Origin of the sequence: Streptacidiphilus sp. MAP5-3 (assembly GCF_041262505.1) — a bacterium.
Taxonomy (GTDB): domain Bacteria; phylum Actinomycetota; class Actinomycetes; order Streptomycetales; family Streptomycetaceae; genus Streptacidiphilus.
Window position 1 is genome coordinate 114,712 of sequence record NZ_JBGCCL010000008.1, and the last position, 57,326, is coordinate 172,037.

A 57,326-nucleotide genomic window follows, 5' to 3' on the forward strand; every position below is an offset into this window, starting at 1 on the left:
GTCGTCCAGCCGGCCTGGGGGCCGGACGGATCGCTGTACTTCCTCTCCGACCGTACGGGGTGGTGGAACCTCTACCGCTGGGACGGCGCCGAGCACGCAGTCGCACCGATGGATGCCGACTGTGGGCCCGCACCCTGGGAGGGTGGCTACCAGTCGTACGCCCACCTACCGGGCGGAGCAGTCGCGTTGACCGTCCACGACGGCTTCCGGGCCCGGCTGGTCACCGTCAGCGAGGGCGGCAGCAGAACTGAGCCTGACACTGGTCTGACGTCCCTGAAGCCCTATGTTGCTGCGCACGACGGCAAGGTGGCGGTCATCGGCGCAACACCGGAGCGAACTCCGGCCGTCCTCTTGGTCGACCCGGTCAACGGTGAGCTGGACGAGCGCACCGACAGCGCTGCCGGTCGCTGCCATCGGGTGATCTCGGCCCCCTCCGTCCGGACAGTCAGGTCAGGCGGAACGGACATTCGCTTCCTGTTGCACGCGCCGCCCAATGGCGGTCCGGCCCCTCTGCTCGTGCGCGCTCACCCCGGTCCCACCGACGACGTACCGCTACGTCTGGACTGGACCACGCAGTTCTTCACCAGCCGGGGGTTCGCCGTTGCCGAGGTGGCCTATCGGGGCAGCACCGGCCACGGCAGAGCCTTTCGCCAGGACTTGAACGGGCATTGGGGCGAGTACGACGTGGAAGACTGTCGGGCCGTCGCCGAGCACCTTCTGGCAGAGGGCACCGCGCTTCTGGGTTCCGTATTCATCTCCGGGGCCAGCGCCGGCGGATACACCGCCCTCCAAGCCGCGTGCCAGCCGGGCCCGTTCACCGCGGCGACAGCGACCTCGGCGATCGTCGACCCGGCGCGGTGGACCGCGACGGCACCTAGGTTCCAGCGGCCCCACGCCGCTGACCTCGCCGGCGCGGCGGGCGCGGTGCGCGCCGAGGCGATCCGGATCCCCGTTCTCTTGATCCACGGGACAGCCGACGACGTCGCCCCAGTGAGTGACGCCCAGGCGCTCGTCGATCGCCTGGCTGGGCTCGGAGTCGACCACGAGGCTCTGATCCTGGACGGTGTCGGGCACTACCTGTCGGCCCCTGCCAGCCTGCAGTCAGCGCTGGAGGCAGAGGTGCGGTTCTACGGGAGGATCACGTCCGCCGACGGGTCGTAGCCACGCCACGAGCAGCAGCGGGCAGCACCTCGCGAACGTATTCGTGAAGGTCGGTGACGGCCTGGTATCCGGCGTGGGGTGCGAGATCGAGGAGGAGTTGGCTTACGCGGTCGATGCAGCGTCCGGACGAGGTCCGGGCGGCATATCCGACAGCTTCCCGGCCGGCCGCGCACGCACGATCGAGGTCGCCGGAGCGCACCCACGTGGAGGCGAGCAGCGCGGCGTCGATGGCGAGGCGGCGCACCCGATCACGCCCAACGCCATCGAGGGCGTCGGCGACCTGGTCACGGGCGGCCGGCGCCCGGCCGAGATCGTGCAGGCAGTGTGCGATCTCGTCGGCCAGGTATGGCCGAGTGAAATAGCCAGCCCAGGGCGGCTCGTCCCCAGGGATGGAAGCGTCCAGCAGCGTTTCGGACTGGAGGAGCAGGGCGGTGGCTTCGGGTTCGTTGCCCATCCGGGCGTGGGCCCGGGCGCTGACTGCACTGATCGCGGCCCGGGTCGCCGGGCTCGCCCCCGTTCCCGCCACGGCGCTCGCGGCCTGAGACCAGCTGAGCGCGATCTCGGGATGATCGCAATGCAACGCCAGATGTCCCAAGTTGACGGCCACCAGATAGGCACCGTAGGCACGGTCAGCCGTCTGCGTGGTCAGCACCAGAGCGCGCTTGTAGTAGGACTGCGCCCAGCCGGGCCGCCCTGAGTCCACAGCCTGGTAACCGGCCAGTTCGAGGAAACCCGTGGCAACCCGGGCTCTGCTGCGGGCGGCTTGCGAGCTCGCTACCGGCCTGGAGAGCAGCGCGGTCAACTCGGAATCGATATAGGTGGAGAGCTGGCTCGCGAACGGTCCGGCACCGTGGACGTGGTCCAACTGCCGGAACATCGCAAGCATGCTCTGCGTCAGAGCGACATCCTCCTCCGTGACCCACAATCGACCCTTCTCCTGGACCGGCACCGTGAGCGCTTGGCCGGACGCACTCCACTGGGCGATCAGCTGCGAGGAGTCTTCTGGGGCGAACCTGGCTGATACGGTCCCACTGGTTGCCCCACGGGACGGGGACCGGCGACGCTCTTCGTCCGCGGCCGGCCACAGATCAGCGAGCGCACCATCAGACTGCAGCGCTTGGTCGCATGCCTCGATGGTCTCGCGGGACGGGAATCGCTCCGTGGATTCGATGCGGCGAACCAGGTCGGCACTGCAATGGATCAGGACACCCAGTCCTGCCTGGCTCACACCACGCTCCATGCGCAGGTTGCGCAGCGCGGCCCCGAGCCGGGCCTGCGCCGACCCTGCGGACACGATCTCCCGTGCTCTGGCGGCCACCTTCGCTCCCCGGTCCGTAGCCCCGAGAGAGCGAGGCCCGATTGTAAACGTACCGTCACCGCGCCTTCCCGTGCGGGCTTTCTCCAAGAAGGCTGAAGCTGGCAAGACAACTCAGCTGTCAGCACGGTGGTCTCGTCCTCGTCGCGCAGCCTGGACGAGCAGGGCCAGGGCCCCGTCAGGCGTCCCACGGGATTTTGCCGGAGATGGTCGTACCGCCCACGCGTAGCTACCGGCACCTCCACACCGGGAGGTGAGGTGGCCTCAGATCTCTAGGTGTGCTTCGTGGTGGTCGGCGGTGTACTTCAGGGTGAGGGGCAGCCGGTGACCGTAGTGGCGGCTCGTTGCGGGTGAGGCACCTGGGATCGAGCAGCCCCGGTCCGGGCCAGAGACGGTGACTATCTTCCCGCAAGGGGCGTGCCTCTGTGCTCCCGTCTCTGCAAGCTCCTTGCTATGCGGGGCAGCCTGCCGTTGTCGGCGGGGCCTGAATCTCTGATTCAGCGGATGGCCGGGCATGGCCTTGGATACCGTCGTGACGTCGATCGTGTCATCGTGAGGAGTGATCGGATTGGACAAGATTCAACTGGCCTCGGTAGACGGCCTCGCGTTGGATGCTGCTGTCCACAGGGTTCCGATGGGGCGGCGGCCGGTTGGCACCGTCATCCAGGCCCATGGCATCAACACCGACAAGGACGAAGGAGGGATGTTCATCCGCCTGGCTGAGGCACTGGCCGAGTCCGGCTTCACGGTCATCCGCTTCTCCTTCCGTGGCCACGGGGCCAGCGACGGCGCTCAGCGGGGGATCACCATCGCCGGGGAGATGCTGGATCTGGAGGCAGCAGTCGACTTCGCGGTCCGGGAGCATCCCGGGCCGCTGTTCATGGTCGCGGCAAGCTTCGGAGCGGTGGCGACGTCGTTGTCTCTGCCCTGGCTGGGTGAACACCTGTCAGGAGTGGTGTTGTGGAACCCGGTCCTGGACCTGCGACGGACGTTCCTGGAGCCCGAGCTGCCCTGGGGTATCGAGAACTTCAGCGAATCGGCTCAGGACCGCCTCCACGACGAGGGGTCGTTGATGCTGGATGGGGAGTTCGAACTGGGTCGGGTCTTGTTTGCCGAGATGCGCTGCCACCAGCCGGGCGAGTCCTTCACTGCGGACTCGACTCCGGCGATCATCATCCACGGTGACCGGGACAGCTATGTCTCCTATGACATCGCCCGCGAAGCCGCGCAGAAGCACCCCCGCTGCGGTTTCCATTCCATCCACGGGTCCGACCACGGGTTCGACTCCCGAGAACGTGAGGATGAGGCGATCACAGTCTCCGTTGGCTGGCTTGCCGATCGTGCTGGGAGTTCCACGTGACACGCCCGCTATACGGGCCGGCAACGCTTGCGGGCACGGTTCAGCTCGGCGAGTACTGCGTGTTGGGCTACCCGAAGGAATCCCGACTGCGCCGTGCGGCCACGGCCGGTGTGCAAGAGCCCGGGGCCCCGGTCCGGATCGGGGACCGCAGCCTGCTTTTCAATCAGATCGTGCTCTATGAGGGGGTGACGGTCGGCCAGGACTGCGTGCTGGAGGACCGGGTCCGCATCGGCTACGACAGTCGTGTCGGCGATCGGACCCGTCTCGCATATGGCGCCTACGTGTGCGACCGGGTAGCGATCGGTGCGGACTGCACGGTCGCCGGTTTCGTCTGTGACGCGGCGCGGATCGGGGACCGCAGCACGGTGATGGGCGAGCTCGTCCACGAGTACACCCAACCCCACAAGGGCTGGTGGGCGGTGGATGAGGAACCGCCAGTAATCGAGGACGACTGCGTGGTCGGCTACGGCGCCAGGATCGTCGGCGGGGTCCGCATCGGCCCGTGCAGTTACGTGGCGGCTGGCGCGGTGGTGACCCAGGATGTGCCCCCTGAGCATGTGGTCACCGGGATCAACGTGCGGACGCCGGCAGCCGAGTGGACTGGACCGCGGCTCCAGGAACTGATCGGCCATTGGCAGAGCCTTCGTCCTCCGAGCCCAGGCCGGCCGCTACTGCCAGTCGACGAACGGTGAGTCCTCGGTGTCGCTTCCAGCTTCGTCCTTGGGGAGTTGGCGCACGAGTGGCGGGTCGAGGGCCAGTGCGCGCAACTGCCGCGGGAACCGAGCACGCAGGTCCTGCCGTGGATGGTCGATGTAGAGCGAGGGCAGGAATTCGTCGACGGGAACCACGGATTGCTCCAGCCCGGTCGCGAGCACCTCTGTCAGGGCTGGCCGGGTGAGAAGGTAACCGAAGGTGCAGTGGCTGTAGCCGGGGTGGACGACGCCTGACACGTAGGGTTCGTCAGCTTCCAAGGGGAAGCGACCAAGGTAGAGCAGGTCGAATGCTTTGTCCTTCGCGGTGAGTTGAGCCAGACGGGCGAGCAGGTGGCTGAGGAAGTCCGGGGCCAATACGGCGTCGTCTTCGAGGATGAGGATGAACGGCTCGTCGCCGGTGTCGGCCGCGTGCTGCCAGCAAGCGAGGTGGGAGAGGGTGCAGCCGATCTCGCCGAGTTTGAGGGGACGGCTCCACCACGGGTTGTCCGAGGCGATCTGCCAGGGGAAAAGGGCGACGCCGAGCTGGTCCAGGACGTGCCGGTTCAGTTCCCGGCCGTCGAACGGCCCGGTCCAGTCCGACGTAAAGGTGGCCTTGAGTAGCGCGGGGAGCTGGGCTTCCATCTGCTTGCGACGGTCAGCCCGCCGCGGGAGGTTGACCACGTACGCGCGAATGTCTGCGGAAATGATCACTCGTCTGCCCCCATGAAGTCGTCGGCGATCAATGGCTACACGGCACCGTAGCGGTCGGTGTTTTTCACCACGACGCTGAACGGGTCGTTGTTGTGGCGCGCCAGCACCAGGAGCGGTTCGGTCGCGGTCAGATCGGCCAGGTCCGCGATTCCGCCGAGCCGGCGGACATCGGTGACGAGTACGAAGTCGTCGTCACCGATGAGCTCGGTCAGCCAGCGGGCGTTGGCCGCGGCCCGTTCCCCGTGCAGGAAGCACTGCGCGCCACCGAGTACGCCGAGGGTAAGGCACCCGCCGAGCAGGAAGACTGTTGTCCCCTTCGTCATGGTCAGCCGGGTGAAGACGGCGATGTCTTCGAGCAGGTCGCTGTCTGGACTCCACTGCGGGCCGAGCGCCAGATTCCCCAACTGCGGGACGACCAGTGGATCGTCCTCGCCCAGCGGGTTCGGGGCGAAGTAGAACGGAAGCTGAGGCAGAAACTCCCGGTACTTCGCGTTCCATGGCGGACCACCGACGACCACCAAGGTGTCCACCCCAGTGTCGAAGTACTCCGACGGGGAGAAGTCTCGGATGACCAAGTCCGGGTGCAGTTGGGTCAGGCGTGTGCGCACGTAGATGAGGCTGTCCAGATCGGCGAACTTGGCGTAACGCAGGTAGTTGCGGTCCTGCGGGCTGGCGAAGTATGGCCGCTCCTGCTCGGGGATCTCCGAGCACACGATGTCCACCCGCGAGGACTGCGCCAATCCCCAGAACCGGCGCAAGTCCTCACGCCAATCCAGGGAGTTGGTCGGACTCGGCGCCGGCATGCCACCCGGCATGTCCGCGGGGAGTTCCCCAGCGGCCGGTTGGCGTGAGGCTGGAACAGCGGTTCTGACGCTGGACATCAGGACCGAGGCGGGGGCAAGACCAGTCAGCACTCTGGCCTCGTCTGGCATCTGCAGTCCATCTGCGATCCGGGTCAGCACATCGATATCGCTGACCCGGCCGGCGCGCACCCCTCGGATCCAGTTGGAGATCTCCGAGCGGTCATGCTCGGTCAGCAAGGCGAGCTGGGTCTGAGTGCAGTCCGGGAACTGGCGCAGGTAGAGCTGGAACAGTGCGCCGACCTCATGACGGGCCAACGCGCTCTGGACATCGTCGGCGCGCCAGAAGGAGACCGGCACGCGCCCCGGATCGAAGGTCTTGCGTTTCGCCACCGGCGCTGCGCCTCCTAGGTTTCTGGCAGCGTACGTGAGATCACCCAGCGTTACTAGTCGTTTCGTGGTGGGCCCAACCCGTGACAGCGGCCCACGGGTCAGGCCGATTTCGCCATAGGTTCCCAGGCGCGAGTGTTGAGGCCGTGCCGTCGGTCATGTGCGAGGCGGGACACCATCAGATGGACCTGTTTGGAGGAAGCAACGATGCTCAAAGAGGTCACCGGCATCACCCGCGTGAAGATGCTCTACCTGCAACTGCAGTACCGCTGCAACTTCGTCTGCAAGACCTGCTTCCACGGTGAGCTGCTGAAGAGCACTGAGCGGTACACCACGGCCGAGGCGGTGGAGTTGGTGTCTCACTTCCAGCGCGAGTACGGCCTGGAGGCGGTGACGCTGCTTGGCGGCGAGCCGTTGCTGTACCCCGGCGTCGTTGAGGTGGCCCGGTTCTGCAAGGAGAGTGGGCTGACGGTGGAGATCTGCACCAACGGCCACCGCGGGTTCTTCGGCACGGTAAGGGAGTTGGCGCCGTACCTCGACAAGTTCCGGGTCTCCATCGACGGGCTGGCCGATGTCCACGACCGCATCCGGCAGCGGGGCAGCTTCTCCTCGGCGATCGACGCTCTCGACCTGGCCGCGGAGTTGGGCCTGGAGACCGGGGTCACGATGACGGTCACTCGAACCAGTATCGGGCAGGTCGTCGCTTTGGCCCGGCTCCTCGACCAGCACCGGGTGGGTGAGCTCAAACTGCACTGCCTGCGCCTAGTGGGCAACGCGCTACGGCACCCGGAACTGGAGGTCGAACAGGCCTCCAGGTACGAGGCGCTGCACGAGGAGATCGACACCGCCGGGCTACGGCTGCGGGTCGTCTACGACTCTGACCTGACACCCCAGCCGGCCATGGCCGCCTGCTCCAACCTGATCGCCGGCGACTGGCTGGACCGGATCGAAGCCGATCCCCGCGGCGGACTCACGGTGTCCTGCAAGGCCGTAGGCCGTGATGCCAACGCCTTCCGCTTCGACCAGAGCCTGCGCAGCGTCGTCTATGAACCCCACGCGCACGACGAGATCGCCGTCTCCATCCCCGACGTCGTATACATCGGCAACTGAGGAGCGGTGATGACATCGCCCCTTGGCGAACCGCGCTTCATCGTCCTCGAAGGACTTAGCGCGACCGGCAAGACCACTGTCGCCCCGCTGCTGGCCGACGCACTCGGCGCGGTGCTGCTGGACACCCTCAACGCCCGCTTCGAGCCCATGCGCCGCAACGTCGATGCCTCCCGCAACGTGATGGCGCGGATGAACTTCTGGATGATGGTGAACTACCTGGCCTCGGACACCGTCCGCGCCACGCTGGCCACCGGGCGCAGCGTGGTGATGGAGAGCTACTTCTACCGCACCCTGGCCACCCACGCGGCCATGGGAGTCACCCCCGTGCCCGAGATCGACTGGTCGCATGCCCGCCGACCCGACAACTCCTTCGTCCTCACCGTGGACGACGCCATCCGGCGCCAGCGGCTGGACGCTCGCGATGAGGAGAAGAACCGCAGCTACTGGTACCGGCTGGAAGCCGACAACATCCACGTCACCCGCAAGATCTACGCGGGCGCCAACATCGTCCCCGTTGACACCACAGGTCTCCGCCCCGACGGCGTGGTCAAGGCGATCGTCGACCTCCTGCCCGAAGGGATGGGCTAGCGATGAACGACACGGTGCCGAAGAAGGCGTTTGCCTTGGCCGAGACGCACGGAACCCCGCTGTTCTGCTACTCCGCCACCCGGCTCGCCGACGCAACACGGGCCTTCCGCGTCTTCACCGACGGCCTTCCGCTGCCCACCGAAACGTACTACTCCTACAAGACGAACTACCTGCCGCGGCTGTGCGAGGACCTCGCGAGCATGGGCATCGGCGCAGAGGTCACCTCCCTGCACGAGTGGCGGCTCGCCCGCTCCCTGCACCAGCCGTCCTCGATCCTGGTCAACGGCATCGGCAAGGCCGCCGGCCTGCTGCGCGCGGCCCTGGACGGAGAGCCCCCGCGCCTGATCAATATCGAGACCGACTCCGAGATCGACATCCTGTGCACCCGCCCTCCAGCCGCGCCGCCGGTACGAGTCGGCCTGCGGATCCGCGTACCTGGCCTGACCGGTGAGACCGGAGCCGACCCCACTGAGGGTTGGCAGCGCGGGGAGACAAAGTTCGGCTGGTCCAGCACCGGCGAGGCGATCCTCGCCGCCGCCAAGCGACTGGCCGCAAGCGACAACGTCATCCTTGAGGCGCTCCACCTGCACCTCGGCGGCCAACTCGTCGCCGCCACCACCTTCGAACGAGCCTTGGCCGGCGTCTGCGCCCTGCTCGACCGCCTCGCAGCGCTCGACATCAGCGTGACCAGCCTCGACCTGGGCGGCGGCCTGGCCTCCGGCTGGGTCGAGAAACGCCGCAAGGGGCCGCTGCTTCAACTGGCCCAGACGCTCGGCGTGCTGATGCAGCCCGCGGTGCAGAAGGCACCGGATCTGGCCGGCATCACCGCAGTCGTCACCGACTACGCCGCCCGTTTGCGCATGCGCGGGGTCGAACAGCTGCTGTTCGAACCCGGGCGCTACCTTGCCGAACCCGCCCTATCGGCCGTCGCTTCGGTCGTCGCCGTTCGCCACGACGACGACCGGAACACTGCGGTCCTCGATATCGGCACCAACGCCCTGCACTGCTGGCGCGGTGACGAGACCCGTCCCGTCCACATCGGACGTGTCCCGATCCAGGCCGAGCTCACCTACGAACTCGTCGGTCCTCTGTGCCATCGCAGTGACACCTTCGGCCGTGTCACCGTACCTGGACCGCTGACCCCGGGCACGCTGATCGGCCTGGACGCCGTCGGCGCCTACAGCCTGGGCGACTGGATCGCCAATGCCTGGGACCGGCCCGGCGTCTTCCACCTGGAAGAAGCGATGCCCCTGTGGCATCCGCAGGCGCCCGCCGAGATCTTCCAGGCGCCTATGGACCCCGTGGCACCCCAGCGAATCCTGTGAACGTCCAGGACTCCGGGCTCGAGGCCGCGCTGGTCGAGGCATGCCGCAGGGCCCTCGCAAACTGCCGCTATCCGCAGATCAACGTAGCTTCCGCGGTCTCGACGACTGACGGACGTATCTTCACAGCGGTGCAAGTGCGCTCCCGCACCTGCAGCCACTGTTCCACCTGCGCCGAACCAGTCGCCATCGGCATGGCCCTCGCGGCCGGAACCGACGACTTCGACACCTGCGTCGCCCTCCATCGCTCGACCGGCACCGTGCTGAGCCCCTGCGGAAGCTGCCGGGAACTCCTACGCGACCACGGCTTCCGGCACGTCATCGTCCACCTGGCCGACGGTCGCCCCGTCACGGCCACCCCCGACGAACTCCTGCCCTGGTCATGATCTCCATGGATGAGAACGGACCCATCCCATGCCCTTGACGGAAAGCCTCTGGCGGTCCACCCGCAGCTTCTTCCCGCTCTTCCAGCGCCAGCTCGAACTCGCCAACGCGCGGACCGTCTGCGTCGTCGGTGCCTCCGACGGCAAGTTCGTCCTGCCACTGGCGCGCAGCGGCTATCGCGTCACCGCCATCGACCGAGACCAACCCGCCCTCGAAGGTGACTTGCCAAACCCCGGCCTCCGTCAACGCCTCGCGGCCGAAGAACTCACCGACCGTGTCGACATCATCACTGGCGATGTACTGGATCTCGTAGACTCCCAAGCCCACGACGGCATCTGGACCAGCTGCTCCTGGCACTACTCGATCAACCACCGGCGCCCCCTGAAGGACTTCACCAATGCCCTGCAGAGCCTGTGCTCGGCCGGCGGGCTCCTGGGAGCTGAGTACATGATGCCCGTCGAACCCCGGCACGAGCAGATCGAGCACTACCTGGACGAAGAGGAGATCCGCGCCTACTTCCCCGGCTGGGAAGCGATCTGGGAGACCTACACCCCAGCCTTCGACGAGGCCCCGCATCCCGGACAACCCTCTTGGCACCGCCACCGGATGGGCCTGTTCATCGGCCGCCGCCAAAACGAGAGCCGACCCCGTCCCACCGCCTACTGACCGATCGAGATCCGTCCCACCAACTTCCCGGAGAGGCCACATCCATGCAGACCGAGTACGAAGCCCGCTTCCTCGCCATCGACGTCGACAAGACCATCACCGCCCTGCAAGATCTCGGGGCCGAGATCCACCAGCCCCGCACACTGATGCGCAGGGTGGTCTTCAAGAACGGCGACATCGCCGAGCGCGGCGGTTGGCTGCGGCTGCGCGACGAGGGACACCAAGTCACCCTCACCTACAAGCAGTCCACGGCCGACGAGTCCGCGATCGACACCATCCTGGAGGCCGAAGTCGTCGTCTCCGACTTCGACGGCACCCATCACCTGCTGACCGCGATGGGCTTCCAAGCGCTCCGCTACCAGGAGAACTACCGCGAGGAGTGGCGCCTGGGCGAACTGCGCTTCGACTTCGACACATGGCCCGACCTTCCGACCTTCCTGGAAGTCGAAGGCCCCAGCGCCGATTCCGTGGAAGAAGCCGCCGCGAAGCTGGGCCTGGACTTGGCGCACGCGGCCTATGGCAGCGTCGACGAGGTGTACGCGGAAGTGCTTGGTCGGGACATCCTGGCCGAGCCGCAACTGGTGTTCCCCGATGCCGCCGAGCTTGACCACGCCAGCCCGTCCTAAACCGCACGGCCATACCTGGGCCATGCTCGAACCTCCCAGGCCCAACACACCGCCGGGCCGAGTCCGCTTCGCCGAAGCGCTCGGCCAACCGCCCCGGCCCGGCGACGGTGAACCCTTCGAGGAGAACTCGCCGGCGTTCAGAGTTCAGTCCCGCCCTCATCTGCGAGGACCACGTCCGCCAGCTGCACACGCGGATACTCCGTCCGACGCCTGACTGGAACACTTCTCTGCCCGCGTCCGCTAGACCGACGACGCGCCGTGCACCCCGCAGCCTCCGCCTGTAAGCGTCGCGGTGTCCACTCCGTCCAGTCCCGCGAGCGCATGTCCCTTACCGCGCCCTTTGTACGGCGCCCATTCGGACAACTCTGGTGTCCGAATGGTGGATCTCGCTCTCGGGCCGCTGGTCGCGCAGTCTGGACGAGCAACGACGGGAACTCGACTCAAGGCGTCCCAGGACGTCCCCGACACATCCCCGGACAGGGTCGCACCGTCCACTTGCGTGCCCGCCAACGACCAGACAGGAGAGGTGGAAACCATGCGAAGCGCGAAGACCGGCCGGCAAAGGCTGCTCCGGACCAGCTGGCGAAACCGGTCACGGGGGTGGACCGCTGGCCCGGTATGTCCCGGACCGAGCTTCCGGTCATGGACTCCGCCGGCCCTCAGCTGGGCCTGCCCGCGAACCTCTCCCGCTGCGATGCGTAGCGACGACCACCCTGATCGGCGGTTGTAGGCGGGAGAGAGGGGCCGCGCTCGTCGTCCCACCGGCGCAGCCCCGACCAAGTCCCCGTCCAGGACGTGTCGTGCACTTGCTTCCTGGAGATTCCGGGTCGACTGATGGCGCTCGCCGCCCGACTCAGTCGCTGGTTTGCCGCCAGCCCCCAGACCGCCCGCTCGCCGTGGCACCCCCGACGCGTCGAGCGGGCACCAACACCTGCATTCACCGCTCCAGAATCCACCTCACCTTCTTAGGGACAGACACATGGCCAGGCTCCAGAACACGCAACAGCCACAGCAGCACCCCCTGGGCCAGGTCCGCGCCCAGCACGGCTGGAGCCTGACGGACCTGGTTAACCTGCTCAACGAGCGCCTCGGGGCAGGGCCTCCCACAAAGAAGATCTGGGCGTGGGAGAACCGCGCCGTCGTGCCCGGTGAGGACGTTCAGAGGGCTCTGGCTGCTGAGCTGGGTGTCCCGGTCGAACGGCTCCACACGGAGCCGTGGCCCACCTGGCTTCTCCTCGCCACGAGCAGCAACATGGCTCAGTTACCGGGCCACGAAGCCTGCACGGATGTGCCGGGCCAAGGGGAGCTTCCAACCATGTCGGACTGGCCTTCCTCCAGTCCCGGCATCGAGGGAACGAACCGCGGTAGCTGCCCTGCGGGCGGCCCGCCGAACGGGTCAAGTGCCGCCTCGTCCGCCGAGCTCCGAACAGATCGCCCTCACCCGGCTCGGCTCTACGATCTCTACCTTGGAGGCAAGGACAACTTCCCAGCCGACCGGGCTGCGGCCCGGGAACTGCTGGAGGTAGCCCCCACACTGCCAGTCACCGCGCAGCAGAACCGGCTCTTCCTGGCGCGCGCGGTGCGTTACCTCGCGCGCGCCGGTGTGCGGCAGTTCCTAGACATCGGCACCGGGATTCCGACGGCTAACAACACGCATGAGGTAGCCCAGGCCGAGGCGCCGGAGGCTCGCGTGGTCTACGTCGACAACGACCCGATCGTTTTGGCCCATGCCCGGGCGCTCCTGAGGAGCGAACCGTCTGGCCGGACCGCCTACATCCAGGCTGATCTGCGCGATCCTGCAGCGATCCTGGCCGATCCGATGGTCCGGCAGGTCCTCGACTTCGACCAGCCAGTCGCGCTGATGCTGATCGCGGTTCTGCACTTCGTCCAGGACGACGCGGACCCGTACGGCATCGTCGCCTCGCTGGTGGACGCCTTGCCATCAGGGAGTTTCCTGGCGCTGTCCCATGTGACTCCCGACTACGCCCCTGCGCAGTGGAAGCAGATCGTCGAGCTGTACAGGGAGGGCGGGATGAGCGCCCAGGCCCGGACCAGAGTGGAGATCGACGGCTTTCTCCAGGGACTGGAATTGGTGCCCCCTGGTCTGCAGGTGGTGTCTCGATGGCGCCCCGACCCGTCCAGTCTCACCGCAGCGACGAACGCCGATATCTCCTGCTACGGCGCGATCGCTCGAAAGCCCTGACAGAAACGCAGCAGCGCAGTCCTGACTGACGGTGCGTGCCAATCGCGCCTAGCCCGCCTCCCGTTCACCGTTGTTCCTTTGAGGATCTGATGGCATCTCACCTGCAGAGCACGGCCCTTGGAGGCATGGTCTTCTGCTCACTGATCGCGCTGCTGGTGGCGTTCCACTCGCAGCGCCTCGCCGCAGCAGCCCGCCGCCGGGCCGCCGACCTGGAGAAGGCGCTGCTCGCCGCGAACGGGCAGTCGCGGCCTCTTCTCACCGAGGATGTGGGGGCGCTGGCCACCGACCCGGATATGGCCGGCGCGAGCGTCGGTGTCCGCCAGCGCGCCGTCCTGTCACTCGTCGGGGCCATCCATGCGGAGCGCGCCCGGGTGGATGAGGCGCTCGCCGCCCTGACTGCGGTCGTCACTGGCCCTTGCACGGGTACCGGGAGGATGCGCTGATGCGCGCTGGAGAACCCGCTCGAGAGCGGGCCCGACCGGTGTACCATCCGGCAGGCCGTGACGACGCGCTGAGGGCCGCGCTGGAGGATCTTCAGGCCGGACGCTGGATGGCGACCCGTGAGCTGCTGTCGGAAACCGGCACGAACTGGGGACTTCGGAGCGCGCGCAGCCAGATCCTCGCTGCGGCAGCGGTGCGCTCCGACGTGCTGGGGGCTTGGCTGATGGAGGAGCCAGAGAGCGCGAATGCCGTGGTGATGCAGGCCCGGGTCGCGGTGGAACGCGCTTTGCGGGCCCACCGCCATGGCCGCGCGCAGACCGGGTCCTTGGAGCAGCGGGCAAGAGAATGGTGCTGGCGGGCTGCGCAGTTGGCACCGCAGGACCCGGTGCCATGGGTGTGCCTGTTAGCCCTGGCCCAGGTCGACGAGCAGCAGGCGCGGCCGGAGCACTATGCCGCCTCGCCGGAGCGTCTGCTGCCGCCGGGCCCGTGGGGACTGCTGGGTGAGGCGCACCGCCTTGATCCTTGCAACCGAGAGGCGTTCCACCGGATGCTGCGGTTTTGGCTGTCGCGGCCGGGCGGGTCGGTGGGGGCGTCGATCGACTTCGTGCGGTGGGTGGTGTCGTGGGCGCCCGTGGGGTCGGCGTTGCTGGTGCTGCCGTTGCACGCCTATGCGGAGCACTTCCGCCGGCAGCGGGAGCGCGTCCCGGCGGACCCGCTGCTGCGTCGGCTGTGGACGCGTGACCACATCGCCCGCGACGCAGAGCGGGCTCTGCATCTGTGGTTCGACGAGACAACGTCTCAGCCGCGCTTGGCACTTGATCTCAACCACCTGGCGCACGCCTTGTCGGCCGCGCATCGACCTCAGGATGCCGCCCGGGTGTTCGATGCGATCGGCCCGTACGCGACACGTCTGCCGTGGGCTCATATGGCTGATGATCCCGCCCTCGCCGAGCGGGAGTTCGCGTGGGCGCGCTCGCAGGCGTGGGCGGCCGTCGCCGCCTCCGGCGGCCGGCCCTGACACAAGCCCGCCTGCTTCTTCCTTGCCCGTTCCCGAGTTCTCGGAAGGTCTACCGATGTCCCACACGATCAGGTCAGCCGCAGTTCCCCCGGACGACAACGCAATCTTGCGGAGGCTGGGCTATGAGCCCCAACTGGCGAGGCGCATGGGGTCGTTCGGGAACTTCGCCATCTCCTTCTCGGTGATCTCCGTGCTGTCCGGCTGCATGACCCTGTACGGCTTCGGGCTGACTACCGGCGGGCCGGCGGTGATGCTCTGGGGCTGGGTGGGTGTCGGGTTGATGGTGATGTTCGTCGGGTGGGCGCTGGCGGAGGTCACCTCCGCCTACCCGACCTCCGGGGCCCTGTACTACATGGCCCACCAGCTCGGCGGCCCACGATGGGGCTGGTACACCGGCTGGTTGAACTTGCTTGGGCTGCTGGGTGCGATCGCCGGGATCGATTACGGCGCCGCCCAGTTCACCGGAGCCCTGTTGAACCTCCAGTTCGGCTTCGTCCCCAAAACGGGCTCTCTGATGGTCATCTACATCGTCATCCTGGCAGTGCACGCCGCGTTGAACCTGTTCGGAGTGCGGCTGGTGTCCCTGCTGAACTCGGTGTCGGTGTGGTGGCACCTGGCCGGCGTCGCATTGATCGTCGCCTTCCTCACGGTGGTTCCCTCCCACCACCAGTCCGCCGGCTTCGTATTCGGGCACTTCGCCAACACCACCGGCTGGTCGAGCCCGCTCTACGTGACCGCTATCGGCCTGTTGTTGGCGCAGTACACCTTCTCCGGGTACGACGCCTCCGCGCACCTGTCGGAGGAGACCACACACGCGCAGGTCAGCGCCGCTCGCGGGATTGTCCGCTCCATCTGGGTCTCGTGGATCGCCGGACTGGTGCTGCTGGCCGGCATGACCTTCGCCATCCAGGACTACGCGGGCACCGTGGGCAGCGCGACCGGGGTACCGCCGGCGCAGATCTTCCTCGACAGCCTCGGGACCGGCGGTGCGAAGCTGCTGCTGGTCGTGGTCATCGTGGCCCAGTTGTTCTGCGGCAACGCCGAGACCGCCGCCGCATCCCGGATGGTGTTCGCCTTCTCGCGGGATGGTGCGCTGCCCGGCTCGGCGTGGTGGCGTCGGGTGTCGCGCAACGGCACGCCGACCCGCGCGGTGTGGCTGTCGGTGGTCGCCGCGCTGGTGCTCGCCCTGCCGTCGCTGTACTCGCCGGTCGCCTACGGGGCGGTCACCGCAATCAACGTCATCGGCATCACCCCCGCCTACGCCATCCCCATCTACCTGCGGCTGCGCGCTGGGCGCCGCTTCACGGCGGGCCCGTGGAACCTGGGCCGCTGGAGCCGGCCGGTCGGCGTTGTCGCCGTGCTGTGGGTGGCGGTGGTCACCGTGCTGTTCTGCCTGCCCCAGACCAACCCGGTCACGGTGGACTCCTTCAACTACGCGCCGATCGCACTTGTGGTGGTGCTGGTCCTGGCCACCGTGTGGTGGTGGGCCGCCCGCCGCTCCTACATCACGCCCGTGTACGCCAGCCCCGAGATGTCCGAGCTCGAGAGTGAGGTCGTGTGAGCATGGAGCAGTTGCGCGCGCTGGTCGGTGCCGGTCGGGTGGACACCGTGCTGCTGGCCGTGGCCGACGGCCAGGGCCGGCTCAAGGGCAAGGAGTACGACGCCCGGTACTTCCTGGACCGTCTCGCCGACGGGGACGGCGTCGCGGAGATGTGCGCGTACGTCTTCGCCACCGATGTGGACATGACCCCGCTGAAGGGTTTCGCCCTCGCCTCCTGGGAGTCCGGCTACGGCGACGTGCGCCTTGCCCCGGATCCGGGTTCCGCGCGGCTGACGCCCTGGCTGCCCAGGACCGCCCTGGTGCTCGCCGACGCTCTCGGGCCTGACGGGCAATTGCTGCAGGTTTCGCCGCGCTCGATGCTGCGCCGGCAGCTCGACCAACTCGCCGCCCGCGGCATGCAGGCCCGGGTGGGGCTGGAGACGGAGTTCGTCCTCTACCACGGCACCCTGGGCGAACTTGCCGATGGTGGCTACCGGGATCTGCGCCCGGTGACGTGGGACAACCGCGACTACGCGCTGGACCACCCGAGGGTGCTGTCCGCCTTCTCCCGCAACCTGCGTGCCGGCCTCGCGAAGGCGGGCCTGCCGGTGGAGGCGGTCAAGACCGAGGGGGCACCCGGCCAGGTCGAGGTCACCTTCCCCTATGGGGAGGCGCTCGCCGCGTGCGACGGGCATCTGTTGTTCAAGCACGCCGTGCGCACGACCTCCGAGCGGCACCGTCTCGCGGCCACGTTCATGGCCGCGCCCAGCGATGGAGTGGGCAGTGGACTGCATCTTCACGTGTCGTTGTGGCGCGGGGATCAGGCGCTGTTCGCCGGCCCCGGCCACGGTGGCGAACTACCGGAGCTAGCCGGGCAGGTGGTGGCGGGACTGCTGGATGCCCTTCCCCACCTCGCCCCGCTGTACGCCCCGACCGTCAACTCCTACAAGCGCTACCAGCCGCACTCGTTCGCCCCGACCCGCTACGCCTGGGGATGGGACAACCGCGGCTGCGCGGTGCGGGTCGTCGGCCACGGCACGGGGCTGCACCTGGAGGTCCGCCTGCCCGGAGCGGACGCCAACCCCTACCTGGCGCTGGCCTCCGTACTGGCAGCAGCCCAGCACGGCATCGACCACGACCTCAAACCACCGGCGCCATCCACCGGTGACGCCTACCAGGACAGCGCCGCCCCACCGGTCGCGCCCACGCTCCACCACTCCCTGACAGCGTTCGAGGGAAGCCGGCTCGCGGCCGAACTACTCGGCGAGGAGGTCGTCGCCCACTACGCGCGCGCCGCCCAACGCGAGCTGGACGTCCACCGCGTGCGTGTCACCGATGTCGACCTGTCCAGGGGCTTCGCCCAGACCTAGCCCACCCCGAGCCCCAGCCCGCCGCCCGCAAGCCCTCGTGTTCCGTGAGGAATGATGTCGTCTCCCCTGCCTGGACCCGCCCATCCGCTGCACGCCTCACCCCGGAACGCGCTGACGGTGCGGGCACTGCTGCGCCTGGTCGCCCTCGCCGCCTCGCTCGCCTGCGCCACCCTGGTCGCGGTGTGTGTGACTGTCCTGTCCCACGAGGCGACAGCGCTTACGGCGGGACGACGCGGAGCAGTGGCGGCGGGCCGGGGGCTTCGCCACGACGCGTACCTGGTGGCCGGAGCCGGCTCCCTCCTCCTGGTGGTCGTCCTGGTCGTCCTGCTCACGGTGAGCGGTGCCATCGTGCGGCGCGCCCAAAGGACACAGACGATCGCGCTGGCTGTCGCCCAGCACCAGCTTCCGGAGCTGATCCGGCGTCTGAAGCACGGGGAGGCAGTGGACACCAGCGCGCTGCCCAGGCCAACCGGTCACGGTGATGAGTTCGGCGTCATCTCCGACGCCCTGGCACGCCTGGCCCAGCTCGCCGGCGACTCCGCATACACCCTCTACCGCGAGCGGGACGGCTTCGACCGGTTCGCCATGTCGGCGGCCACCCGCTCCCTGGTCGCGGCCGACTTCGCACTCGAGGGCCTGGAAACGCTGCAGCACCGCCCCGGCTTCGACGCGGCCACGAAAAACGATCTGGCCGCCGTCGACCACCGCCTGGTGCAGCTGCGCCGACAGTTGGAGAACCTGCTGCTCCTCACCGGCGGCACCATCCCCCACCCCCACACCCAGCCGGTGCCCGTCGGCAACCTTCTTCTCGATGCCATCGGCGAGGTCACCGACCGCTCGAGAGTGCGCCTGGACTTCGGGGCGGAGGGCGCAGTCATACCCGAGGCCGCCGGAGCCCTCACCCACCTGCTCGCGGAGCTCACCGAGAACGCCCTCGCCTACTCCGCCCCGCACCTGCCCGTCATCGTCCGATCCGCGCCCACTGGCAGCGGGATCGCCTTCGAGGTCGAAGACCGCGGCAAGGGTCTTACGCCCGAGGCCCTCGACGAGCTGAACCGCCGTCTGCAAGTAGCCCCGCTGTTCGCCGAACTCGCGGACATCCAGCAACTGGGCCTGTTCGTCGTCGGCAAGCTCACCGTCCCATTCGGCCTGTCGGTACGGCTGCGCCCCTCCGACTTCGGCGGAGTATCGGCCCTCGTGCTCATCCCCGACCGCCTACTGACTCAACCGGCAAGCGCCGAGCCCGCCCCGCCACCGCCCGCGGCCGCGGCCGCGGCCGACCGAGCCGACCACACCGCGCCCTCACTGCCCGCCGTACCGGCCGAGCAACGCCCATCCCTGTCCCTGGTCACCGCCTCGCCAGGCCGGCAATTGACAACTGACGGCCTGCCCCAACGTGTGCCCGGTGCCAACCTCGCCGCACCGCTGCGCCAGCCCGCACCAACCGACGAGCCCCGGGTGGGCGGCTACGGCATCGACGATCGCAGCGCCGAAGACCTGTCCGACCTGTTCGCCCACTTCCCCACCCCTGGAGAGTGATCCATGAGTAACGTCGCAACGCTTCCCAACAGCGTCCCCGAGACCGTTAACGACCGCAGCTACGACATGCTCCGCAACAGTCTCGCCAGCATCCCCGGCGTGCTGAGCCTGGTCCTGCTGTCCAACGACGGCCTCCCCCAGGCCGCCTACGGCGTCAGCACCGAGGAGGCGCAGCGCATCACCGCGGCCTGCTCCGGCATGGCCAGCCTGTCCACCGCACTGTCCGCAGACGTGGACGGCCGGCAAGTCCTGCACACCGTTGTGAGCATGCAGCAGCGCACGATCGCGATCACCGCGTGCGGGGCCAACAGCACCTTGTTCGTCGCGCTCGAGGCGTCCGCGCCCGTCGGCCTGGCCCTGGGCGAGATCGTCCGCAAGGCCCGCGCGTACGCGGAACAGATGAGCACCCGGCCCCGCCCGGACCTCACCGCCGGCTGATGCCCGCCAGCCGCCGTACCCGCCTGTTCGCCCTGGTCCCCGTCCCCTCCGCTGCCGGGCCCCCGCTGGCGATGCACTCCTTTGTCACCGCCGCCCCCAACGCGCAGCCGCGAGGGCTGCCCGCCGAGTGGCGGGCAGCCCTCGCCATGTGCGAGGCGCCGCGGGCGGTGGCGGAGATCGCCGCCCGCCTGGGCCTGCCCCTGGTCACGGTGATCGCCATGCTCACCGAACTGGCCGACCGCGGCCTCCTGCACCACCAACCCCCGATGACCGAACACCAGGCAGCCGATGTCACCTTTCTCCGCCGCGTCCGAAGCGGCCTCCAAGCCCTCTAGCTCCAGTCCGCCCCCGCAGACGAAGATCCTCATCGCGGGCGGCTTCGGCGTCGGCAAGACCACCTTCGTCGGCGCCATCAGCGAGATCACCCCGCTGCGAACCGAAGAGCGCCTGACCGTGGCGGGTATCGGTGTCGACCCGGTGACCGCCGAGGCCAAGACGACCACCACTGTGGCGCTGGACTTCGGGCGGATCACCCTGGATGCCGCCACGCTCCTGCTGTTCGGCACCCCGGGCCAGGACCGGTTCTGGTTCATGTGGGACGACCTGTTGCGCGGCACGATCGGTGCCGTCGTCCTCATCGACCCGCGCCGTCTGGAGACGAGTTTCGCCGCCGTGGACTTCTTCGAGCAGCGAGGCACCCCATTCGTGGTGGCGGTCAACTGCTTCCAAGGCGCCCGGCCCTACACCGAGCCACAGATCCGCACCGCGCTCGTACTCAAAGACCCGAACACCGCAGTGCTCATGGTCGACGCCCGCGACCACGCCTCCGTGCGGGCGGTGCTCGTCGCCCTGCTGGACCAACTGATCTCCCGTGCCCCGTTTCCCGCGGCGCACCAGAACGCGCCATCCGTCCACCGGCGAGCGCCAGCCCCGCCGAGCGCCAGAACGTGAGGGCGGCTACCGCCCCAGGTCATATGGTCGCCCATCGCCGTCTTACCGCGCCCGCCAGATCTTCCCACCGCACATGCTCTACAGAGGAGTTGAACGACACCGTGGCACGTGAGACCCCCGTGTACAGCGGGCCGATCCGCCTATCCGCTCCCCACCTGGTCGGTATCACCGAACCCGGCATGCCAGGGCTTGCATGGCTGCTGGTAGAGCGCGGCAGCCGCGTGTCCGGGTCCGCCACCCAGGACAGCGACGCTGCCGCAGCGCTCGCCAAGGCCGGCGCCCGGATCGTGCTCGGCAACGACCGCAGCCACGTCCGAGCGGACATGTCGGCACTGGTCTGGAACAGCTCAACGGCCAGCACAGGACCGGAGCGCGAACGGGCCGAGGAGATGCGCCTGCCTGTCCTGCAGCGCGACGAGGCCCTGGCGATGCTCGTCGACTCCGCACCAGCCTCCGTCACAGTGGCCGGCAGCCACAGCACCACAACCGCGGCGGTCATGCTCACCAGCGCACTGGATCACCGCAACCCGTCCTGGGTGCTCGGCGCCCCACCGGCAGGCAGCGTCGCCGGTCACCACAGCGGCGGCGATCTGCTGATCGCCGACCTCGGCCCGGGCGAAGATGACGGGCCCCGGCCCGAGGCCCGCTGCTTCCCGACGGTCGCACTCATCCTCAACGCCACCGCCACGCCGGCGCACCACCAGGACCTCGACGACGTCCTTGACGAGTTGGAGGCTCTCGCCCGACGCAGCAGCACCGTGGTTCTACCCACCGACGACCCCGGAGCGTGCGCGCTGGCCGACCGGCTGGCCAAGCGATCCGGCCCCCGCGTGATCACGTTCGGCGAGGCGCATGACGCGGACGTGCGCGTCGTGCAGGTCGTGTGGGACGGGACGGCCAGCCATGTGACCGTGCAGGACGCCGACAGTTCCTGGTACACCGTCATCGTGGCGATGCCCGGGCGACACAACGCCCTGGCCGCCGCTGCCGCCTTCGCCGCCGGCCGCGCGCTCGGCGCAACGGCCGCAGACCTGGCCGCCGGCATCTCCACGCGGTTCAACGGCATCGAACGGTCCCTGACCGTGCTGGGCCGCCAGGCCGGAATCACCGTGGTCGACTCACTCGCCCGTCACCCCGCGGAGATCGCCGCCGACCTCAAGGCCGCGCGGATGCTCACGGAGGGGAACGTCATCGCCGTGTTCGAGCCGAGCGGCTTGGCACGCACCATGTCACTTGGCCTCGAGATGGGCGCCCAACTCGCTGCGGCCGACGACGTCGTGCTGCTGCCGGTCCACGCGCCCCAACCCGCATCGAACCCGGAGGCCGACACAGGAACCGCAGCCATCGCCCGCGCCGCCACCCTCAATGGCATGGCCGGCCACGTGCACGCCTGGCACACGTGGCACGCCACCAAAGTCGGCAGCGGCGTCGAGGAACTGATCGCCTCACTGGCCGAACGCGGCGATCTGGTCGTCATGATGGGCAGTGGAGCGGTCGAACGGCTCGGACCCCGTCTGCTGTTCCACCTCGGCTCACCCGCCACCCCCATCCCGGCCGACCTGTAGGTGCGGCATGTCAACCCACGGGATTCCGGGAGACAGAAGAGCCAGTCACGGCCCCGCATCCTCGCACCGCTCGACCACGCCATCTGCCAACCTTGGAGAGAGCCACACGGCCGAACACCAGCCCGGTCAGCACTGGCAAGGGCTCGCGTCCATGGCCAGCAACTCGCCGCTGTTTTACCGAGGTTGGCACCATCGAGTGACCGCCGGACTGACACGCCGAGCAACACGGCCAGGCGCTGACAGGATCAGGCGCACCCGATCCCCCGGCACCCGCCGCAGCACCGAGTGCACCGTCGGCGCGCCGCTCCATCGTCTTCGTCCCCTCTGTGTCGTGAAGGAGATTTCAGTGCCGCACCAAACGGTCATCGGGGTGCACTTGGTGCTCGTCGAGGAGGACCAGGTCCTGCTGGGCAGACGCAGAAACACGGCCTACGGCGAAGGGTGCTGGCACGTCCCCGCCGGTCACCTCGAGCAGGGCGAATCCGTCGCGGCCGGCATGGCGCGCGAGGCGCGGGAGGAGCTGGGCATCGACATCGACCAGGCCGATCTGAAGCTGGTCCATGTCCTGCACGACCTCGACGCAGACGACGGTGCGGGACGGCTGCAGTTGTTCTTCACCCCCGCCAAGTACACCGGCCAAGTGGAGAACATGGAGCCGGCCAAGTGCGGCGACCTGCGGTGGTGGCCACTGGAGGCGCTGCCGGAGCCAGTCATCGACTACACCGTCCAGGCGCTGGACGCCATCGCAGTGGGCCGCGCGCTGTCGGTGCGGGGGTTCCCGGCGTGAGCGGCCACCATGGCGAGGGGACGGGGGTTCCGGAGGGCGTCGCCCGCCTGCTGGGCGAGGTGGTCGGAGAGTTCCGTCTGCGCGCAATCCGCTCCCGCAACCGTCATGGAACCCCGGTGGTGTGGGAGGTCGAGGACCGTAATGGCCACGGTTGGTACGCCAAGCGGCACAATAACCGGCTGATGTTCGACCGTGAGACCCGCGCCTACGACGAGTTCGTCCCGGCGCTCGGTGCGCGCCGAACGGCCCGGCTGGCCGGCCGTAACCCAGAGGGTCTGCTGATCGTCACCCGCGCGGTGAAGGGACTTCCGCTGTCCGTGGCCCAACTGGACCCGGTGCTGGAGCGGGAGGCCTACCGGCAGGCCGGGGTCCTGGCGGCCCGGCTGCACGGGCAGCATCCGCCGGAGGATGCCGTGCACGCGCCGACGCCCTGGGATGTCCAGCGCCGCCGCGCCCTGGACCTGGCCCTGGACCTCGCGCTTCCGGCCGAGGACGTCGCCGTGCTCGCCGCCGCCACAGCCGCACCGCCACCGGTGCTGCCAGTGGCGGTGTGCCACGGCGACTACAGCCCGCGCAACTGGCTCGTCGAGCGGGCAGACGCCGGTCTGCGCCTGCGGGTCATCGACTTCGAACGAACATCCGTCGAAGAACCGGTGCGCCACGACCTCATGCGCGTCCTCTACCAGCTCACCCCAGGGCGGCCCGCCCTGCGCGAAGCGTTCTTCGACGGCTACGGCCGCACCCTGTCCGCCGAGGAGGAGTCGGCATGCCGGGGATGGGCGGCGATCGACTGCCCATCCGCGCTCAAGTGGGCCAGGGAGCACCAGGACAAGGAGATCCTCGCCTACGCGAGAACGGCGCTCGACCTGCTGCGCTCTCCACGCGCCGCCCACTGACCCTCACCCCGCCACCCGCCGCGAAGCGGGCGGCGGTGCACGCGTTGCCCATCACCCGGCGCCCGGCCGGGTGCCACTACGAGCAAACGGGGATCGGATGTCGCACACCACCGCGCCACAGCAGGAACAGGAACTGGAGAGCGAGGAGAACGAGGAGGCGCTGCGCTGGCAGATGGCCGGCGACAACCGGATCGCGGCCGGGCAGAGCATGACCACGGGCGCGATGGTGCGCCGGCTGCCGGAGTTGATGCGCCGCGCCCTCGCGTTGGGCTGGCAGATCGATCGTACGGCGCTGGTGGTGCTGCTGACGTGCCAGGTCGTCTCGGGGGTTCTGGGGGCGTTCGGGCTGCTGGCCACGACCCGGACGCTGACGGCGCTGATCGCCTCCGGCCACATCGGTGAGCGGTTGCACCAGGCGGCTCCGTCGCTGGCGGTACTGGCGGTGGCGGCCGGAGCGCGGGCCGTGCTGGCTGTGACGGTATCCAGCCTGTCCCAGCGGATCGGCCCGAAGATCTCGCGCCAGGCCGAGCTGCTGATGCTGGACGCCGGGTCGAACGCGGAGCTTGCCGCCTACGACACCCCCGGGTTCAACGACCGGGCCGATGCGGCCGACCGGGGCGCGGACATCTCCCGGGACCTGCTGCCCGAGACGCAGAGCATGATCGCCTCCAGCCTGTCCCTGATCGCCGCGGCGTCCGTGCTCGCCGTCCTGCACCCGCTCCTGCTCGGGCTCCTGCTGCTCGGCGCGATCCCCCGCGCGCTGGCCTCGGTGCGCTCAGCCCGCATCAACTACCTGGCGATGCACGGCTCCTATGACGACCGCCGGCTTCTCAACATGTTGCGCTGGTACCTGATGGACAAGACGGTCGCCGACCAGGTCCGCTCCGACACGATGGCCGACTACCTGCTGACCCGCTACCGGGCCGCCGGTAAGCGGATCGACGAGAGCAACGACCGGGCCGTGGGACAGTCCGCGCGGATCTCCCTGATCGGTTCCGCAGCCTCCGGCGTCGGCGCGGGCGTGCTGTGGCTGGCGCTCGGCTGGCTGCTCGCGGACGGGCGGATCTCGGTGGCCTCGGCGGGCACCGCCGTCATCGCGGTGACCTCCAGCGCCCAGGCGATGCAGGGCATCATCGGCTACGGCACCGACCTCTACCGCACGGGCCTCTACCTCGACCACTGGACGACCTTCGTGGACGAGGCCGCCGGGCGGCGCCTGGCGCGCGGCACCATCAAGCCGTCCGCCCCGTCGGTGATCGAACTGAAGGGTGTGAGCTTCACCTACCCGGACGCCGACAAGCCCGTCCTGGACGGGGTGGACCTGACGGTCCGGCGTGGGGAGATCATCGCCGTGGTCGGGGTCAACGGCGCCGGGAAGTCCACCCTCCTCAAGCTGCTGTGCGGGCTGAACCTGGCCACCAAGGGCCAGGTGCTGTGGGACGGCGTCGACATGAACGACCTCGACGCGCAAGCGGTCTGGCGCCACACCGCGGTGGTGCCGCAGAGCTTCGCCCGCTGGCCCGACACCGCGCGGCAGAACATCCAGCTCGGCCAGCCCACCGAGCGCGGCGACGAAGCGGTGATGGACGCCGCGAAGGCCGCCGGCGCGGATGAGGTCATCGCCACTCTGCGCTCGGGCCTGGACACCCTGCTGGCCCGCGAATGGTGGGGCGGCGTCGCCCTGTCCGGCGGCCAGTGGCAACGCATCGCGGTAGCCCGCGGCTTCCACCGCCGCGGTGGCCTGCTCGTGCTGGACGAGCCGACCAGCGACCTCGACGCCCGTGGTGAGCGGACCATCTTCGACGGCCTGCGCGAGGCCGCCGCCGGCAACGCAGTCATCCTCGTCACCCACAACCTCGCCAACACCAGCGTCGCCGACCGCATCATCGTCCTCGAAGACGGGCGCATCACCCAGCGCGGCCATTTCGACGAACTTGTTCACCAGCCCGGCCTGTTCGCTGATCTGTGGCAGCTCTCCCAGGACCGCCGACCTGTACCAGCACCGCGCAGCGCACCTGACAACGCCACCACCAGCCACTGACCGCACGGCCCCAAGGGAGCAAACGCGATGATGACCAGCCGACTCGCCGCATCTGTGATCGTCCACGACCAGGACACGGAGCGGGTCGTCACCATCCATTACGCCGCCCGCAGTTGGAACCCCGGCCCGGCCTGGACGACGCCGGGTGGGAAAGTCGACCCGGGAGAACCCGCCGATCGGGCAGCGGCCAGGGAGCTGCTGGAGGAGACCGGCCTGATCGTGGACCTCGCGGACCTGCGGCTCGTGCACGTCGTCCACGTCGCCGAAGGCTGGGACGGCGTGGGTGAGTTCGTCCTGTTCGTGTTCGCCGCCACCCGCTGGACGGGCGACCTGGTCAACAACGAGCCGACCAAGCACATCTCAGTCGGCTGGTCCGACCTCCACGACCTGCCCGAGCCGATGTTCCCAACCAGTGCCGCCGCCATCGCCGCCTACCGCGATGGCGGCCCGCTGTTCGCGGCCTCTGGCTGGCCGGTCTCCGAGACCCGCGAAGGCGCTACGGCGTGAGCCGGGAGGACGAGATCGTCGCGCTGCTCGCCGCGCACCACGGCCTTCCCGGCGCCGTCGTCGAGCGTGTGCCGCTGGGCACCGAGACCGACAACTACCAGGCCACCAGCGTCGGGCTGCGGTTCTTCGTGAAGGCATATCGGCCAGGCACCGACCTGACCGAGACGGCGGCAGGCCTGGAGGCGTCCGACTTCGCCCGCCGGGGCGGCTGCCCGATCCCTGCTCTGCGCCCGGGCCGGCACGGCAGCCTCCTGACGGCGGCCGGCGGGCTGGCTGTCAGCGTCTGGGACTGGATCGAGGCCGCTCCCGCCACCGGGCCGCTCGCCCCTGCCGAGGGTGCCCAGATCGGGGTGATGCTAGCCCGCTTGCACCAGCGCCTGGCCGCCTACCCGCACCCCGGCCGGTTCCGGCCCACCTCCGAGCCCTGGTGGTGCCGGGACACCGCGCCCGTCCACGACCTCGGCCGGCGCATCCTGGCTGCGATCGACGCCCTGCCCACACCGACGAAAGCCGACCTGCTCCACCATGAGCGGGTCCGTCAGCGTCTGGAAGACCTCCGATTCGTGCCGGCCCTTCAGGCCGGCCTGCCGCCGGACCTGCCGATGCAGTTGGTTCACTGCGACGTCACGCGCCCGAACCTCCTGTTCGCCGCTGGCGGCGACCTGGCAGCGGTCGTGGACCTGCGTGGTCGCGTCCTGCACCCGGCGTGGGAGGTCGGCCGGATCGCCTACGACCCGCTCACCGTCGCCACCTCATCGAACTGGCGCACCTTCGCCAACAGCGTGGTCGCCGCGTACGCCGAGCACGCCCCGCCCGCCGCGCTGGCCCAACTGCACTTCTCCGCGCGGCTGACGCTGCTGCAGGCCCTGCAGACCTGGTTCGGCCTGGCCGACACCTACCTTCAGCCCACGACCGGTGCCGACCCCGACGGGATCCGCTACTGGAACAACCGCTACGAGATGAGCCGCGAACTGCTGCAGCACCTACCGACGATCGAGGACGAACTCACCGACCTGCTCGGCCCAGTCACCACCCGACCCACCAACTGAGACGAGGACCGCACCATGGACAGCTTCTTCAACACCGTCACCCACCGCTGGCCAGAGGGCCGCGAGGACTACCACTGGCACATCCTCCCCCCAGCCGGCATCCGGAACGCGCTCTTCGAGTCCTACAAGAACCTGACGCTCCGTGAGAACCTGGCCCCGGTCCAGCCCGAGTGGTACCACGTCACGCTGCTGCACTCCGGGCCCGTCAGCGAGATCACCGACGACGAGATCGCCGCGATCACCGAGCAGGTCCGCAAGCAGTGCGCCACCATCGCCCCGTTCGACCTCACCCTGGACCGCCCGAGCGTGGGCACCGTCGCTCTCGAATGCGCTGGACGGCCCGGCGAGCCGGCCCGCCGCCTGTGGGAAATCACCGCCAAGGCCACCGCCGCCGTCACCGGCGAGCGCTTCCCGCTCATCCCGCCCGTCTACTACCCACACGCGTCAATCGCCTACGCCACCGGGCCGGTGCCGGACCGGCGGGACATGAAGGCATGGCTCAGTGACTGCCCGACGCAACCGGTCACGTTCACCGCCGAGAATATCTCCCTGGTCGCCCAGAGCCACGACGGCCGCGAGATCACCTGGCGGCACGTCGCCTCCGTCCCCCTCGGTACGGCATCGTGACCCCGCCCGGGAAGCACCTGCCAGCCACCGGCGGGCCGCGAGACGGGGAGTGCTCGGCTCGCCCGTCCCTTATCCCGGCCGCGGTCCTCCTGACGGCAGCTGCCCTCACAGAGGGAGCGCCGTTGCGTGGAGAGGCGGCATGCCGCTCGTGAAGGAACTCATTTCCGGCGCCTCCGGATCCGCCAGTGGCAACCAGCGCACGCTGCGCGTCGGCTGGTTCGGCTCGAGCATCATGGAGCACTTGGAGGCCTGTAACTCCCAGTTGGTAAATCAGTCCGGCTTGCCGCCGATCGGCACGCCGGTCACGGTCGAGAGTTGGCAGCGGCGCGGCTACGTCCACCGCGTGCACCTCTCCCTGCAAGCTTCCTGGCCGCACGTCGCCTTCGAGTTCGACAACCGCGCGCGGGGCGGCGCCACCAGCCGCGACATCGAGCAGATCGTCTGTCGGGCCACCGAGACAGAAGGCGCCGGCTACGACCTGGCATTCGTCTCCTGCGGCATCAACGATGTCTGGCGCCGCTTCCAAGGCCGAGAGGCCGAGACGGTGAACGCTACTGACTTCACCGCGCACTACACCGCGATTCTCCGGCGGCTCGCGGCCTGCTCCCGGATCGTGGTGTGCGTCTTGGAGACCCCGTTCGGGCCCATCGCGGACCGAGCGACTGTCGAGGCCATGAACCACGAGCTCAACCGCTTCAACTGCATCGCTGCCTGTGCCGCCGAAGCCGCCGGCGCCCTCGTCCTGGACCCCTGGCAACCGTTCGTTACCGCCTCCCAGCAGCTCACCGCCGGCCCCGGCAACGATCTTCCGGCCGGGCTCTGGAGCGACGGCGTCCACCTCAGCGACCTCGGCGACACCCTGCTACTCCACCAGGTCGAGAAGTTCCTCGCCGACCACCGCACCATCGAACAGCTCCTCACCGCTCCGCACCTCGAACACGAGGCACCGCAAGCGGCTACCGACCTTCCTCAGCTCCTCCAGCGGGCGCTGGAGATCCACGCGCTCTACGACGATCTGAACCAGGCCAAGCGCGGACGGGTATGGAGCCGCGAGGAGTTCGTGCTCGGCTTCGTCGGGGATGTCGGCGACCTCGCGAAGATCGTGATGGCCCAGGAGGGAGCCCGTGACGCCCAGGGCGGACAGGCTCTCCTCGAGCATGAGTTGGCGGACTGCCTGTGGTCGGTCCTGATCCTCGCCCACCTATACGAGGTCGATCTCGCCAGCGCCATGGCCCAGACGATGGACCAACTGGAGAAGTCCATCAGGTCGCAGCTCGACAGAACTTCCCACGACTGACGTCACCAACGCCGCGAGCCCAGGACCGCCTGGGCGATCGCACGCCCCGGCGCCGCCACCGCGACGTCCCTCCCTTCCCGACTTCCGAGGAGTACCGGCATGAGCATGCATCAGATCCGCACCGCGCCCCTGAGGGTGCGGATAGGAGAGCTACCCGGAAGCACCGAGCGCCCCACCGAGGACCGCGTCGTCGTCCTACCTCATGCCCTGGTTGTCCTCGACGGTGTGTCGACCGTCACCGATCAGGCCCCGCGTGGCGGCTGGTACGCCGGCGTACTCGGCGACCGGATCGCGGACCTGCTCAGCGAGGACCCGCGCGGGGACCTGCGCGAACTGCTGGCCGAGGCGATCGGCCACGTCGTGCGCGACCACGGGCTCGTCGCAGGCTCATCCCCGGCTGCGACCGTCGCCATCGTGCGCCAGCTGGGACAGCAGATCGACGCGGCAGTGCTCGGTGACAGCCCGATCATCGCGCTCGGCACCGACGCCACCGTGCACCAGTTGCGCGACGAGCACCTGGCCCGCCTTGTCGAGTCCCGTCCCCAGGCCCGTGAGTACCGTCAACGCCTTCGCCTCGGCCACGGTTTCGACGACCGGCACCGCGCTCTTCTTCGGGAGCTGCGCGCCTATCAGGACACCGTGGTCAACCGCGCCGGCGGCTACTGGATCGCGGAGGCGCTCCCGGCAGCCGGACGACACGCCCGCACCGCCACCTGGCCGCTCCACGAGCTCGACGAGGTGCTCGTCGCCACCGACGGTGCGGCCTGCGCGGTCGACGAATACGGGCTGTACACCTGGCCCGAGCTGGCGGCGGCGTGCCGCACAGCCGGCCCACAGGCGGTGGTCGACACCGTCCGCGAAGTCGAGGAGCAGGACCCCGCCGCCGGCAAGTGGCCCCGCTACAAGAAGAGCGACGACAAGGCCCTCGCCCACATCCAGCTCACCGAGCCCCGATCGCAACTGCACGCCGCCTGATACGGCCCCAGACCAGTACAGACCGCATGCCCTGCCCACTCCGAACCAAGCCCGGAATTCACCACGGAGGACCCCGTGCAGTCGACGATCGTTGTGCAAAGCATCGGCCGCGGCGCGCTCAAGAAGGGCAATGGCCAGCAAACAGGACCCGGACGACGTCGTGCCTCGCTCGCGCATACGCCTCCAACGCCCCGATCACGGCTGTCGGATCGGGGCGTTGAGGCTGAGGTGGTGCTTCGTGACGACATCCGGTGATCCCGCCAATCTGGCTGCACAGGCCGCCGACGACCCGGAGCCCGGCATGGAGCGGGATGTGCGCCGGCGGATACGTCTTCGAGGGCCGCTGGGACTCATGGCCGCTCACGGCGCTCCCGCGACCAGCGGCGCGTTCGCTCCGCTGCGTCACCGCGACTTCCGCGTGTTCCTCGCTGCGCGGATCCTGTCCGCTTCCGGCACGGCCATCGCGCCCCTCGCGCTGGCGTTCGGCGGCCTGGCGATCGGCGGCGCTTCCTCGCTGGGCTGGATCCTCGCGGCAGGCGCGCTGCCGCAGGTCCTGCTCACTCTCGTCGGAGGCGTGGCCGGCGACCGCTACCCGCGCCATCTCGTCATGGCCGCCTCGAACCTGCTGTTGGGCGCCGGCCAGAGCGCTGCCGCTGTCCTGCTGCTCACGCACACCGCGAGTGTCGGCCGTCTGGCGATGCTGTCCGCACTGTCCGGCGCGGCGAGCGCGTTCCTGTCCCCCGCCATGTCCGGCACGGTCCCCTCACTCGTCCCCGCCGAGGCGCTGAGGCAGGCGAACGCGCTGCACCAGGGCTCCATCAACGCCGTCAAGATCGCCGGCCCTGCCGTGGGTGGTGCGCTGATCGCGGCCATCGGCCCCGGCTGGGGCCTGGCCTACGACGCCGTCACCTTCTATGGCGCCGCAGCACTCGTGCTGCGCCTGCACCTGCCCGCCACGGCCGCGGAGCGCACCACCGCGTGGCGGCAGCTGCGCGAGGGCTGGACCGTCTTCGCCTCGCACCGGTGGCTGTGGGCGATGACGATCCAAGGCACTCTGATCGTCGCGGCCTGGCTCGCCGGCTACGTCCTCCTCGGGCCGGTGTACGCGCAGCAGCACCTCCACGGCCCCGCCGACTGGGGCCTGGTGATCTCCGGCTTCACCATCGGCCTGGTCACCGGCGCGGCCGCGTGCCTGCTGCGATCCCCCAACCGGCCCGGCCTCGCCGAAGTCGCCTCAGCCGCCACCATGGCGCTCCCCATGGCCGCCATGGCCACCCACGCCCCACTACCACTCCTGATCGCCGCCACGTTCACCGCAGGTGCCGCTCTCAACATCTCCATGATCTCCTGGCGCACCCTCCTTCCCCAGCGGATCCCCGCCCACCAACTCGGCCGTATCTCCGCTTTCTCCGAGGTCGGGCAGCTCACCCTGGTGCCCCTCGCGTACCTCGCCGCGGGCCTCGCCGGCACCGCGTCACTCGCCCGCGCCCTGTGGGCGATCACCGCCGTCCTGATCCTGGCCGCTGTGGGACCGCTGCTGCTCCCGGACGTTCGCGCTCTCGCGCTCGCCGACAACCTCACTCCGCCCTCTACCGCTGACCACGGCACTGCCCCGGAGGCTGCTGTCGCGAAGACCTTCGAGAGGAACTCATGACCACCGCCGGCACCGCACCAAGGGACTCCAGCGCGGCGGGCTCCAGCTACCGGAACCCCAGCTGAGTACGGGCCCTCCCACGGCTCTGGACGGGCGTCTCGCTGCTGCTCACCGATGACCGCAACCGCGTGACCGGTCAGCGATAGGCCCAGGGCCGGGCGGTGTCGATAGCGGACGTCTCGAGCTCGAAGGCCAGGCCGTCGTGGTCACTGGCGCCCTTCGGCTCACTCAGCAGCCGGTAGCCGGAGACCGCTCCGGCCAGTGGACCGGATACCCACGCTTGATCGATCCGGTCGTCCGTGCCGGTCGACGCGAGGAGCCGCTCGTCCCCCGTCTTCTCGTACAGGTGCCAGGCCACATCCACGTAGCCGTTCTGGACGAGCTTGCGGGCCACCCGCCGGTCCGGCACCGGATCCACGCCCGGGTCGACGTCTCCCTCCGGGAGAAGCGTCCTCGACCCCAGATTATATGGCCGCATTTCGGAGAAATCAGGCAGCGGGTGCGTGGAGGACGCGGGCGGGTAGTTGCAGTCCCCGGCCAGTACAGCGAACGGGCCGTACCGGTAGCCGCGGGTCGCGGTCAGGTTCGCCTCGATGAGTGCCCGGTCCGCCGAATGCGGGTCGTAGTGCACCGGCACGAAGCTCAGCGGCGCGGGCAGGCCCTCGATCTCGAAGGTGGCGATGCCGAAGCCGTGCAGGGTCTCCAGCGCGAAGTCAGTGTTCCAACGCTTCCAACGGCCCAGGACCTCAGGCCGGTAGAGCACGGCGGTGCCGTAGCCGCTCTTGGAGGGCGCCAGCGGAAGCGCGTCCAGGCCCAGGTCGCGCATCGCCCGGGCCAGCTGCTTGTGACCGTAGAGACCCCAGTCCACCGCCTCGCACAGCAGCACCACATCGACCCGCTCGGCTGCCGCGTTGATTCGCTCGGCCAGCAGCGGCCACCGGTCCTCCGGCTCACCGTCCCCGTTCTTCAGCCCACCGTGACCGAGGTTCTGCACCACCACCGTCAACTGCACAGCCACACTCCCTGCTTGTCGATGAGGAGACGCTAGCGTCTCGGCAGCCTCGGGGAGGTTGCTTCGCAGAAGGCGATGACCGATCAGCTACCGCTCGTACTGGCCGGGAGCAACCGGCTGAGGTCAGTCCCCAAGGAGCGGCTGGCTGAGGCGGTCGAGGTGCGTGTGGTATTCCTGCCGCACGTACCCGAGCGGATCTTCCTTCCATCGGCCGTCTTCGGCGGCGAGCGGACCGGTGTGCGTGCCGTGCTCCCGGTCCCAATCCAGCAGAGTCCCGGCCTTGGCCCGTGCCTGTTCACGTTGGTCTTCTGACGCTCGCTCGCCGAGACCGAGGACGATCCGGTCGCTCAATGCGGCCTGGACCAGCAGACGTTGCCGCTCCAGGCCCAAACTGGGCGTCCCGGCTGCCTGGTCCGCGAGGTGCATGGCCTCCAGGTTGGACGCGGCCATCACGTGGTCATCAAGCGGCTGAGCCGTCTCGTAGATGCAAGCGTCCGGCGGATACGTCACGGCAGCGTTGCCGCGCTGCAGGTCGTCCATGGCCTGCCCGGTCTCCAGGATGGCCCGCAGACGGTCACCGACCGCGTATCCGAACTCGGTGTGCAGCGCGAGCACACCGCGGGCCTGATCGACGATGAACTCGCCCTTGGTGCGGGCGTCATCGTCGCCCTGCTCGATCCAGTACGGAATGGAGTGCAGCAGGGACGACAAATCCGGAGCCGGAGGTGAGGCGCTCGCCAGGACGTCGAGGACGCCGTCGCCGAGAAGTTCGCCGGCCGGCGCAAGCGGGATGCGCAACAGCTCGCCACCGGCGGGAGCGTCCAGGCGGTACTCAACCGCGGTGGCGTGCAGCGCGCAAGCGACCACCGCGGTCACATGGTGGATGTATGTATCCGTGTTGTCCCGGACGGGCGCCCAGGCGGTGGGGCGCTGCGTGAGGTGCCAGGAGACCAACCCGGACGCCCAGGCGAGGCACCCGTCCCAGGTCGATGGGAAGCGCACCGCCTGGGCCTGCTTCAGCAGTCCGTCAACATCCATATCGCCGGAGGGTAGCGACTGCGTTCGTCGCCTGTACGTCGAACGGCGGATTCCGAAGGGCTGGTCTCGCGGCGCTACCTGTTGACCTGGCTCGCCGCTGAACGACCTCACTGGTGCTGCGACGAGCGGTCAGGTCAGTGTGATCGCGATGGCCAGGGCGCCGAGACTCTCCTTCGGGGCAGGATAGAAGGAACGCATGGCGCTGAGCTGTTGTTCGCGGGTGGCGGTCGGGTCGATCGTGGCCAGGTCTTCGCCGGCCAAGAGGGCCTCGAAATCGCTGTAGGCGGTGACGCCGTTCACCAGGACCTCGCAGGCTTGATCGGTATCCTCGACTCTGAAGCGAATGCGATCTCCGGCCGAAAGGTCCGCCAGGCGCGGGTAGAGCACACGGACTTCGGTGGTCTTACGACCGGCGGCGACGAGGTCGAAGTACCGGCGCTGTAGGTGTAGCTCGAAGGTGCGGGACATCAGAGGACGTCATCCGCCTCGCGGCTGAGTCCGTCCATCGCAGTCTCGATGAGGTCTCGCGCTGCCGGGCCGTAGGCAGCCGATTGCTGCAGCAACTCGAACGCCTTGCGGAACACCGCGAGCCGCGTCGGGTCCGTGATCGTCTCGGCGCCCCGGTAGCCCTCCACCTCGGCGCGGCGATCGTCGAAGATGGAGAAGCCGTCGCCTGGATAGACCCGCAGGCGGGCGCGTGCCGGGATGATCCCCAGGGTGAGCCCGGGAAGAGCGGTGGCGTCGAGCAGCCGCCGCAACTGCCCGCGCATCACGTCCGCTCCGCCGATGTTCGTAAGCAGCGCCTGTTCGCCGAGCAGTACGTGGTAGGTCCGGCCTTCCTGCCCGATGTACTGCGCTCGCGCTGTCCGCGCGGCGACGCCGGCCTCGATGTCGTCGGGGATCTCGTGGAAGTCGACGACGAGTCGCAGCATGGCGGCGGCGTACTCCGGGGTCTGCAGGTTGCCCCAGACGATGTCCGGGTGGTAGCCGACGTGGTCACGGGTGCTCCTGACCAGGTCCAGGAAGCTCTGTTGCACGGGGCCGGTGCCCGACTGAAGCAAGTCGTCCCAGGCGTGGTCCGCGGGAGATGTCTGCATGCTGGCGATCCTCGCAGGTGGGCCGATTGCTGTCTGGGTGTTCGGGTGAACAGCACACGCAGTCCCAGGAGACCGCTCGTCGGGCACGGCGATTCTTGCCATATCCATGACGACCCCTCAGCGAGGCCTGCTCCCGGCCGTCGCCGCAGCTCACGCCACCACCGCACGCCGCAGAGCCGCTTCTGCTCAAAAGCTCGACGAATTGCCGCGACCAGCTACCCCGCCGCGCTCCACAGCCGACCCGACGTGCCGGTCCACTGGCGCGAGGCGCTGGAAGAGCAGTGTGACCTCGTGTTCTCCCGCATCGACTCCGAGACCCTGACGCCGATCACGACCGACCGACAAACGTCCTGGATCGGAAGCGTTCGTCGACGCGCGCTCCCGACGCCTACCGAGAACGTTGGGGCGGGGCATGACGTCTCGGCTGCCGAACCGTCAGCCACACGCCGCACAAGGCCACCAGGGCCATCAGCACCAGGAAGGCGCCGCTGACGGCGAACACCGCAAGGCGCTCCCCGAGCGAGGCGCTCCCGGCAAGCGCGATCTGGAGGGCGCCAACCGCGAGAACCCCGCCGAGGCAGATCACCACCAGCGCAGCCGCGATCGGCAGGGGCAGGCCGCCTGGCCGGCGCGATAGGCCGCTCTCGTCTTTCACCACTGCGCGTCCCCTCTCAGCCGTCGGCCCGGTGGTGGCCCCGGACTTGGGCGCATCGCGAGATCTCCCGCCACGTGCCGTCCTTCGCCCACTGGTAATACCACCCGCTGACGGTGACGTACGAACCGGTGCCCACCGGCATGTCCTCCCACCGCGCACCGGTGCCGAGCCTCCACAGGATGGCCTCGACGACGGCCCGGTGATCACTGTTCTCCCACACCGACCCGCCGCGCGTCGGAAGGACCGCTTTGACCTTCTCCCAAGAGGAGTTCGTCAGTTCGAAGTACCGCCTGGTCCGCTCGCTGGTCAAGGAGGCCCGCTCGTCGTACCACAGCGGGTCGATCGCGGCGAGGCGCTGCTGCGCGGGCTCAGCGAGCTGGCCTTGGCGGTACTTCTTGCGCTGCTGGTACAGCCAGGAGTCCAGCGGGCCGGCGGGCACCTTGATGTGCCCGTGGGCAGTGTGGAACGCATGGAGTTCGACGCAGCGGCTGTCCCAGCGTTCCTGTGCGGGATCCCAGGGAAAGCCGATCTTGTCGAGGAGCGCCACGTACTCCTCGGCCAGCGTTCCGCTCTGCCGGTTGCTGCGCTGCGCGGTGCTCCATGACTGCACGTTGATGCCGTCGACCGTGACCAGATCGCTCGGGACGGCCCAGTGGCCCTCCTCGGCGTGGAATGCCTTCAACGCCTCGTAGGTGTTGCGCCAGGAGCTGTCGCGGCGGTCCTGGAAGTCGATGCCGATCTCCGCCATCAGGTCGACCTGCCAGGGATCGAGTCGACCCTTGCGGAAACTGGCGCGCTGGCCCTCCAGCCAGATCGCTTCACGTGATGTGCTGGGCAGACGCAGCAGGCTCCCACGCCTGTCGTAGATCGCCTTGAGTTCCTGGTAGCGGCGCATCCAACGGTCCTGTGCACCGTCCCAGGGGAAGTTGATCGCATCCAACAGCGCGATCCGCTGCTCCGACACCTTGCCCGCCCGGCGCCGGGTTCGCTGCGCCGTGCACCAGTTGAGGACGACGACGCCGCGCTGGGTGACGACGCCTTCCTCGAAGGCGAAGTGGCCCATCTCCTCAGCGATGCGCTTGACCTCCTCGTACGTGAGCAGCCAGGACTCCTCGAGTTGGTCCCAGACGATGCCGAGCTTCTCCAGGAGTTCGAGGCGGTCCACTGGCAGGTCACCGGTGTTGTAGGCGACGCGCTGCTTGCTCAACCAGGAACCCAGCCGCAGGCCCTCCGTGGTGATCCAGTCGTACGGGATGTCGGCGTTCCCGTGGACCTGGTGGTAGGCGCGGGCGGCGCCGTAGTACTCGTCCCAGCTCGGGGTAGTGGCACGCACAGCCCGGATGGTGATGGCGCGGGCGAAGGTCTCCGGCACCTCGATCCCGGCTACCGTCAGCCAGGTCGGCAGCTTGTGCTCCCGCGAGAGCGTCTCGAACGGCTTGCCCTCGCCGATCTGCACGCGGTGAAGCCGTAGTTCCTCGTCCAGGCGGTCGTCGTGATCGCGCATCGCACGGAGCACCTGCCACACCGGCTCCCATTCACTGCTCTCCAAGGCCGCCTCGGGGCTCTCTCCGGCAGCGAGGAGAAGCGGGACGACGATGGTGGCGACCTTGTCGCGGCGGCCACCGGTGCGCAGCGCCCGCCCGACGGCCTGAATGGTGTCGATGGCGGAGCGCCGCGGCCGGCTGAAGATCACCGAGTCGACTGCGGGCACGTCGACGCCCTCGTTGAGGACCTTGGCGTTGCTGACCACGGCGAGTTCGTCGCCGGGGTCGGCGAGCCGTTCGAGGATTCGGCGCCGCAGGTGAGGTGCCTGGGCGCCGGAGACGTGGCCGGCCCACACTCCGACCGGGCCACCGGGCATCAGGGCCGCGGTCGCCGGGAGGGTGGAGGCCCAGGTCCGGGCGTCGGCGACACGGTGGTGGTAGCTGATGGCCCGTCGGACTCCGTACTCGGTCATCGTGCGAAGCACCGCGATCTGCCCGGCCACGGTGGCCGGCTGCAGCGACGCGGCCCCCAGGCGCAGGGCCAGGTTCGCGTCGGCGGTCAGCTTGTGGACCTCCTCGTCGGTGACCACGGGCACGATGACGCGGTAGTCCGCTAGCAGACCCATCGAAATCGCTCGTGAGAACGGTAGCCGGTAGGAGACGTCGCCGAAGATCTGCTGGTCGTCCATCGACACCCCGGCGTCACCGCTGGTGGTGGCCACCCTCGGTGTGGCGGTCATGTAGAGGCGCCGTTGAGCAGGCAGTTGCGCGTCGTGGTGGATCGCCTTCCACGGACCGTCGGCCTTACCAGTGGTTCGGTGCGCCTCGTCGATCACCGTGAGGTCCCAGGGCGGGAGATCGTGGTGGGCGTGCGCGGCGGCGATCACGGGCAGGGAGGCGTAGGTGGACAGCACTGTGACTCGGCTTCGGCCCTGGGTGCTGGCGGCCAGAACGTCTGGGGTGGTGGTCACCACCACGTCAGGCTCGCCCTCCAGCATCTGCATCTCGGCGATCGTCGGGTCGCTGCACACCGCTACCGTGGCGCCCAGGTGTCCGCCGCTGACCGTGCGGTAGGCGTCGATTGTCTGAACCAGCAGCTCGATCGTGGGCACCACCACCAGCACGCGCAGGCTGGGGCCCAGCCGGGTCGCCACGGCTCCGCCGATGCGGGTCTTGCCGGTGCCGCAGGCAGCGATCAGGCTGGTACGGCCGCCCCGCCCGACCGCGGTGGCCACCGCTTCCACGGCTTCCACCTGATGTGGCCACAACTCGCCCGCCATGCCTCGGCCCCTCCCTGCCCGCCCGGCTTCGACCGCGTGAGCATGCCTGCGTTCCCTCAGAGGCAGAGCATCCCATGTGCACCGCCGGTCCAGCCGCCTCGGATCAGCGCTTACCGCGCAAGAAAGAACAGATCCGGCTCATCGTCCTTGGTCCGGCTACTGGCGGCGATCGCCTGTGTAGGTGATCGGTGGTCAGAATGCGCGGCGGTGATGGGGCTATATCAGGTGCCCTTGGAGCCTGGCTTCGGTGGGAGGAGTGGAAGGAGGTCGTCGAAGTGGACGGCCAGGACGGCCTGGGAGAGGACGAGCAGGGCATCGTAGAGGGTGGGTTGCCATCGCTGGGTGGTCAGGTCCGTCACGGTGGTCCCACGCGCGGGGACGCCCTTTTGAGCAGCGTGGATATGACCTCCTTCGTGCTGCGGACCGTCTATCGGAGCTTCGGCGACGTGCGTCCGACCTCCGCGATCATCGCCCTGATTCAGACGGGTGTTGAGATTGAGCCCGGTCGCCGTGGCGACACCGAAGAAGGGTGTGCGTGACGGATGCACCTGAACTGAAGGTGACCGCCGTGCCGGAGGTGACTTGGCCCAGGCCGTGCAAACTCCTAGCCGGCCACCCGACGCGCCGACGGCACTGCCTTGCAGCTGGGGCTCTCTGCTGAAACGCTGTCCCGGCAAGAACATTCACATCATCGCTCAGCATCACGGCAGCCCCGCGAAACGGCTCTGTGATCCGTACGGGGGGTATGGCTCGCATGCTGATTCAACAGGCTCGGTTCACCGATGCGCGCCAGCTGACCGAGATCCTGGCGAACGGTCCGTCGCACAACGGCGACGTCCTGATGGCCCACCTGGCCGGCGTCGTGCTCGACGCTGAGAGGACCGCCGGGCTGCTTGCGGCCTGGGCAGAGATCGTCGCGGCAGCCACCGGTGACACGGCCGCGCTGTTCACCAACGTGCCCGACCCCGAAGCCGCCTGGGTGAAGCTCGGGCGAGCACTGGCGGACGCGGCCCGCCAAGGCGACTCGTCCAAGGCCGAGGACGCTGCCGACCGGTGCGCCATCGAACTGGGCTCGGTCGACCGAGCCCACCTCCTTGGGCATTGGGGTCGGGAGCTGATCCCCGGCTTCATCCGGGCGGCGGGCAGACTGGACGAGCTGCTGGAGCAGGCGGCCCTGCACCGATCCTTCGCCGGAGGCGACGACGCCGGCTGGGTGAGCGCAGCCGCCTGGACGGTCTGCGCGCTCACCGAGTCGGGCCACGTCGAGGCGTACAACCGAATCGGCGACCTGATCGTCAAGGAGGGGCGGGGCGCCGACCTCTGGCAGACCTGGCCTCAGGTGGCCGCGTCCATGATGTCCACCGGTTACCTGCGCGAGATCGAGCCGCTCCCCCAAGACATCCCCGGGTATCCCGTCGGTCTTCCGCTGCGTGCGGTCGAGGCCGTCCACAGCACTAGCCCGAAGCTGATCAAGCGGGCGCAGTCCGAGTTCGCCGCCCAGTCCCCGGACAACCAGGTCATGCTGGCCTTCGAACTGGCCGTCCTGATCGGCACCTGCCGCGCGCTGCCCTCCCGGCGGGCAGCGCGCCGAGCGGCCCGCGGCGAGCACGATGCGGACCAGCAGGCGTTCAGCGACACGGCCCGCGCCATCATCGACGAGATGCCGGCGGCCGTCGTCGAGCGGACCGGGCGGATGCACGCCTTCTCCCGCCGCGTGGTCCTGGCCTTCATCGACGCAGACCGCGAGACCCTCGCGGCTGTCGTGGACCGGATCGCCACCTGGGACGACGACCCCGGCCGCGAGCCCTACCCGAGGCCACGCTTCGAGTTCCCCGCCAACCAGGCGCTTGCCCTGACCAACGACCTCTTCCGCCTTGGCGAGCAGAAGGGCGCCCGCTTCTCCGACGCGGAAACGGCGCACGGGGCGGCCGAACTGATCAAACGGGACGCACCCGCCGTGCACCGGGAGGCCGCCTTGGCCCTGCTCTCCGCGATGAAGGGGGACAGCCGCGACGGCGTCGAGTTCGATCCGGTCGCCGCGACAACCGAAGCGGGACTTCTGGCGTTCGCCGCGACCGCGGCGTGGCTCGGGACGAACCCGAGGCTCATCCGCTCGAGGGAGACCGTGCGCCTCAACCTGATCAAGGAGATCAGGGAGAGCGAGGCCAGGGCGCTGAAGGTCCCCGACCGCGAAACGATCACTGAGATCGGCGACGAGGAGGCACTCATCTTCCTCCACCAACTCTACGGCGAGGACTACCCCCTCCCCCGCGACCCTGCCGAACGCGGCGTGTGGGAGCAGGACATCGTCTCCGTCATCAAGCAGCACCTGCTGGAGACCCCGGCGGATGCCACCACACTGGAGCAGAAGAAGGCCCTCCACGAGCGCGTGACCGCCATCCTGCGTGCAGCGGCCGGCACCCCCCGTCGCACTCCGGCACCGCCGGACCGCAGCGGTGTGGTCCGCAATCAGCCCAAGCGTAAGAAGCCCAAGAACCGACGCTAGAACCGCCATCCGGCGGCGCGGCCCTACCAGCACCGCGCCGCCCCAACTGCGGCACCCTCAACTTGCGTACGGCTCGTGTGACACTCCGATCACCCGGGCTCCGACTCCAAGGGAGCGGGCTTCATGCAAGCACCACCACCGGCCGCAGACGGCGCCACACAGTGATGACAGCGAGCGCGGCAAGGGTCATCCAGGCCTTGCCGAGCAGTTGGCCGGGCAGGTAGGCCAAGGATCCGAAAGCGATCCACAGGAAGACGAGGGAGTCTGCGATCAGACCGACGGTGGCGGATATCCCAACGGCCAGGACCAGCCCGCGTCGGCGTAGCGGCTCATACACCGCGTAGTCCAGGGTCTCGGCGATTACGAAGGCCGCCACGGACGCGGTCGCCAACTCCGGAGTAGCCAGCCAGTACGACAAGACCGCACCGATGGCCATGGCCGTGATGATCAGGACACGTCCGGCAAGCTCACGAGCCAGATCGCGAAGTACGAGGGTGAGGCCGATCATGTAGACACCGGCGGGGGCTGCCTGCCCGAGCCCGACGGGGACGACTCCATAGTGAGTGACGAGCAGGTTGGCTGCAGGCGTTGTGGCTATGTACGCGACCAAAGCACCGGCGGCGACAATGGGGCGAGCACGCATAGTTCTCCTCAGGGACAGGGCTGCCAGGTGGCGGCCACTTGGCAGGTTCGACGGCAGCAGCGCTGGCAGGCGCCCCCGAAAGTGATCAACGCCGTGACACTGACCTCGTGAGGCGGGACACGCGGCGCCCGGTTCAGTGGGAAGTCGAAGAGCACGTGAGCTGGCCTGTGGAGCCGGCACGCCTTGAGCGGGCCGTCACAGTTGCCACCGACGCATCCGCGCGACAAGCGGCGCTTCGCCAATGATCATTTGGCACCAAGTAGACGTCCGACAAGGACGTTTGACCTCAGGTCAGGCCAGTCAGTACCGTTGATCCATCATAGAGGGGCCCCGCCGTGCCTACGGCGGGGCCCCCTTTGTATCTACCTGCAAAAAACAGGCGGACTGAGCGTTGCGCTTTCGGTTGAGGTTCCGAGGCCAGGTACCGGCGGCGCACCCACAGAAGGGCTTACTCATGACCTCTGAGCATCTCACGCAGATCGGCTCCCCGTTTGCCAACGATGCCGGCGACGCGCTGCCGTCACCGCAATCGGACACCGTGCAGGCGGGGAATGTCGGGGCCGTACAACGATCGTTGGACGTGAGGATCGGTAGCCACTTCTCCATGTCGGTGTCGGTCTCACCGATGTTCCTCACCTTGCTGACCCTCGTGGTGGGCGGCGCGGGAGGCAACCTCGTCTACTGGGCCAGCCAATTGCTGCATCGGTAATGATCACACGCTACCCGCCACGCGCCAGCAGGAGTGTCACGCCACGAGCAGTCCGCAGACTCTGATGCGATACGCAACAACCGCAATCTCCCTCCGGTCTCCTCGACTGTCCACACGCTGGAAGTGTCGCCGGTCGCAACCATGGAGGACACCGTCTGTTGACGTGCGGCGCGACCCCGCTGGGGTGGCGTGCCGCACGTCAACAAGGCGCGTCATCCGGAGATGCGGGCAATCGCGTCGTGGCTGTGGATGCTCTCCAAGTTACGGACGCTCACTGAGTGAACGAACTCTCGTTCCCGACAGGAAAGAGAGATATCTCGAGCCATGTCCTCGACGAACACCGGATGGTCATATGCCTCCATCGTCAGGGCACGCTCATCGGGCCGCTTGACGAGGGGCACCACGGGAGCGGACGCACAACCCCTAAGTAGTTGCACGGCATCGTGCACAGGAAATGGGTATGGATTGTCTCCCACGCCGGTAACGGTCAACGAGACGCGGCTGCGCTGATTGTGTGCGCCGTAGTCCGAGATCGCTTTCGAGCACGGGCACAGACTGGTGACCTCACAGGTCACAGTGGTCGCTACGATGGCCGCGCTGCCGTCCAAGCGACCTTCGATAGATACATCGTGGACCTGCCAGGACTCGGCACCACTGGTTGGCGCTGTGACACGAGTGCCGATGGGCATAGAAACGGTGACGGTCAGCGAGGAAACGTCCAGAAGGTCCGCACCGGCCTTGAGGACCTGCGGTAGTTCCCGCGGGTCAAACTGCTGGAGGTGCTCGTGAACCAGCTCGACCATGCGACTCATGTGTGTGCCGCGCCGGTCATGCGGAAGTCGAACTGTGACCGTGAGATCCGCGATGCCGTGCTGGCGCAGGTACCCGTCGTCGAAGCTCACGGGATAGCGCAGGCCGCTGATGCCGACTTCGTCGATCTCGATGCCACGAAGGTCGGCCTCGTTCTGGATGTCGTGCATTCTCACTCGCCCCGATAGGTGCACCCGGAGGTGCAGGTTTCTCGGACGGTCAGGGCAGAGAGCGCCGGCAAGTCGGGCAGTAGCCGGTCCCAGATCCAGCGGGCCAACTGCTCGCTCGTGGGGTTCTCCAAGCCTTCGATGTCGTTGAGGTAGTAGTGGTCGAGACGGGCCTCGATCGGCTTGAAGGCACGCTTGACGTCACCGAAGTCCATGACCCAGCCGGCCTCGGGGTCGACCGGGGCCTCCACGTGGACGATGACGCGGTAGGAGTGCCCGTGGAGCCTGGCGCACTTGTGGCCCTCGGGAACTCGGGGCAGCCGGTGGGCGGCTTCGAAGGTGAACTCGCGGAAGATTTCCATTACTGAATTCCCAGATACTTGTGCGTCTGGAGGGAGAGGGTCCAGCGCGGGTTCTTCATGCAGTACTCGACGGCTGCTCGGGTGTTGGCTTCTCGATCAGGGCCGTCCATGGGCTGGAGCCTGAAGTGGCGGTAGTCAAGGTGCTCGAACTGGGCTGGGTCTCCGCCGAGTTGCGGGTACACGAGCTTCAGTTCGTCGCCGCGGGTGACCACCAAGTCGGAGCCGATCTTGGGACTGACGCACAGCCAGTCGATGCCTTCCGGCGGCGTCCGCGTGCCGTTGGTCTCTACAGCAACCTCGAAGCCACGTGCATGCAGTGCCTCAATGGCAGCCTGGTCCAACTGCAGGAGCGGCTCTCCGCCGGTGCACACTACGAAGCGGTGATCGGCGGCCTCGGAGGGCCATGCCTGCTCGACGGCCTGCGCGAGGGCATCAGCGGAGGCGAACCGGCCACCGCCCTCCCCGTCTGTGCCCACGAAGTCGGTGTCGCAGAACCTGCAAATCGCCCGCTCCCGGTCCTTTTCCAGACCGGTCCACAGGTTGCAGCGGGAGAAGCGGCAGAAGACAGCGGGGCGGCCTGCGTGGCTCCCTTCCCCTTGAAGGGTGTAGAAGATCTCTTTGATCAGGTACGTCATTCTTAGGCGCCCTGGTACTGGACGGGGTCGGTGGCCCCCGCCTCCGCGAAGCCCTTCAGGCGCATCAGGCAGGTGTCGCAGCGGCCGCAGGCTCGGCCCTGCTCGTCCGGGTCGTAGCAGCTCGAGGTCAGGGAGTAGTCGACACCAAGGCGCAGGCCCTCGCGGACGATGTCGGCCTTCGAGAGGGCGATCAGCGGGGAGTGAAGCTTCAGCTCCTGGGTACCTTCGATGCCCGCCCGGGTCGCCAGGTTGGCCATCTTGGCATAGGCGTCCATGTACTCGGGCCGGCAGTCCGGGTAGCCGCTGTAGTCCACCGCGGTTACGCCGGTGAAGATGTCGGTGGCACCGACGACCTCGGCGTAGGCCAGGGCGAAGGACAGGAAGATGGTGTTGCGTGCAGGCACGTAGGTGATCGGGACGCTGCTGCTCTCCGCCTCTTCGACGGTGTCGTGCTTGGGCACCTCGATGTCGTCGGTCAGTGCAGAGCCCCCGAACACGCGCAGGTCGATGTCTGCGATGACGTGACGCGCCACACCCTGAGCCTCGGCAACGCGCTTGGCCGCTTCCAGCTCCACGCTGTGCCGCTGGCCGTAGCGGAAGCTCAGCGCGTACGGCGTGAAGCCCTGCTCCTTGGCGATGGCCAGCACCGTGGTCGAGTCAAGACCACCGCTCAGCAGCACGATTGCGGGACGTCCCATGTTCACTCCTTCAGTTGGCTCTTTGGGTACCGGTGCACCCTACCGTGTTATCTGGACGGTAGAGTAACCACAACTAGAGACGAGTTACCGGATCCTGGAGTCGAGTCGCGTGAGGCAACTTTCGCTTGTGGTCACCTGCACGGACCGCAAGATGTCCATGCCAAGCTTGGCCCTGCATGCCCGGTCACTGCCGGCTGGGAGTACGGAGCACCGTGCCCACGTCTGGCAGACGCGGCTGAACGAGGCTTCCGGCCTTGTCCCCCTCTGCGACCTCTACCAAGGCGAACACTGGGTACAGGCCCGGCAGTTGGCTGGCGCAGCTGTGAAGGCGGGCTTCACCCCGCAGATGTGGGTCGCATCAGCCGGCCTCGGATTGCAGCCCATCACCGTCTCAGCGCCTGCGTACGCGGCGACCTTCAGCCGTCGCCACGCTGACTCCGTGGCCGGCAGCACGGCCGACTCCGTGCAGTGGTGGAACCACCTCCAGGTGGGGCGCGGGCGCGCGACCCTGGAGGATCTCGGGCGACGCGGCGCAGTCTTGCTATCTCTGTCCGAGGTGTACGGCAACGCACTGCGGGATGACCTGTCCGCACTCGGCGCTGCCGGAACCGAGGCTGTGCTGGTAGGCGGTTCCACCGAGGTTCCGGGTGTGTTGCGAGTCCCTGCGCGGGCGACGCTGCGAAGCGCGCTTGGGGGCACCCTCACCAGCCTGAATGTGCGTATGGCTGCGTCCTGGCTCCGCCACTGTGCTGACGGCAAGCTGACCGCGGCAGCCACCGCGCGATCCTGGGGACGCTGGGCGGCAACAGCGGATAAGGCCGAGCGCTATGACCGCAAACCACTGACTGACGACGCGGTCAAAGACTTCATCAGGTGCCACGCGCAACTTCACCCTGATTACTCACGAACCAGGCTTCACCGCCTGCTGAGAGACACCGGGCTCGCGTGCGAGCAGAAGAGGTTTGCCATGTTGTACGTCGAGACCTTGGAGGAGCGATGACCGCTACGATTCTCAAGCGTCGAGCTCTACGGGTCCATCAGCACCCGACGATTCCGCTGTACGTCTTCGTGCTGGCTGCGGAAGAGGTCGACCAGGTAGCGGATGTCGCCCGCATCTCCCGCGACGAGGCGGGCAAACTCATCGGGTATCAGCGGCCGGAGAAGAAGCAGCACGTCAAGCAGATCCTGGAGTACCTCGACAGCGACGAAGTGCTCTTCCCTAACGGGCTCATTCTCGCTCTGCCTTCTACAGTGCGCTTCAAGTCCAGTCCCGGGCCCTCGAGTAGTGACGGCCTCGCGACGAGTGGCACCTTGGAGATCCCACTTCCCACCTCCAGCGACGAGCCGCGCCCGGCCTGGATCGTCGATGGCCAGCAGCGCAGTCTCGCTCTGGCGCGCACCCGGCACTCCAGACTGCCGATCACGGTCGCAGGTTTCGTAGCTGAAGAGTTGGACGTCCAGCGGGACCAGTTTCTTCGAGTCAACACCGTGTCACCTTTGCCGACGAACCTCGTGTCCGAACTCCTCCCCGAGGTTGCGACTCCGCTGCCGACCAAGCTGTCCGCGCGCAAGTTGCCTTCGGTGCTGGTGAACGCCCTCAACCAGGATCACGATTCCCCGTTCCGCGGGTTGATCAAGCGCGCGTCCACCACGCCTGCCCAGAAGTCCGACGCCGTGGTCACGGACAACAGCCTGATCCTCGCCATTGAAGAGTCACTCAATTCTTCGGCTGGAATTCTCTTCCCGCATCGGAATCTCTCAAATGGGACAACCGACACGGCCGCGATCCGAAATATTCTTATCACGTATTGGACTGCTGTCCAGCAGACGTTTCCAGAAGCGTGGGGAATCATGCCAAATAAGAGTCGGCTGATGCACGGCGTCGGGATCCGTTCCATGGGTCGGCTTATGGATCGAATTATGGCCAATGTCGACCTTCGGTCGAATGACGCTCTCGCGCAGACGCGGAAAGAGTTGGCTCTGATCAAGCCCCACTGCCATTGGATGAATGGGCGCTGGCGCGAACTCAACACCTCGTGGGACGAGCTGCAGAATACGCCTCGCCACATTAGCACTCTCTCGAATTTTCTAGTCCGAGTCTATGTCCAGTCAAGGATGAGCGCCTCGTGAGATTTTACTTCCCGGACAGTCAGGACCTGGTCAGTCCGACATACGACTTCATGAATGACGAATATTCTCCGACGCGCGTCCGGCAACGTGACGATCGATATGCCCACGAGGTGGTGACGCCTGCTCCTTATGATGGAATCCTGGTAAGCAAGGCCATTGTTGATGGATCCGTCAAAGGTAGCGGGAAGTATACCGCGCCACAGCGAGCAAGGCTCTATCGGTTCGGAATCAGGAAGTTCTTCCGGCTTCCCGACACTGTGGTGAGCCTCGGCGACTGTGGTGCCTTCAACTATGTCGAGGAAGAATATCCGCCTTACTCTGTCGAAGAAGTCCTTGATTTCTACGAGGGCTGTGGATTTGACGAGGGGGTCAGTGTCGACCACGTCATCTTTGGCTATGCGCCGGACGTCAGCGAGGATGACGTTGATTCAGCTTGGGCCGAGCGTCGGCAGATCTCCCTGCGGCTCGCCGAGAAGTTCCTGGCTGCCGTCGAGTCACGAGGGCGAAAGATTGTTCCGGTTGGAGCTGCGCAGGGCTGGAGCCCGGACAGCTACGCGGACAGTGTGGCTCGATTGCAGGACATGGGCTATCAGCGCATCGCTCTCGGAGGCATGGTGCCGTTGAAGACCAAGGAGATCCTGGCGTGCCTCGAGAGGATCGACGACGTCCGCCTCCCGAAGACCGAACTCCACTTGCTGGGAATTACTCGCGTGGACAGCATGGAGGTCTTCGCGGAGCATGGGGTGACGAGTTTCGACAGCACGTCCGCTTTCCGCCAGGCTTTCATGGATGAACGGAATAATTACCACACCAGGGAAGATGCCTTCGCCGCAATCCGGGTGCCGCAAGTAGATGGAAATCCCACACTCAAGCGACAGATCCTCTCTGGAGCTGTCTCGCAGGCTGCAGCAATGAAAGCAGAGCGGGAATGCTTGAAGAACTTGCGAGGATTCGACCAAAATCGCGTCCCATTGAAAGACGTTCTCGCCTCGCTAGGTGAATACGAGACTCTGGTGGCCGATCCGAAGAAGAAGAGCTACCTGGGCCGCTACGAGCGGACCCTAGAGGCTGCCCCCTGGCGGACCTGCCCTTGCGCCCTCTGCCGAGCGCACGGCGTAGAGATCGCGATATTCCGCGGCACCGAGCGCAACAAGCGCAGGGGATTTCACAATCTCGCGGTCTTGGAGACCAAGATGCGCGCCCTGTCCTTCTCTCGATAAAGCCTGCAGGCCGAGCCAGTCGGCCGCCCCGTATACCTAGGAGATGATGTGGCCGACCAATACACGTTGCGGATTCCTGCCCTCGAGATTCGCCAGGGCAACCGGCGAATCTATTGCTTTGGCATCGACGGCAAGAAGCTGCCAAACTTTGCAGCCGTCTCCCGTGTCCGTCGTGACGAGGAAGAGCATCTCCAGGGCTACCAGAGGCCCGAGGTGCTCAGCCACATCCGGGCCATCCGGCGCTATCTGGAGTCAGATGGATCGATGCTTCCCAACGCCGTGGTCCTGGCCTTCGACAAGCGTGTCGAATTCGTTCCTGGCATCCGGAGCGGATCGGTAGAGTACTCAACTCCTGGAGAGCTGGTAATTCCGGTCGACGAATCCCTGCCCGAGAGTGAGAAGCCGGCCTGGCTCGTCGATGGTCAGCAGCGTGCCGCCGCCATCCGCGACGCGGATCTTGCCGAGTTCCCGGTCGCGGCGGTTGGCTTTATCGCCGACGGTCAGGAGGAGCAACGCTCCCAGTTCATCCTGGTGAACTCCACCAAGCCTCTTCCCAAGGGCCTCATCCACGAGTTGTTGCCGGATACCACAGGGCACTTGCCGCCTGCGTACGCCCGGCGCAAGCTCCCGTCACAGATCATGACCCGCCTCAATACTGACTCTACTGGCGCGTTTCGCGCGAGGATTGCGAGCCCCACGGCGCCAGACGGGTACATCAAGGACAACAGCCTCCTGAAGATGGTTGAGCACAGCCTCTTTGAGGGAGCGCTGTACCAATACCGGAGCCCGGTCGACGGCAGCGGCGATGTGGAGCAGATGCTCCGTCATCTTCAAGCCTTCTGGACCATGGTGTGGGAGATCTTCCCCGATGCCTGGAAGCTCCCGCCTCGCAATTCTCGTCTCACGCATGGAGTGGGAATCCAGGCGATGGGCTTCGTCATGGACAGCCTCACTGAGGGTATGTCAGCCGAAGATGTACGCTGCGTCAAGGTTCGTGAGGCCCTCGAGCGACTCCGGCCAGATACGGCGTGGACGTCGGGCACCTGGAAGTTCGCAGACGGCGACGAGCGGCGTTGGAACAGCCTTCAGAACACGCCAAACGACGTTCGGCTGCTCACCACCCACCTATTGCGGGTCGTCCAGGGCTAGAGTTTCCGGCTGGCTGTTCAACGGTGGCCGCCATGCGGGCGGCCACCGTTGATCAGTGATCGGCGACTGCGGCGCGCAAGCCGCTGACTGAAGCGCGGAGCATCGAGGCCGACCCGCTACCGTCCGCATAGGCGATCTGCGCGGAGCCCGAGTGCTGGGAGATGAACCCAGTCGCTGCATGCTTTGCGCAACGTGTGGCTATGACGATGACGTCGGCGCCGCGCGCCTTCTGGCGAAGCTGTGGACCACCGACGTGGTCATGGGCTGTGGTCACCTTCACCGCGGGCGCGAGACGGTTGAGTTCGTCCGCGCAACGGGCGAGCACCGCGTGGTCTAGCGAGTAAAGCAAAACGTTGAGTGCCGGGAGGTCCGCGAGCGGTGTGTGTTCCACCCCGTCGCTGTCCGGCTGCGCCCAGGTGAACTCGATGCCGAGTTCGTTCGAGAGCCGCCGCGCGAATGCCAGATCGGCCTCTTGAAGGCGGGCCTGGTGTCGCCATAGTGGCTCCAGCAGGGCGTAGGCCAAATTGCCGCGTGCCTCAACGTCTGGGCACGCCGCGAGTACCAGCCGATCGACGAAGTCCAAGGCGATCGACGCACGCTCGGCAGCAACCCAACGGTCACACTCGGAGCCGATCTCATCTAGCAGATCCCCATAGTCCTCCGCGCTTGGAGCGGCCCTCAGCGCAATCTCCGATAGCGCGTGCAGGGCTAGCAGATCGCCAGGGGCGAACCGGTCGAACGTCAGGGCGTTACGGATGAACGCCCGCGCGGCACAGCCAGCTGGCAACTGGTAGCCGACCGCATCGATGAACGGGCCTACGGCTCCCCACGCCCGTTCTGCCGGCACCACCCCCAAGTTGTCGAGGACATCTGCGATCGCCTGGTCGTCCGAAGCGGGTGGCGACCACGAAGTCCAGGAGGCCGCCCGCAACACCGCCTTGCCTTCAGGTCTGTCCTCCGCGACGGCCGCGATGAGGCTGTGCCATGAGTCGACCGGCGGCGCGGTCTCTGGGAGGTCGACCAGTTCCGCCGACGGAGCACTGGGCTCTCCGGTAACTGCCGCGCCTGGCTCCCCTTCCGCTTCCCCGTCATGTTGCGGTGCTGCGGAGCCTTCAAGGAGACGCACAGCGTCATCCCAGACCAGGGCCGGGAGCATTTCCCACTGCCCGGCTTCCCGCAGGTCCCTCACCAGACGTGTCAGGGTGGCAACGTCGCTCCTCACTGAGGCAGCGAGCAGGGCAACAGTCAACGCGCCCGCTTCGTACGTACGCATGTCGCCGTCGAGCAGGTCCGGGACGTACCGTCCGGCTGCGATGAGAGCCTCTTTCGCAGCCTCGACGTCCCCGGCACTCAGCGGCTCCTGCAAGGCCATCGCGTAGATCGCGCCGAGGATCGCCTCCTTCACAGGTCCGGGCGGATCCTGTCGGACAACGTCGGCCAGGCCGGGCATCGCGAGGAGTTCTGCGCTGAGTCCAAGCCGGTAGAGCCGTTTGATCCTCAGGCAAGCCAGGTTCGTCGCAGTGACACCACCGGCGGCGGCCAACTGCTCCAGCACATCTCCAGACGACGCCTGCCCACCTGCCGCCAGAGCGGCCTCGAATTCGGCCAGCAACCGCCCGACTGGCTTGGCCACTCGCCATAGCCGGGGCGGCCGACCGGCCGCAGTCCTCTGCATCAACTGGAGGGATTCGATCAGCTTCGTGCGGTGCATACGGTGCACACCCGTACGGAGCCTGAAGGTCGAACCGGAGCCCGCGAAATCGAGGATTGCTTGCTCCACTGGATCGTTGGGATCCAATCGAATGGGGCGGACGACCTCGTCGATGACGTAGGTCGGACCAGCAAAAGCGTTGATCAGATCTGCTGCCTTCGTTGCATCGGCCGGATCCCGGGCGATGACGTACGCGGCAAACCAGTCGCGTGCGATGTCCCGCCGCGGCAGGACGACGGGTGTATCGGCTCCTCTTCGTAGCACTTCAACGAAGGGCGCAGCGTCCCTCTCACCCGGATGGCCCGGCTCCAGGTTGGGCCAGGCGTCGTTCCCAGGACCAAAGAACCGCGCTAGGAAGGACTCGATCTCCTCGCGGGTCCGCATCCTCTGGTGCTGCTGCCGTGTCACACGCCATCCTTCCAGCGTTCCGCCAGGTCTAGCCGCGCCTGGGCGGCGTCCGCCCCTCCCACCTTGTACGTCACCGACTCGTCGTTCACCTTCATGCCACGGATGGTGAAATTCATCGATCCGCTGAGGATCCAGTCCCCGCCAGACAGGGTCTTCTCATGCACGTCGGCGTCACACGTGATGCGCAGTTGTGTCGTCGGTGCCGTAGTGCTGAGCCTCCGCAGGAAGTCGTCGTTGTGAGGGTCCGGGCGAGTGACCACATGCACGCGTGCCCCCGCGGCGGCCGCGCGAGCCAGGATGTCGGAGAGCCGACATCCGGATGGCGGCGCCTCAGGGAATATGGCGTCATAGGCGCCCTGGCTGTTGTCCAGAACCTGTACGTCCGTGATCCACGGCGACACTAGCCAGAGGTCGTCACTCGGTGCGAGCACTTCCCCCAGGAGGGCCGCAGCCAGCATGGTGTCGACGTGTAGGCCGGTGCGCGCGCCCGTACGGACTGTTCGTTCCAACCTGCTCACTGCACGGCCTCCCGCAGTTCCACCCGAGCCCTGAGTTCGTCACCGTGCCTGGCGAACCCGCGGACCTCGCCGTAGACGCGCATGACATCACGGTCCACGCGAAGGACGGGGACTTGGACCAGCGCATCGCCCATAGCCCGACCATCGGCAGCCGGACAGACGAGATCCACCGCTGCGGACTCAGCCATGACCTTCTGGTATCTCATTGCCCAGTCGGCGGCTGTCACATCGATCCGCGGAAGTCTGTCGTCGTAGGCGGCCTCCATGAGCAGCCTGTCCAGAATCGGTCGGTCGGCGTAAGGCTGATAGTGCTCGAGGTGCTGGGTGCGGGCCTGCCGGCCACGAGGCCAGAGCATGCTGAACGCCTGGTCTGCGCTCAGCCGCCGCGTGCCACCCAACTGCAGACGGCCCGATCCGACAGCGTATGCCATGACCGGGGCGTCAACCTCGATACCGAGCCGCCTCTCCAACGCCGTCCAACTGTCGACAAGGGCGAGTACTGCGGAATCAGTGTCTGGACTACTGCCAGGCCGCAGCAGCCTGGTGGACAGGGCCGCCACCGCACTGTGCCGCGGCGGTCCGTCAAGGAGCGCCCAGGCTCGGCGCAGGGCTCCGAGCGATCTCTCCGCCTCCATCGCAGGCACCGAGCCTCGAAGTGTCGCCATTGCGCGCGCTGCTGTTCCTCCTGGCTCTACGCCCAGGTGACGGAGCAACCGGGTCACGGCAGCATCAACGTACTCGTAGTCGCTTGGCGCAAGCGCCGCAGCCACCAGTCCCCAGAACCTGCGTGGATCCTCGGTGTACGAGCGGACAAACTGTTCGACCACGCCCAGACCGCCGATGGAAGTCTCACTCAACCAGACCACCGCTGGATTCCCGGAGTCGGCCCCGGGCAACACATCGACAATCAAATCGCCATCCTGCGCGTCTGGGCAGGCGCGCAGCGCCGCAGCAAGGATGGCGGCAGCCAGAGTGTCGTTGTACACACGTAGTGCCAGGTCCGCGGTGCGCACCGCAATGTCCGGCGCGACCAGCAGCTGCCCGGCCCGGTTGAGGGCATCGATGACTCGCTGATCACGCGCCAGTTCGGTCAGAGCGGTGACCAGTCGGTCATTGTCCACACCGTGACCGGTTGAATCGGCTTCGCGATACAGCACCCGGAAGATCTCCGGAAGGTCCAGCCTCCATGAGCCGGCTGCTAGTTCAGTGCTGATCTCCTCGCTGGTGCGATCCCCGTCGAGGCCGGCGAGAGCAAAGGCAGTGAGGTAGACCTGCGCCAGTCGGTCACGCTGAAAGGAGTTCGCCAGTTCGGCGAGGGCGGGATCTTCGGCGACGGCCCTGGCAAATGCGAGGGACCGCCACTGCGGCGAAGTCAGGTAGTTGAGTACTGCAGGATCCGAGAGGTCAATTGGGGTCACACTGATGCGTACGGCGTCAACTCCCAGCCGGAAGCCCAATGCGGCAGGACGCCCCCGCAGGGTGTAGCGGACGGTGCGGCTCTCGCTGCGACCGCGTTCGTAGTTGATGTCGCACTCTGCTCCGGTCGTCATGCGTCGGACCTCGACCGGGTTTCCGGCGGCGTGCGTTGCGAAGCCGATGCCGGCGACGCGCTGCCGCCAGGGAGAAGGATCGGGCAGGTCGCCGGGACTGGGCGGTGCGTCGTCGGGGACGACAATCTCGGTGTGCCACCAGGGAGTTCCCTGGGAGCGGTCAGTGATGTCAGCTGGCGGACTCTGCAGAATCAGCCGGTGGGGTCGTACCACCTCGATCTCGCCGTCGACTCCGTGCGGGCGCCAGGGGCCTTCGGGAGTGCCGCTGGCAACGAGTTGCAGCAGGTCCAGTTCGCTCCTGCCTGGCTCCGGCATCGGTAGCCAGGTTCGATGTTCGTCACGCCGATGACCATAGCGTCGGCTCACTCGGCCGGGCACGGCCTCCCTAAGCGCCTTGGCGATGGGAAGCCGCTCGTCCGACTCCCCTCCATCAAAGGGCAGTTCGAGCTCCACTTCGGGCAGATTCAGCGGCTCGAACAGCGACCGGGTCACATACTCGGGCAGCAAACTCCCGCGCGTCGCCCCGGGGTCGTCGCGTAGGGACTTCCAGCGGTTGCCTACGCGGCGCAGAGTGGTGGGCACGACTCCGAGTAGGAGCGACCGCGGCTGCTCCCACAGTAGGGCCTGCGCCTCATCGGCACTGACCTGCAGCGCGCTGCGCAGGTGGTTGGCGAGATCGTCCTGGAGACGTGGGTCGTCCAGGAGAGTCTGCAGGAGGGTGGCGAGCAGTTCGCGGGCCTGGTCGTCTTCGGAGCGGAGGCCATTCCTCGGAGCCGCGAGAAGCACACGGGGATCCGCCCATACTCTGCGGGACCGTAGTTTTTGGCCGAGCCAGTCCAGGAGCGCCTGGGCCGCCTGGATTTTCAGGACGAACCGGTTCCCGATAGGTAGCCGCCGTATAGGCACCTGTGGGGCGAACAGCGTCTCGTAGGCCTGATAGGCGAGGCGGTCGCGGCCGTAGTCGGAAAGTGTGATCACCGTGATCGGGCGAGTGCCCCTCTGACGGCCGGCCCGGCCGCGTCGCTGGATGAAGGCTGCAGCGTCGCGCGGAGCCTTGTGCTGCATTACCAGCCCGACACGCGGGTCGTTGAAGCCGACCTCCAGCGAGGCGGTGGCAACGGTGAGATCGGCCCCGAGATCGACGCCCACGTCCTGTGAGGAGGTTCGTCCGATGCGCAGTTCACCACGGCGCAGGCCCGGATCAAGGTCGTGCCCGACCTGCTCCACCACATCCCAGGACTGGCCGTCACGGTAGCGCGCGGCATGTTCAGGCCGCTCCACCGCCCTCAGCCCGGCGAGCACCGGCTTGGCACCAGCGCGTCCACCAGAGCGCGATTGCCCTCCCTCTGCGTCCCGCAGGTCGTCATAGAAGCGGTTGGTGACGTCCAGATCGTCCGTGAACAGGAAGCCAGTGGAACCGAAGAGGAACCGTTCGCTATCCGGGTCCAGGACCCGCCCGTACAGCATCGCGGTCTGGATCGAGGTCGACAGCAGGCTCGCACCGGCGACCGGGTCGCCGCGCAGGGCGATCGCGTACTCGCGGCCCTCAGCCACCATGTCTGTGACGCTCGGTTCGATGGATTCCACATCGCTGGCGCGCAGCCCCACGAGTTCTGCGAAGAACCGGTCGGCGTCCTTAAGGGTTGCGCTCAGCCCGACGAAGGTCATCGTCCTTCGGGTTGCCTTGCGCCAACGACGCAGCAGCAGGGCTACCTGTGCGCCATGCATGCCGGAGTACGTGTGAACCTCATCGAGCAGCACGAGAGCCGGCGGGCTCCCGCCCCGCCAGCCCAGCAAGCCTTCCAGATCGGGATTCGCGCTGTTCCGGTTGAGCATCTCCGTCGTAGTGAAGAGCAGATCGGGCGGCGTCCTGCGAAGAGAGTCCCGAGTCAGGGCAATGCTCCCGTGAGGGATTGTGTGGCGGCACTTAACGCACGTCAGCACCTCCTTTTCTTCCCTCCGGTCCTCGTCGGACCACAGCAAGTCGCCAGTCTCACACTGAGGACAAGTCAGGTACGGACATACCGCCCCGCCGCGCTTCCTCGTCCATGCGCCCGAAGCGTTCGCGCCGGCCTCCAGCCTGCGATCGCGAGCGTTCCAGGGAGTGTCGCCGTACAAGGCGCCGATCCGCAGGGGCCGACGGCCGGCCCGGTGTAGCGCGTCGCCGATCATGTCGGCGGTGCGGACTGCCTCGCGGAGTTGGTCGCGTAGCAGTTCCTTGCGCGGGTACAGAGCGAGCGTGTGCACGCGGGCGGAACCGGGGCGAGCCTCTTGTGCCATCGCGGCGAATGCCGGGAGGTAGAACGCGAGTGTCTTACCGCTGCCGGTTCCGGCGCCGATGATCAGTCCTTTGGACTGGGGCTGTCCCAATGAGGCGAAGATGGCTTTAGAGGCATCCACCTGGAAACGGGCCAAGGAGCGCCCTTGGAGCTGGGCAGCCGCGATGTACTGCTGGACCTCTTCCCATCCGGTGAGGGATGCCAACTCTTGGAGAACTGTGGCTGCCTCGATGTCGCGCCGAGGGTAGCGCCGCGGAGCAATGTGCAGCCGGTAGTCAGCGACCAGTCGCTTCCCGTGCTGCCACCATCCGGCTTCGGGCGGACCCGCCCAACTGCGTGGGGCGAACAGCTGACGTAGCCCTGCCGTCAGGCGCAGCGACTCGGCCAGGCGTGTTCGGTAGCGAGGTGGGGAGCTTCCGGGCACGCAGAACAGCAGGGCCATGTCCCGGCATTGATCGAGCACATCGTCGGCCGTCGTGTCTGCTGGCGGCGTCGGGTGGCACGTGAGGGTCTCCTCGATGACCGTGAGGACTTCCGTCTCGGCGAGCGCACCCTCGGTCATGCCCCATGCGAGAAGGGGGAGTTCTAGATCCTCCAAGCGGTTGAGGAGTTCGTTGGCGAAATCACTGTTGATGCGCTGGGTCACGCGCCCTTCCTCAGCAATCCGATCTGGTCGTCGATCGCGTATGCCCGCAGCAACGCGATCTCCTCGTCTGTCACTTCGCGCAGTGAGACGGGCCGCTTCCCCAGCCTGTCCAGGAGCGCCAGCAACTCGTCTGGTGGGTCTTGGGCGTCGTGCAGCATCTCAGCCAGTGCGGCACTTGTGGCTGCAAACACGGCGATGCCCGACGTGGTGGCCTTGCCGTTCTTGGCGGCGCGCTCCAGTTCTGCGCGGCGTTCGCGGGCCACCTGCTGCTCGTCTGGGGGCAGCATGGGGATCCTGGCCAGAGGAAGAGCGCTCAGGCGGTCATTGGACCAGGTCGACCAAGCGGCCTGGACCTCGCTCTCCGCGCGCTGGGTAGCGGCCTTGACCTTCTGTCTGGCGGTCTTGAACACATCGTTCGAAGGCAGTGCCCCAGGCTGCGCCTTGCGTTCGAACCCGACGCGGCCATCCTCCACGTCAGAGAGCCTGGCGAAGTCGTAGGCCCCTTGGGCCTGCAGTGCGCGGGCCACACTGATCTGTTGACGGAGTTCGTTCAGCTGCACCCTCAGTTCTGCGATGCGCTCGGCGATCCTGCCCGC

General features: G+C 67.7%; 53 protein-coding genes (2 of these 53 only partly in view). 35 read left to right on the forward strand and 18 right to left on the reverse strand.

The window, feature by feature from the left end; all coding sequences use genetic code 11:
* Positions 1-1,161, forward strand: partial view of a prolyl oligopeptidase family serine peptidase gene (locus ABH928_RS15000; protein ID WP_370066313.1) — the 3' portion only. The gene continues 624 nt to the left of window position 1, outside the view; 1,161 of the gene's 1,785 nt are visible here — the last part of the coding sequence; the start codon falls outside the window, past its left edge; the stop codon is at positions 1,159-1,161.
* On the opposite strand, the gene ABH928_RS15005 is transcribed toward ABH928_RS15000, so the two are convergent.
* Positions 1,139-2,479: a helix-turn-helix domain-containing protein gene (locus ABH928_RS15005; RefSeq protein ID WP_370066315.1), complete on the reverse strand. Its 1,341-nt coding sequence runs from the start codon at positions 2,477-2,479 to the stop codon at positions 1,139-1,141. The two genes, ABH928_RS15000 and ABH928_RS15005, sit on opposite strands and share 23 nt — an antisense overlap.
* A 565-nt stretch (positions 2,480-3,044) precedes the next feature.
* On the opposite strand from ABH928_RS15005, the gene ABH928_RS15010 reads away from it, so the two are divergent.
* Positions 3,045-3,836 carry an alpha/beta hydrolase gene (locus ABH928_RS15010; protein ID WP_370066317.1) on the forward strand — a complete coding sequence of 264 codons (792 nt, stop codon included), beginning with the start codon at positions 3,045-3,047 and terminating at the stop codon, positions 3,834-3,836.
* Complete coding sequence (locus tag ABH928_RS15015; protein WP_370066319.1) at positions 3,833-4,528, forward strand: DapH/DapD/GlmU-related protein; 696 nt, start codon at positions 3,833-3,835, stop codon at positions 4,526-4,528. Before ABH928_RS15010 ends, ABH928_RS15015 begins: the two co-directional genes overlap by 4 nt.
* Here ABH928_RS15015 and ABH928_RS15020 read toward each other — a convergent pair.
* Together ABH928_RS15020 and ABH928_RS15025 are read right to left on the reverse strand one after the other, a co-directional pair.
* Positions 4,505-5,239 (reverse strand): glycosyltransferase family 25 protein, encoded by a 735-nt coding sequence (locus ABH928_RS15020; protein ID WP_370066321.1) that lies wholly within the window; start codon positions 5,237-5,239, stop codon positions 4,505-4,507. The genes ABH928_RS15015 and ABH928_RS15020 overlap by 24 nt on opposite strands.
* A 35-nt stretch (positions 5,240-5,274) precedes the next feature.
* Positions 5,275-6,432, reverse strand: a complete 1,158-nt coding sequence (locus ABH928_RS15025; protein WP_370066323.1) for a hypothetical protein — start codon at positions 6,430-6,432, stop codon at positions 5,275-5,277.
* Between the two features lie 204 nt (positions 6,433-6,636).
* Here ABH928_RS15025 and ABH928_RS15030 point away from each other — a divergent pair, with 204 nt between their 5' ends.
* The 25 genes from ABH928_RS15030 to ABH928_RS15150 all read left to right on the forward strand — a co-directional run bounded on the left by ABH928_RS15030 (position 6,637) and on the right by ABH928_RS15150 (position 32,023).
* Positions 6,637-7,539 (forward strand): radical SAM protein, encoded by a 903-nt coding sequence (locus tag ABH928_RS15030; RefSeq protein WP_370066325.1) that lies wholly within the window; start codon positions 6,637-6,639, stop codon positions 7,537-7,539.
* 9 nt (positions 7,540-7,548) lie between these two features.
* Positions 7,549-8,127 (forward strand): hypothetical protein, encoded by a 579-nt coding sequence (locus tag ABH928_RS15035; RefSeq protein ID WP_370066327.1) that lies wholly within the window; start codon positions 7,549-7,551, stop codon positions 8,125-8,127.
* A 2-nt stretch (positions 8,128-8,129) separates the two neighbouring features.
* Complete coding sequence (locus tag ABH928_RS15040) at positions 8,130-9,452, forward strand: hypothetical protein (protein ID WP_370066329.1); 1,323 nt, start codon at positions 8,130-8,132, stop codon at positions 9,450-9,452.
* Positions 9,449-9,835, forward strand: coding sequence for a cytidine deaminase (locus tag ABH928_RS15045; protein WP_370066331.1), 387 nt, complete (start codon positions 9,449-9,451; stop codon positions 9,833-9,835). The genes ABH928_RS15040 and ABH928_RS15045 overlap by 4 nt, the downstream gene beginning before the upstream one ends.
* A 28-nt stretch (positions 9,836-9,863) precedes the next feature.
* The gene (locus ABH928_RS15050; RefSeq protein WP_370066333.1) at positions 9,864-10,499 is read left to right on the forward strand and encodes a cyclopropane-fatty-acyl-phospholipid synthase family protein; all 636 of its coding nucleotides are present in this window, start codon (positions 9,864-9,866) and stop codon (positions 10,497-10,499) included.
* A gap of 44 nt (positions 10,500-10,543) precedes the next feature.
* Positions 10,544-11,125: a class IV adenylate cyclase gene (locus tag ABH928_RS15055; RefSeq protein ID WP_370066335.1), complete on the forward strand. Its 582-nt coding sequence runs from the start codon at positions 10,544-10,546 to the stop codon at positions 11,123-11,125.
* A 979-nt stretch (positions 11,126-12,104) separates the two neighbouring features.
* Complete coding sequence (locus tag ABH928_RS15060) at positions 12,105-13,328, forward strand: SAM-dependent methyltransferase (protein ID WP_370066337.1); 1,224 nt, start codon at positions 12,105-12,107, stop codon at positions 13,326-13,328.
* An 89-nt stretch (positions 13,329-13,417) separates the two neighbouring features.
* Positions 13,418-13,771 carry a hypothetical protein gene (locus ABH928_RS15065; RefSeq protein ID WP_370066339.1) on the forward strand — a complete coding sequence of 118 codons (354 nt, stop codon included), beginning with the start codon at positions 13,418-13,420 and terminating at the stop codon, positions 13,769-13,771.
* The gene (locus tag ABH928_RS15070) at positions 13,771-14,787 is read left to right on the forward strand and encodes a hypothetical protein (protein WP_370066341.1); all 1,017 of its coding nucleotides are present in this window, start codon (positions 13,771-13,773) and stop codon (positions 14,785-14,787) included. Before ABH928_RS15065 ends, ABH928_RS15070 begins: the two co-directional genes overlap by 1 nt.
* Before the next feature lie 55 nt (positions 14,788-14,842).
* Complete coding sequence (locus ABH928_RS15075; RefSeq protein ID WP_370066343.1) at positions 14,843-16,348, forward strand: amino acid permease; 1,506 nt, start codon at positions 14,843-14,845, stop codon at positions 16,346-16,348.
* 2 nt (positions 16,349-16,350) lie between these two features.
* Complete coding sequence (locus ABH928_RS15080; protein ID WP_370066345.1) at positions 16,351-17,697, forward strand: glutamine synthetase family protein; 1,347 nt, start codon at positions 16,351-16,353, stop codon at positions 17,695-17,697.
* A 54-nt stretch (positions 17,698-17,751) separates the two neighbouring features.
* The gene (locus ABH928_RS15085) at positions 17,752-19,236 is read left to right on the forward strand and encodes a sensor histidine kinase (protein WP_370066347.1); all 1,485 of its coding nucleotides are present in this window, start codon (positions 17,752-17,754) and stop codon (positions 19,234-19,236) included.
* Between the two features lie 3 nt (positions 19,237-19,239).
* On the forward strand, positions 19,240-19,674 hold the full coding sequence (locus tag ABH928_RS15090; RefSeq protein ID WP_370066349.1) for a roadblock/LC7 domain-containing protein: 435 nt from the start codon (positions 19,240-19,242) through the stop codon (positions 19,672-19,674).
* The gene (locus ABH928_RS15095) at positions 19,674-20,009 is read left to right on the forward strand and encodes a DUF742 domain-containing protein (RefSeq protein ID WP_370066351.1); all 336 of its coding nucleotides are present in this window, start codon (positions 19,674-19,676) and stop codon (positions 20,007-20,009) included. The genes ABH928_RS15090 and ABH928_RS15095 overlap by 1 nt, the downstream gene beginning before the upstream one ends.
* On the forward strand, positions 19,963-20,625 hold the full coding sequence (locus ABH928_RS15100; RefSeq protein ID WP_370066353.1) for an ATP/GTP-binding protein: 663 nt from the start codon (positions 19,963-19,965) through the stop codon (positions 20,623-20,625). The genes ABH928_RS15095 and ABH928_RS15100 overlap by 47 nt, the downstream gene beginning before the upstream one ends.
* Positions 20,626-20,648: 23 nt before the next feature.
* Entirely contained in the window at positions 20,649-22,190 is a 1,542-nt protein-coding gene (locus ABH928_RS15105; RefSeq protein ID WP_370066355.1) for a Mur ligase domain-containing protein, read from the forward strand.
* 346 nt (positions 22,191-22,536) lie between these two features.
* Positions 22,537-22,977: an NUDIX domain-containing protein gene (locus ABH928_RS15110; protein ID WP_370066357.1), complete on the forward strand. Its 441-nt coding sequence runs from the start codon at positions 22,537-22,539 to the stop codon at positions 22,975-22,977.
* On the forward strand, positions 22,974-23,873 hold the full coding sequence (locus tag ABH928_RS15115) for a phosphotransferase family protein (RefSeq protein WP_370066359.1): 900 nt from the start codon (positions 22,974-22,976) through the stop codon (positions 23,871-23,873). Before ABH928_RS15110 ends, ABH928_RS15115 begins: the two co-directional genes overlap by 4 nt.
* Positions 23,874-23,970: 97 nt before the next feature.
* Positions 23,971-25,914 carry an ATP-binding cassette domain-containing protein gene (locus ABH928_RS15120; RefSeq protein ID WP_370066361.1) on the forward strand — a complete coding sequence of 648 codons (1,944 nt, stop codon included), beginning with the start codon at positions 23,971-23,973 and terminating at the stop codon, positions 25,912-25,914.
* Between the two features lie 27 nt (positions 25,915-25,941).
* On the forward strand, positions 25,942-26,421 hold the full coding sequence (locus ABH928_RS15125; RefSeq protein WP_370066363.1) for an NUDIX domain-containing protein: 480 nt from the start codon (positions 25,942-25,944) through the stop codon (positions 26,419-26,421).
* Positions 26,418-27,470, forward strand: a complete 1,053-nt coding sequence (locus tag ABH928_RS15130; RefSeq protein WP_370066365.1) for a phosphotransferase enzyme family protein — start codon at positions 26,418-26,420, stop codon at positions 27,468-27,470. Before ABH928_RS15125 ends, ABH928_RS15130 begins: the two co-directional genes overlap by 4 nt.
* A gap of 15 nt (positions 27,471-27,485) precedes the next feature.
* On the forward strand, positions 27,486-28,097 hold the full coding sequence (locus ABH928_RS15135) for a 2'-5' RNA ligase family protein (protein WP_370066367.1): 612 nt from the start codon (positions 27,486-27,488) through the stop codon (positions 28,095-28,097).
* Positions 28,098-28,236: 139 nt separating this feature from the next.
* Positions 28,237-29,394 (forward strand): GDSL-type esterase/lipase family protein, encoded by a 1,158-nt coding sequence (locus ABH928_RS15140; RefSeq protein WP_370066368.1) that lies wholly within the window; start codon positions 28,237-28,239, stop codon positions 29,392-29,394.
* A 99-nt stretch (positions 29,395-29,493) separates the two neighbouring features.
* Positions 29,494-30,369 (forward strand): protein phosphatase 2C domain-containing protein, encoded by an 876-nt coding sequence (locus tag ABH928_RS15145; protein ID WP_370066369.1) that lies wholly within the window; start codon positions 29,494-29,496, stop codon positions 30,367-30,369.
* 238 nt (positions 30,370-30,607) lie between these two features.
* Complete coding sequence (locus ABH928_RS15150; RefSeq protein ID WP_370066371.1) at positions 30,608-32,023, forward strand: MFS transporter; 1,416 nt, start codon at positions 30,608-30,610, stop codon at positions 32,021-32,023.
* Positions 32,024-32,159: 136 nt separating this feature from the next.
* Here the strand turns inward: ABH928_RS15150 and ABH928_RS15155 are convergent, their stop codons facing one another.
* The 6 genes from ABH928_RS15155 to ABH928_RS15180 all read right to left on the reverse strand — a co-directional run bounded on the left by ABH928_RS15155 (position 32,160) and on the right by ABH928_RS15180 (position 38,589).
* Entirely contained in the window at positions 32,160-33,035 is an 876-nt protein-coding gene (locus tag ABH928_RS15155; RefSeq protein ID WP_370066373.1) for an endonuclease/exonuclease/phosphatase family protein, read from the reverse strand.
* A gap of 123 nt (positions 33,036-33,158) precedes the next feature.
* On the reverse strand, positions 33,159-33,911 hold the full coding sequence (locus ABH928_RS15160; protein WP_370066375.1) for a hypothetical protein: 753 nt from the start codon (positions 33,909-33,911) through the stop codon (positions 33,159-33,161).
* 291 nt (positions 33,912-34,202) lie between these two features.
* The gene (locus ABH928_RS15165) at positions 34,203-34,541 is read right to left on the reverse strand and encodes an ASCH domain-containing protein (RefSeq protein WP_370066377.1); all 339 of its coding nucleotides are present in this window, start codon (positions 34,539-34,541) and stop codon (positions 34,203-34,205) included.
* Positions 34,541-35,170 (reverse strand): DUF5753 domain-containing protein, encoded by a 630-nt coding sequence (locus tag ABH928_RS15170; RefSeq protein ID WP_370066379.1) that lies wholly within the window; start codon positions 35,168-35,170, stop codon positions 34,541-34,543. The genes ABH928_RS15165 and ABH928_RS15170 overlap by 1 nt, the downstream gene beginning before the upstream one ends.
* Before the next feature lie 388 nt (positions 35,171-35,558).
* On the reverse strand, positions 35,559-35,828 hold the full coding sequence (locus ABH928_RS15175) for a hypothetical protein (RefSeq protein ID WP_370066381.1): 270 nt from the start codon (positions 35,826-35,828) through the stop codon (positions 35,559-35,561).
* A gap of 13 nt (positions 35,829-35,841) precedes the next feature.
* Positions 35,842-38,589: a Helicase associated domain protein gene (locus ABH928_RS15180; RefSeq protein ID WP_370066383.1), complete on the reverse strand. Its 2,748-nt coding sequence runs from the start codon at positions 38,587-38,589 to the stop codon at positions 35,842-35,844.
* Between the two features lie 275 nt (positions 38,590-38,864).
* Between ABH928_RS15180 and ABH928_RS15185 the strand changes: the two genes are divergently transcribed.
* A complete protein-coding gene (locus ABH928_RS15185; protein WP_370066385.1) occupies positions 38,865-39,128 on the forward strand; it encodes a hypothetical protein in 264 nt (87 codons plus the stop codon).
* Between the two features lie 215 nt (positions 39,129-39,343).
* Entirely contained in the window at positions 39,344-41,095 is a 1,752-nt protein-coding gene (locus tag ABH928_RS15190) for a hypothetical protein (protein WP_370066387.1), read from the forward strand.
* Between the two features lie 121 nt (positions 41,096-41,216).
* Here ABH928_RS15190 and ABH928_RS15195 read toward each other — a convergent pair whose 3' ends face one another.
* The gene (locus ABH928_RS15195) at positions 41,217-41,738 is read right to left on the reverse strand and encodes a VUT family protein (RefSeq protein ID WP_370066389.1); all 522 of its coding nucleotides are present in this window, start codon (positions 41,736-41,738) and stop codon (positions 41,217-41,219) included.
* A gap of 454 nt (positions 41,739-42,192) precedes the next feature.
* Between ABH928_RS15195 and ABH928_RS15200 the strand changes: the two genes are divergently transcribed.
* Complete coding sequence (locus ABH928_RS15200; RefSeq protein ID WP_370066391.1) at positions 42,193-42,447, forward strand: hypothetical protein; 255 nt, start codon at positions 42,193-42,195, stop codon at positions 42,445-42,447.
* A gap of 212 nt (positions 42,448-42,659) precedes the next feature.
* Here the strand turns inward: ABH928_RS15200 and ABH928_RS15205 are convergent, their stop codons facing one another.
* From ABH928_RS15205 to queC, 4 genes are read right to left on the reverse strand one after another with little or no spacing between them, the layout of a single operon-like run.
* Complete coding sequence (locus tag ABH928_RS15205) at positions 42,660-43,427, reverse strand: GTP cyclohydrolase I FolE2 (protein WP_370066393.1); 768 nt, start codon at positions 43,425-43,427, stop codon at positions 42,660-42,662.
* Between the two features lie 2 nt (positions 43,428-43,429).
* The gene (gene queD, locus ABH928_RS15210; RefSeq protein WP_370066395.1) at positions 43,430-43,786 is read right to left on the reverse strand and encodes a 6-carboxytetrahydropterin synthase QueD; all 357 of its coding nucleotides are present in this window, start codon (positions 43,784-43,786) and stop codon (positions 43,430-43,432) included.
* Positions 43,786-44,421: a 7-carboxy-7-deazaguanine synthase gene (queE, locus tag ABH928_RS15215; protein WP_370066397.1), complete on the reverse strand. Its 636-nt coding sequence runs from the start codon at positions 44,419-44,421 to the stop codon at positions 43,786-43,788. The genes queD and queE overlap by 1 nt, the downstream gene beginning before the upstream one ends.
* Before the next feature lie 2 nt (positions 44,422-44,423).
* Positions 44,424-45,119, reverse strand: coding sequence for a 7-cyano-7-deazaguanine synthase QueC (gene queC / locus ABH928_RS15220; RefSeq protein WP_370066399.1), 696 nt, complete (start codon positions 45,117-45,119; stop codon positions 44,424-44,426).
* Between the two features lie 439 nt (positions 45,120-45,558).
* Between queC and ABH928_RS15225 the strand changes: the two genes are divergently transcribed.
* The 4 genes from ABH928_RS15225 to dbpB (ABH928_RS15240) are packed head-to-tail and all read left to right on the forward strand — an operon-like array spanning position 45,559 to position 49,618.
* On the forward strand, positions 45,559-46,119 hold the full coding sequence (locus tag ABH928_RS15225; protein WP_370066401.1) for a hypothetical protein: 561 nt from the start codon (positions 45,559-45,561) through the stop codon (positions 46,117-46,119).
* Complete coding sequence (gene dbpB, locus ABH928_RS15230; protein ID WP_370066403.1) at positions 46,116-47,249, forward strand: DGQHR domain-containing protein DpdB; 1,134 nt, start codon at positions 46,116-46,118, stop codon at positions 47,247-47,249. The genes ABH928_RS15225 and dbpB (ABH928_RS15230) overlap by 4 nt, the downstream gene beginning before the upstream one ends.
* A complete protein-coding gene (gene dpdA / locus ABH928_RS15235; RefSeq protein WP_370066405.1) occupies positions 47,246-48,469 on the forward strand; it encodes a tRNA-guanine transglycosylase DpdA in 1,224 nt (407 codons plus the stop codon). Before dbpB (ABH928_RS15230) ends, dpdA begins: the two co-directional genes overlap by 4 nt.
* A 48-nt stretch (positions 48,470-48,517) precedes the next feature.
* Positions 48,518-49,618: a DGQHR domain-containing protein DpdB gene (gene dbpB, locus ABH928_RS15240; RefSeq protein WP_370066407.1), complete on the forward strand. Its 1,101-nt coding sequence runs from the start codon at positions 48,518-48,520 to the stop codon at positions 49,616-49,618.
* 52 nt (positions 49,619-49,670) lie between these two features.
* Here the strand turns inward: dbpB (ABH928_RS15240) and dpdD are convergent, their stop codons facing one another.
* The 4 genes in view from dpdD to ABH928_RS15260 are tightly spaced (each overlapping or abutting the next) and all read right to left on the reverse strand, a layout consistent with a single transcriptional unit that may run on beyond the window.
* Positions 49,671-51,737 carry a protein DpdD gene (gene dpdD, locus ABH928_RS15245; RefSeq protein WP_370066409.1) on the reverse strand — a complete coding sequence of 689 codons (2,067 nt, stop codon included), beginning with the start codon at positions 51,735-51,737 and terminating at the stop codon, positions 49,671-49,673.
* On the reverse strand, positions 51,734-52,255 hold the full coding sequence (dpdK, locus tag ABH928_RS15250) for a phospholipase D-like domain-containing protein DpdK (RefSeq protein WP_370066412.1): 522 nt from the start codon (positions 52,253-52,255) through the stop codon (positions 51,734-51,736). The genes dpdD and dpdK overlap by 4 nt, the downstream gene beginning before the upstream one ends.
* Positions 52,252-56,730, reverse strand: coding sequence for a protein DpdJ (dpdJ, locus tag ABH928_RS15255; RefSeq protein WP_370066414.1), 4,479 nt, complete (start codon positions 56,728-56,730; stop codon positions 52,252-52,254). Before dpdJ ends, dpdK begins: the two co-directional genes overlap by 4 nt.
* Positions 56,727-57,326: the 3' portion of a hypothetical protein gene (locus ABH928_RS15260; RefSeq protein WP_370066416.1), read on the reverse strand. The gene runs 87 nt beyond the window's last position; only the last 600 of its 687 coding nucleotides appear in the window; its start codon lies off the right edge, out of view — the gene reads right to left on this strand; the stop codon is at positions 56,727-56,729. Before ABH928_RS15260 ends, dpdJ begins: the two co-directional genes overlap by 4 nt.

What these genes read in the sequence shown, in the direction of transcription:
- ABH928_RS15030 (WP_370066325.1), top strand. Translation starts at nt 6,637, where the DNA reads ATGCTCAAAGAGGTCACCGGCATCACCCGCGTGAAGATGCTCTACCTG.
- ABH928_RS15035 (WP_370066327.1), top strand. Translation starts at nt 7,549, where the DNA reads ATGACATCGCCCCTTGGCGAACCGCGCTTCATCGTCCTCGAAGGACTT.
- ABH928_RS15040 (WP_370066329.1), top strand. Translation starts at nt 8,130, where the DNA reads ATGAACGACACGGTGCCGAAGAAGGCGTTTGCCTTGGCCGAGACGCAC.
- ABH928_RS15050 (WP_370066333.1), top strand. Translation starts at nt 9,864, where the DNA reads ATGCCCTTGACGGAAAGCCTCTGGCGGTCCACCCGCAGCTTCTTCCCG.
- ABH928_RS15055 (WP_370066335.1), top strand. Translation starts at nt 10,544, where the DNA reads ATGCAGACCGAGTACGAAGCCCGCTTCCTCGCCATCGACGTCGACAAG.
- ABH928_RS15060 (WP_370066337.1), top strand. Translation starts at nt 12,105, where the DNA reads ATGGCCAGGCTCCAGAACACGCAACAGCCACAGCAGCACCCCCTGGGC.
- ABH928_RS15065 (WP_370066339.1), top strand. Translation starts at nt 13,418, where the DNA reads ATGGCATCTCACCTGCAGAGCACGGCCCTTGGAGGCATGGTCTTCTGC.
- ABH928_RS15070 (WP_370066341.1), top strand. Translation starts at nt 13,771, where the DNA reads ATGCGCGCTGGAGAACCCGCTCGAGAGCGGGCCCGACCGGTGTACCAT.
- ABH928_RS15075 (WP_370066343.1), top strand. Translation starts at nt 14,843, where the DNA reads ATGTCCCACACGATCAGGTCAGCCGCAGTTCCCCCGGACGACAACGCA.
- ABH928_RS15080 (WP_370066345.1), top strand. Translation starts at nt 16,351, where the DNA reads ATGGAGCAGTTGCGCGCGCTGGTCGGTGCCGGTCGGGTGGACACCGTG.
- ABH928_RS15085 (WP_370066347.1), top strand. Translation starts at nt 17,752, where the DNA reads ATGTCGTCTCCCCTGCCTGGACCCGCCCATCCGCTGCACGCCTCACCC.
- ABH928_RS15090 (WP_370066349.1), top strand. Translation starts at nt 19,240, where the DNA reads ATGAGTAACGTCGCAACGCTTCCCAACAGCGTCCCCGAGACCGTTAAC.
- ABH928_RS15095 (WP_370066351.1), top strand. Translation starts at nt 19,674, where the DNA reads ATGCCCGCCAGCCGCCGTACCCGCCTGTTCGCCCTGGTCCCCGTCCCC.
- ABH928_RS15100 (WP_370066353.1), top strand. Translation starts at nt 19,963, where the DNA reads ATGTCACCTTTCTCCGCCGCGTCCGAAGCGGCCTCCAAGCCCTCTAGC.
- ABH928_RS15105 (WP_370066355.1), top strand. Translation starts at nt 20,649, where the DNA reads ATGGTCGCCCATCGCCGTCTTACCGCGCCCGCCAGATCTTCCCACCGC.
- ABH928_RS15120 (WP_370066361.1), top strand. Translation starts at nt 23,971, where the DNA reads ATGTCGCACACCACCGCGCCACAGCAGGAACAGGAACTGGAGAGCGAG.
- ABH928_RS15125 (WP_370066363.1), top strand. Translation starts at nt 25,942, where the DNA reads ATGATGACCAGCCGACTCGCCGCATCTGTGATCGTCCACGACCAGGAC.
- ABH928_RS15135 (WP_370066367.1), top strand. Translation starts at nt 27,486, where the DNA reads ATGGACAGCTTCTTCAACACCGTCACCCACCGCTGGCCAGAGGGCCGC.
- ABH928_RS15140 (WP_370066368.1), top strand. Translation starts at nt 28,237, where the DNA reads ATGCCGCTCGTGAAGGAACTCATTTCCGGCGCCTCCGGATCCGCCAGT.
- ABH928_RS15145 (WP_370066369.1), top strand. Translation starts at nt 29,494, where the DNA reads ATGAGCATGCATCAGATCCGCACCGCGCCCCTGAGGGTGCGGATAGGA.
- ABH928_RS15165 (WP_370066377.1), bottom strand. Translation starts at nt 34,541, where the DNA reads ATGTCCCGCACCTTCGAGCTACACCTACAGCGCCGGTACTTCGACCTC.
- ABH928_RS15170 (WP_370066379.1), bottom strand. Translation starts at nt 35,170, where the DNA reads ATGCAGACATCTCCCGCGGACCACGCCTGGGACGACTTGCTTCAGTCG.
- ABH928_RS15180 (WP_370066383.1), bottom strand. Translation starts at nt 38,589, where the DNA reads ATGGCGGGCGAGTTGTGGCCACATCAGGTGGAAGCCGTGGAAGCGGTG.
- ABH928_RS15190 (WP_370066387.1), top strand. Translation starts at nt 39,344, where the DNA reads ATGCTGATTCAACAGGCTCGGTTCACCGATGCGCGCCAGCTGACCGAG.
- ABH928_RS15195 (WP_370066389.1), bottom strand. Translation starts at nt 41,738, where the DNA reads ATGCGTGCTCGCCCCATTGTCGCCGCCGGTGCTTTGGTCGCGTACATA.
- ABH928_RS15200 (WP_370066391.1), top strand. Translation starts at nt 42,193, where the DNA reads ATGACCTCTGAGCATCTCACGCAGATCGGCTCCCCGTTTGCCAACGAT.
- ABH928_RS15205 (WP_370066393.1), bottom strand. Translation starts at nt 43,427, where the DNA reads ATGCACGACATCCAGAACGAGGCCGACCTTCGTGGCATCGAGATCGAC.
- queD (WP_370066395.1), bottom strand. Translation starts at nt 43,786, where the DNA reads ATGGAAATCTTCCGCGAGTTCACCTTCGAAGCCGCCCACCGGCTGCCC.
- queE (WP_370066397.1), bottom strand. Translation starts at nt 44,421, where the DNA reads ATGACGTACCTGATCAAAGAGATCTTCTACACCCTTCAAGGGGAAGGG.
- queC (WP_370066399.1), bottom strand. Translation starts at nt 45,119, where the DNA reads ATGGGACGTCCCGCAATCGTGCTGCTGAGCGGTGGTCTTGACTCGACC.
- dbpB (WP_370066403.1), top strand. Translation starts at nt 46,116, where the DNA reads ATGACCGCTACGATTCTCAAGCGTCGAGCTCTACGGGTCCATCAGCAC.